Source organism: Pseudomonas sp. GD03862, from assembly GCF_029840855.1.
Taxonomy (GTDB): Bacteria; Pseudomonadota; Gammaproteobacteria; order Pseudomonadales; family Pseudomonadaceae; genus Aquipseudomonas; species Aquipseudomonas alloputida.
In genome coordinates, this window is the sequence record NZ_JAOCDI010000004.1 from 55,806 (window position 1) to 113,277 (window position 57,472).

General features: G+C 58.4%; 50 protein-coding genes, 1 tRNA gene and 5 pseudogenes (2 of these 56 only partly in view). 30 read left to right on the plus strand and 26 right to left on the minus strand.

Going from position 1 to position 57,472, the window contains the following annotated elements; all coding sequences use genetic code 11:
• The 4 genes from N5D53_RS04095 to N5D53_RS04110 form a co-directional block, all read left to right on the plus strand.
• On the plus strand, nt 1-1,142 hold the 3' portion of the coding sequence (locus N5D53_RS04095; protein WP_019438240.1) for a TrkH family potassium uptake protein. The gene continues 313 nt to the left of window position 1, outside the view; only the last 1,142 of its 1,455 coding nucleotides appear in the window; its start codon lies off the left edge, out of view; its stop codon occupies nt 1,140-1,142.
• 104 nt (nt 1,143-1,246) lie between these two features.
• On the plus strand, nt 1,247-2,197 hold the full coding sequence (locus N5D53_RS04100; RefSeq protein ID WP_104961320.1) for a TAXI family TRAP transporter solute-binding subunit: 951 nt from the start codon (nt 1,247-1,249) through the stop codon (nt 2,195-2,197).
• Nucleotides 2,198-2,224: 27 nt separating this feature from the next.
• On the plus strand, nt 2,225-4,252 hold the full coding sequence (locus N5D53_RS04105) for a TRAP transporter permease (RefSeq protein WP_104962863.1): 2,028 nt from the start codon (nt 2,225-2,227) through the stop codon (nt 4,250-4,252).
• Nucleotides 4,249-4,665, plus strand: a complete 417-nt coding sequence (locus N5D53_RS04110) for a DUF1850 domain-containing protein (protein WP_104961319.1) — start codon at nt 4,249-4,251, stop codon at nt 4,663-4,665. The genes N5D53_RS04105 and N5D53_RS04110 overlap by 4 nt, the downstream gene beginning before the upstream one ends.
• Before the next feature lie 27 nt (nt 4,666-4,692).
• Here N5D53_RS04110 and betT read toward each other — a convergent pair whose 3' ends face one another.
• The gene (gene betT / locus N5D53_RS04115) at nt 4,693-6,666 is read right to left on the minus strand and encodes a choline BCCT transporter BetT (protein WP_010954773.1); all 1,974 of its coding nucleotides are present in this window, start codon (nt 6,664-6,666) and stop codon (nt 4,693-4,695) included.
• A gap of 304 nt (nt 6,667-6,970) precedes the next feature.
• Here betT and nhaA point away from each other — a divergent pair, with 304 nt between their 5' ends.
• A complete protein-coding gene (gene nhaA / locus N5D53_RS04120; protein WP_104886341.1) occupies nt 6,971-8,332 on the plus strand; it encodes a Na+/H+ antiporter NhaA in 1,362 nt (453 codons plus the stop codon).
• A gap of 138 nt (nt 8,333-8,470) precedes the next feature.
• A complete protein-coding gene (locus N5D53_RS04125; protein WP_232968710.1) occupies nt 8,471-9,832 on the plus strand; it encodes a chloride channel protein in 1,362 nt (453 codons plus the stop codon).
• 101 nt (nt 9,833-9,933) lie between these two features.
• On the opposite strand, the gene N5D53_RS04130 is transcribed toward N5D53_RS04125, so the two are convergent.
• Nucleotides 9,934-10,539: a TetR family transcriptional regulator gene (locus N5D53_RS04130; protein ID WP_010954776.1), complete on the minus strand. Its 606-nt coding sequence runs from the start codon at nt 10,537-10,539 to the stop codon at nt 9,934-9,936.
• 156 nt (nt 10,540-10,695) lie between these two features.
• Nucleotides 10,696-11,904 (minus strand): annotated as a pseudogene (locus N5D53_RS04135) (MFS transporter).
• A 270-nt stretch (nt 11,905-12,174) separates the two neighbouring features.
• Here N5D53_RS04135 and N5D53_RS04140 point away from each other — a divergent pair.
• The 3 genes and pseudogenes from N5D53_RS04140 to N5D53_RS04150 form a co-directional block, all read left to right on the plus strand.
• Nucleotides 12,175-12,285: pseudogene (locus N5D53_RS04140) on the plus strand (transposase domain-containing protein); the annotation flags it as partial.
• A gap of 431 nt (nt 12,286-12,716) precedes the next feature.
• Nucleotides 12,717-13,511 (plus strand): OBAP family protein, encoded by a 795-nt coding sequence (locus tag N5D53_RS04145; protein ID WP_198747825.1) that lies wholly within the window; start codon nt 12,717-12,719, stop codon nt 13,509-13,511.
• Between the two features lie 730 nt (nt 13,512-14,241).
• Nucleotides 14,242-14,568 (plus strand): KGG domain-containing protein, encoded by a 327-nt coding sequence (locus tag N5D53_RS04150; RefSeq protein ID WP_081273210.1) that lies wholly within the window; start codon nt 14,242-14,244, stop codon nt 14,566-14,568.
• 170 nt (nt 14,569-14,738) lie between these two features.
• Here the strand turns inward: N5D53_RS04150 and N5D53_RS04155 are convergent, their stop codons facing one another.
• Nucleotides 14,739-15,011, minus strand: a complete 273-nt coding sequence (locus N5D53_RS04155) for a PepSY domain-containing protein (protein WP_064491896.1) — start codon at nt 15,009-15,011, stop codon at nt 14,739-14,741.
• Between the two features lie 290 nt (nt 15,012-15,301).
• Here N5D53_RS04155 and N5D53_RS04160 point away from each other — a divergent pair, with 290 nt between their 5' ends.
• Nucleotides 15,302-16,288, plus strand: a complete 987-nt coding sequence (locus N5D53_RS04160) for a LysR family transcriptional regulator (protein ID WP_198747826.1) — start codon at nt 15,302-15,304, stop codon at nt 16,286-16,288.
• 19 nt (nt 16,289-16,307) lie between these two features.
• Here N5D53_RS04160 and N5D53_RS04165 read toward each other — a convergent pair whose 3' ends face one another.
• The gene (locus tag N5D53_RS04165; protein WP_198747827.1) at nt 16,308-16,769 is read right to left on the minus strand and encodes a RidA family protein; all 462 of its coding nucleotides are present in this window, start codon (nt 16,767-16,769) and stop codon (nt 16,308-16,310) included.
• A gap of 207 nt (nt 16,770-16,976) precedes the next feature.
• Between N5D53_RS04165 and N5D53_RS04170 the strand changes: the two genes are divergently transcribed.
• The 3 genes and pseudogenes from N5D53_RS04170 to N5D53_RS04180 all read left to right on the plus strand — a co-directional run.
• Nucleotides 16,977-17,663 carry a hydrolase gene (locus N5D53_RS04170; RefSeq protein ID WP_198747828.1) on the plus strand — a complete coding sequence of 229 codons (687 nt, stop codon included), beginning with the start codon at nt 16,977-16,979 and terminating at the stop codon, nt 17,661-17,663.
• A gap of 164 nt (nt 17,664-17,827) precedes the next feature.
• Nucleotides 17,828-18,208 (plus strand): AraC family transcriptional regulator, encoded by a 381-nt coding sequence (locus N5D53_RS04175; protein ID WP_198747829.1) that lies wholly within the window; start codon nt 17,828-17,830, stop codon nt 18,206-18,208.
• A gap of 84 nt (nt 18,209-18,292) precedes the next feature.
• Nucleotides 18,293-18,463: pseudogene (locus tag N5D53_RS04180) on the plus strand (IS5/IS1182 family transposase); the annotation flags it as partial.
• Between the two features lie 220 nt (nt 18,464-18,683).
• On the opposite strand, the pseudogene N5D53_RS04185 reads toward N5D53_RS04180, so the two are convergent.
• From N5D53_RS04185 to N5D53_RS04195, 3 genes and pseudogenes are all read right to left on the minus strand, one after another.
• Nucleotides 18,684-19,433, minus strand: a pseudogene (locus tag N5D53_RS04185) (YkgJ family cysteine cluster protein).
• 76 nt (nt 19,434-19,509) lie between these two features.
• Entirely contained in the window at nt 19,510-20,193 is a 684-nt protein-coding gene (locus N5D53_RS04190; RefSeq protein ID WP_012051843.1) for a glutathione S-transferase family protein, read from the minus strand.
• 103 nt (nt 20,194-20,296) lie between these two features.
• Nucleotides 20,297-21,043, minus strand: coding sequence for an SDR family oxidoreductase (locus tag N5D53_RS04195; RefSeq protein ID WP_064491899.1), 747 nt, complete (start codon nt 21,041-21,043; stop codon nt 20,297-20,299).
• Between the two features lie 130 nt (nt 21,044-21,173).
• On the opposite strand from N5D53_RS04195, the gene N5D53_RS04200 reads away from it, so the two are divergent.
• On the plus strand, nt 21,174-22,076 hold the full coding sequence (locus N5D53_RS04200) for a LysR family transcriptional regulator (RefSeq protein ID WP_081273212.1): 903 nt from the start codon (nt 21,174-21,176) through the stop codon (nt 22,074-22,076).
• Nucleotides 22,077-22,202: 126 nt separating this feature from the next.
• Here the strand turns inward: N5D53_RS04200 and gpmI are convergent, their stop codons facing one another.
• From gpmI to N5D53_RS04235, 7 genes are all read right to left on the minus strand, one after another.
• Entirely contained in the window at nt 22,203-23,738 is a 1,536-nt protein-coding gene (gpmI, locus tag N5D53_RS04205; protein ID WP_198747830.1) for a 2,3-bisphosphoglycerate-independent phosphoglycerate mutase, read from the minus strand.
• Nucleotides 23,739-23,846: 108 nt separating this feature from the next.
• Nucleotides 23,847-25,115 (minus strand): phosphopyruvate hydratase, encoded by a 1,269-nt coding sequence (gene eno / locus N5D53_RS04210; RefSeq protein ID WP_104887831.1) that lies wholly within the window; start codon nt 25,113-25,115, stop codon nt 23,847-23,849.
• A complete protein-coding gene (locus N5D53_RS04215) occupies nt 25,108-25,281 on the minus strand; it encodes a hypothetical protein (protein WP_158666114.1) in 174 nt (57 codons plus the stop codon). Before N5D53_RS04215 ends, eno begins: the two co-directional genes overlap by 8 nt.
• 161 nt (nt 25,282-25,442) lie before the next feature.
• Nucleotides 25,443-26,879 (minus strand): pyruvate kinase, encoded by a 1,437-nt coding sequence (pyk, locus tag N5D53_RS04220; protein WP_017148220.1) that lies wholly within the window; start codon nt 26,877-26,879, stop codon nt 25,443-25,445.
• Between the two features lie 140 nt (nt 26,880-27,019).
• A complete protein-coding gene (locus tag N5D53_RS04225) occupies nt 27,020-28,363 on the minus strand; it encodes an MFS transporter (RefSeq protein ID WP_014755976.1) in 1,344 nt (447 codons plus the stop codon).
• A 60-nt stretch (nt 28,364-28,423) separates the two neighbouring features.
• Nucleotides 28,424-29,815, minus strand: coding sequence for a four-carbon acid sugar kinase family protein (locus N5D53_RS04230; protein WP_198747832.1), 1,392 nt, complete (start codon nt 29,813-29,815; stop codon nt 28,424-28,426).
• A 3-nt stretch (nt 29,816-29,818) separates the two neighbouring features.
• Nucleotides 29,819-31,096 carry a ribulose-bisphosphate carboxylase large subunit family protein gene (locus tag N5D53_RS04235; RefSeq protein ID WP_064491904.1) on the minus strand — a complete coding sequence of 426 codons (1,278 nt, stop codon included), beginning with the start codon at nt 31,094-31,096 and terminating at the stop codon, nt 29,819-29,821.
• A gap of 178 nt (nt 31,097-31,274) precedes the next feature.
• Here N5D53_RS04235 and N5D53_RS04240 point away from each other — a divergent pair, with 178 nt between their 5' ends.
• A complete protein-coding gene (locus N5D53_RS04240) occupies nt 31,275-32,153 on the plus strand; it encodes a LysR substrate-binding domain-containing protein (protein WP_198747833.1) in 879 nt (292 codons plus the stop codon).
• Between the two features lie 35 nt (nt 32,154-32,188).
• On the opposite strand, the gene N5D53_RS04245 is transcribed toward N5D53_RS04240, so the two are convergent.
• Entirely contained in the window at nt 32,189-32,956 is a 768-nt protein-coding gene (locus N5D53_RS04245; protein WP_104886348.1) for a 3-oxoacyl-ACP reductase family protein, read from the minus strand.
• A gap of 380 nt (nt 32,957-33,336) precedes the next feature.
• Here N5D53_RS04245 and N5D53_RS04250 point away from each other — a divergent pair.
• A pseudogene (locus N5D53_RS04250) lies at nt 33,337-33,694 on the plus strand (transposase); the annotation flags it as partial.
• Nucleotides 33,695-33,956: 262 nt separating this feature from the next.
• Here N5D53_RS04250 and N5D53_RS04255 read toward each other — a convergent pair.
• Nucleotides 33,957-34,044 (minus strand) — tRNA-Ser (locus tag N5D53_RS04255).
• A 133-nt stretch (nt 34,045-34,177) separates the two neighbouring features.
• On the opposite strand from N5D53_RS04255, the gene N5D53_RS04260 reads away from it, so the two are divergent.
• The 8 genes from N5D53_RS04260 (at nt 34,178) to N5D53_RS04295 (ending at nt 39,921) form a co-directional block, all read left to right on the plus strand.
• Nucleotides 34,178-34,849, plus strand: a complete 672-nt coding sequence (locus N5D53_RS04260; protein ID WP_003251184.1) for a Bax inhibitor-1/YccA family protein — start codon at nt 34,178-34,180, stop codon at nt 34,847-34,849.
• 163 nt (nt 34,850-35,012) lie between these two features.
• Entirely contained in the window at nt 35,013-36,392 is a 1,380-nt protein-coding gene (locus N5D53_RS04265) for a uracil-xanthine permease family protein (protein WP_198747834.1), read from the plus strand.
• A gap of 95 nt (nt 36,393-36,487) precedes the next feature.
• Nucleotides 36,488-36,880 carry a sulfurtransferase complex subunit TusD gene (gene tusD, locus N5D53_RS04270; protein ID WP_003251188.1) on the plus strand — a complete coding sequence of 131 codons (393 nt, stop codon included), beginning with the start codon at nt 36,488-36,490 and terminating at the stop codon, nt 36,878-36,880.
• A gap of 1 nt (nt 36,881) precedes the next feature.
• Nucleotides 36,882-37,241, plus strand: a complete 360-nt coding sequence (tusC, locus tag N5D53_RS04275; protein WP_010954803.1) for a sulfurtransferase complex subunit TusC — start codon at nt 36,882-36,884, stop codon at nt 37,239-37,241.
• Nucleotides 37,241-37,537 carry a sulfurtransferase complex subunit TusB gene (gene tusB / locus N5D53_RS04280; protein ID WP_003251193.1) on the plus strand — a complete coding sequence of 99 codons (297 nt, stop codon included), beginning with the start codon at nt 37,241-37,243 and terminating at the stop codon, nt 37,535-37,537. The genes tusC and tusB overlap by 1 nt, the downstream gene beginning before the upstream one ends.
• Nucleotides 37,534-37,869, plus strand: coding sequence for a TusE/DsrC/DsvC family sulfur relay protein (locus N5D53_RS04285; RefSeq protein ID WP_010954804.1), 336 nt, complete (start codon nt 37,534-37,536; stop codon nt 37,867-37,869). The genes tusB and N5D53_RS04285 overlap by 4 nt, the downstream gene beginning before the upstream one ends.
• On the plus strand, nt 37,866-38,867 hold the full coding sequence (locus tag N5D53_RS04290) for a glycosyl transferase family protein (protein ID WP_104886350.1): 1,002 nt from the start codon (nt 37,866-37,868) through the stop codon (nt 38,865-38,867). Before N5D53_RS04285 ends, N5D53_RS04290 begins: the two co-directional genes overlap by 4 nt.
• Before the next feature lie 94 nt (nt 38,868-38,961).
• A complete protein-coding gene (locus N5D53_RS04295; protein WP_198747835.1) occupies nt 38,962-39,921 on the plus strand; it encodes a glutathione S-transferase family protein in 960 nt (319 codons plus the stop codon).
• A gap of 106 nt (nt 39,922-40,027) precedes the next feature.
• On the opposite strand, the gene cysG is transcribed toward N5D53_RS04295, so the two are convergent.
• From cysG to N5D53_RS04325, 6 genes are all read right to left on the minus strand, one after another.
• A complete protein-coding gene (gene cysG, locus N5D53_RS04300) occupies nt 40,028-41,419 on the minus strand; it encodes a siroheme synthase CysG (protein ID WP_198747836.1) in 1,392 nt (463 codons plus the stop codon).
• A complete protein-coding gene (gene serS / locus N5D53_RS04305) occupies nt 41,420-42,700 on the minus strand; it encodes a serine--tRNA ligase (RefSeq protein ID WP_010954808.1) in 1,281 nt (426 codons plus the stop codon). It lies immediately after the preceding gene.
• 30 nt (nt 42,701-42,730) lie between these two features.
• Nucleotides 42,731-43,105 carry a fluoride efflux transporter CrcB gene (crcB, locus tag N5D53_RS04310; RefSeq protein ID WP_003251205.1) on the minus strand — a complete coding sequence of 125 codons (375 nt, stop codon included), beginning with the start codon at nt 43,103-43,105 and terminating at the stop codon, nt 42,731-42,733.
• On the minus strand, nt 43,102-44,427 hold the full coding sequence (locus N5D53_RS04315) for a replication-associated recombination protein A (protein ID WP_010954809.1): 1,326 nt from the start codon (nt 44,425-44,427) through the stop codon (nt 43,102-43,104). The genes crcB and N5D53_RS04315 overlap by 4 nt, the downstream gene beginning before the upstream one ends.
• 12 nt (nt 44,428-44,439) lie before the next feature.
• Entirely contained in the window at nt 44,440-45,063 is a 624-nt protein-coding gene (gene lolA / locus N5D53_RS04320; protein ID WP_064491928.1) for an outer membrane lipoprotein chaperone LolA, read from the minus strand.
• A gap of 62 nt (nt 45,064-45,125) precedes the next feature.
• Complete coding sequence (locus N5D53_RS04325) at nt 45,126-47,630, minus strand: DNA translocase FtsK (RefSeq protein WP_014590374.1); 2,505 nt, start codon at nt 47,628-47,630, stop codon at nt 45,126-45,128.
• 407 nt (nt 47,631-48,037) lie between these two features.
• Here N5D53_RS04325 and aat point away from each other — a divergent pair, with 407 nt between their 5' ends.
• The 3 genes from aat to infA all read left to right on the plus strand — a co-directional run bounded on the left by aat (nt 48,038) and on the right by infA (nt 49,802).
• Nucleotides 48,038-48,718 (plus strand): leucyl/phenylalanyl-tRNA--protein transferase, encoded by a 681-nt coding sequence (gene aat / locus N5D53_RS04330; protein WP_003251213.1) that lies wholly within the window; start codon nt 48,038-48,040, stop codon nt 48,716-48,718.
• 56 nt (nt 48,719-48,774) lie between these two features.
• A complete protein-coding gene (locus N5D53_RS04335; protein WP_003251215.1) occupies nt 48,775-49,482 on the plus strand; it encodes an arginyltransferase in 708 nt (235 codons plus the stop codon).
• A gap of 101 nt (nt 49,483-49,583) precedes the next feature.
• Nucleotides 49,584-49,802, plus strand: coding sequence for a translation initiation factor IF-1 (infA, locus tag N5D53_RS04340; RefSeq protein WP_002553999.1), 219 nt, complete (start codon nt 49,584-49,586; stop codon nt 49,800-49,802).
• Nucleotides 49,803-49,888: 86 nt separating this feature from the next.
• Here the strand turns inward: infA and clpA are convergent, their stop codons facing one another.
• The gene (gene clpA, locus N5D53_RS04345) at nt 49,889-52,159 is read right to left on the minus strand and encodes an ATP-dependent Clp protease ATP-binding subunit ClpA (protein WP_064491929.1); all 2,271 of its coding nucleotides are present in this window, start codon (nt 52,157-52,159) and stop codon (nt 49,889-49,891) included.
• 30 nt (nt 52,160-52,189) lie between these two features.
• Nucleotides 52,190-52,552 carry an ATP-dependent Clp protease adapter ClpS gene (gene clpS, locus N5D53_RS04350; protein ID WP_003251220.1) on the minus strand — a complete coding sequence of 121 codons (363 nt, stop codon included), beginning with the start codon at nt 52,550-52,552 and terminating at the stop codon, nt 52,190-52,192.
• A 230-nt stretch (nt 52,553-52,782) separates the two neighbouring features.
• On the opposite strand from clpS, the gene cspD reads away from it, so the two are divergent.
• Nucleotides 52,783-53,049 carry a cold shock domain-containing protein CspD gene (gene cspD, locus N5D53_RS04355; protein ID WP_014590372.1) on the plus strand — a complete coding sequence of 89 codons (267 nt, stop codon included), beginning with the start codon at nt 52,783-52,785 and terminating at the stop codon, nt 53,047-53,049.
• 70 nt (nt 53,050-53,119) lie between these two features.
• Here cspD and icd read toward each other — a convergent pair whose 3' ends face one another.
• Entirely contained in the window at nt 53,120-54,376 is a 1,257-nt protein-coding gene (icd, locus tag N5D53_RS04360; protein ID WP_198747839.1) for an NADP-dependent isocitrate dehydrogenase, read from the minus strand.
• 414 nt (nt 54,377-54,790) lie between these two features.
• Here icd and N5D53_RS04365 point away from each other — a divergent pair, with 414 nt between their 5' ends.
• On the plus strand, nt 54,791-57,016 hold the full coding sequence (locus N5D53_RS04365) for an NADP-dependent isocitrate dehydrogenase (RefSeq protein ID WP_279840043.1): 2,226 nt from the start codon (nt 54,791-54,793) through the stop codon (nt 57,014-57,016).
• Between the two features lie 205 nt (nt 57,017-57,221).
• Nucleotides 57,222-57,472 carry the 5' portion of an NUDIX hydrolase gene (locus tag N5D53_RS04370; RefSeq protein WP_104961311.1) on the plus strand. The gene runs 190 nt beyond the window's last position, so only the first 251 of its 441 coding nucleotides appear in the window; its start codon is at nt 57,222-57,224; the stop codon falls past the right edge of the window.

The following is a 57,472-nucleotide window of genomic DNA, read 5'->3' on the forward strand; positions in this document are numbered from 1 at the left end:
TCGAAACCATGTCAGGAATCACCACCACCGGCTCGACCGTGCTGACCGGCCTGGACAGTGCATCACCGGGGCTGCTGATATGGCGTTCGCTGCTGCACTGGCTGGGAGGCATTGGTTTTATCGGCATGGCCGTGGCGATCCTGCCACTGCTGCGCGTGGGCGGCATGCGCCTGTTCCAGACCGAGTCTTCGGATTGGTCTGACAAAGTGACGCCGCGTTCGCATGTGGCAGCCAAGATAATCCTGCTGGTCTACCTGGGCCTGACTGCATTGGGGACAGGGGCATTGTGGGCTGCCGGCATGACCCCGTTCGAAGCCATCAATCATTCGATGTCGCTGGTTTCAACCGGTGGTTTCTCTACCTCGGATGCCTCGCTGGGCCATTGGGAGCAGCCAGCGGTGCACTGGGTGGCTGTGGTCATCATGATACTCGGCAGCCTGCCCTTCACGCTGTATGTCGCCACGCTGCGTGGCCATCGAGGCATCCTGCTCAAGGACCATCAAGTTCGCGGTTTCATTGGTTTTCTCGTCTTCGTCTGGCTCACCGTCGGAACCTGGCTCTGCCTGCACAGCGATCTGGCCTGGTGGGATGCGTTTCGTATTGTTGCGGTGAATGTGACCTCGGTAGTAACCACAACAGGCGTTGCCGTGGGTGATTACACGCTCTGGGGCAGCTTCGCCATCATGCTGTTCTTTTACCTGACGTTTGTCGGCGGGTGCTCGGGCTCCACCGCTGGCGGTTTGAAAATATTCCGGTTCCAGGTGGCCGCTGCCTTGCTTGTCAGCAGCCTGAAGCAGTTGATCCATCCACGGGCAACGATCTCGAAGAAATACAATGGGCATCCCATCGATGAAGAGATCGTACGGTCACTGCTGACGTTCTCGTTCTTCTTCACCGTCACCATTGCGGTCATCGCCCTGGGCCTGTCTTTGATAGGACTCGACTGGATGACGGCGTTGAGCGGGGCGGCCACCGCCGTGTGCAACGTCGGTCCAGGCCTGGGCACGCTTATCGGTCCAGCAGGTAATTTCGCCTCCTTGCCGGACGCAGCGAAATGGTTGCTGACGGTTGGCATGCTGCTTGGACGGCTCGAGATCCTCACCGTACTGGTACTGGTCTCGCCAGTCTTCTGGCGATTCTAGAGCAGAGGCCATCCAGCCAATCAGCCATAAAATTGGGCAGGGACAGCATATTCGTTCTAGGTTTACTGGCGCAGGAATAACAACAACAAGCGGAGAACGACGCCATGAACCCAGCCCTTCGCCTGGCATTGGCCAGCACCTTGTTTGCTGTCAGCGCGGCTGCCCAGGCCGCACCGACCTTCATCAACATCCTCACAGGCGGTACCAGTGGTGTCTATTACCCGGTAGGCGTAGGCATTTCACAGATCTACAGCCACGGCATAGAGGGCAGCAAGACCACGGTGCAAGCCACCAAGGCCTCGGTAGAGAACCTCAACCTGTTGCAAGCCGGTCGAGGGGAGTTGGCATTCGCACTGGGGGATTCGGTGGCAGATGCCTGGAAGGGCGATGCAGAGGCTGGATTCAAAACGCCCTTGAAGAAACTCCGTGCCATCGCAGGTACCTACCCGAACTACATCCAGATCGTCGCCAGCAAGGAGTCTGGGATCACATCCCTGTCAGACCTCAAAGGCAAGCGTATCTCGGTTGGAGCCCCCAAATCCGGGACAGAACTGAACGCCCGAGCCATCTTCAAAGCCGCGGGGCTTACCTACCAGGACATGGGAAAAGTTGAATACCTGCCCTATGCGGAGTCCGTCGAACTGATCAAGAACCGTCAGCTTGACGCCACGCTGCAATCCTCAGGGCTCGGTCAAGCGGCTATCCGAGACCTGGCCGCGACCTTGCCGGTAGTGTTCGTGCCTATCCCTGCCGAGGTCGTCACCCGCATTGGCAACAATGCCTACCAACCCGCCACCATTCCTGCCAACACCTATGATGGCCAGAAGGCGGACGTATCAACGGCGGCCATCAACAACATCCTCGTCACCCGCGCCGACATCGGCGATGACCTGGCCTATCAGATGACCAAGCTGATATTCGAGAACCTTCCACGCCTGGTCACGGCCCACGCTGCAGCGAAAGATATCCAGGCAGAAAATGCCGCCAAGAACCTGCCCATTCCGCTGCATCCAGGAGCAGAGAGGTACTTCAAGGAGAAAAACCTGCTCCCCTGATGACATTCCTGAGCCATGGAGCAGCGTATGAGTGATACCGCGCAAGGTCTTCACGCCAGCACCGATCGCTGGCCTGCCGCGCTTTTTGCCGTGGCACTGGTCTTTTCGGTTTTCCAGATCGCCACGGCGGCCTTCCCTCTGATTTCCACCCAAGTACTGCGTGCAATACACGTGGGGTTCCTGTTGCTGGTGGTGTACCTGAGCTATTCATTCGTTGGCCACCGTCGGCCGTGGCAACCCCTTGCCTGGCTGCTGGGCCTTGCGGGAATGGCGACGGCTGCATACCAGTGGTACTTCGAAGGGGATCTGATTCAACGCTCCGGTGAGCTGACCACCAGTGACCTGATCGTGGGGCTGTTGCTTATTGGTTTGGTCTTTGAAGCCGCGCGACGCGTCATGGGCATAGCGTTGCCCATCATTTGCGCCCTGTTTCTGGCCTATGGGTTGCTTGGCCAACACTTGCCAGGCGAACTCGCGCATCGAGGCTACGGCCTCGATCAGATCGTCAATCAGTTGGCCTTCGGCACCGAGGGGCTGTATGGCACACCGACCTATGTCTCAGCCACCTACATTTACCTGTTTATCCTGTTCGGCGCATTTCTTGAGCAGGCGGGCATGATTCGTCTGTTCACCGATTTCGCCATGGGGCTGTTCGGCCATCGCAGCGGAGGGCCGGCCAAAGTGTCGGTGTTCTCCTCGGCACTGATGGGTACCATTACCGGCTCGGGGGTGGCCAATGTCGTCACCACCGGACAGTTCACCATTCCGCTGATGAAGCGTTTTGGCTACAAACCTGCATTTGCCGGTGGCGTCGAGGCGACCTCCAGCATGGGCAGCCAGCTGATGCCGCCGGTGATGGGCGCCGTGGCGTTCATCATGGCCGAGACGATCAACGTGCCCTACGCCGAGGTGGCGAAAGCCGCGCTCATCCCAGCATTGCTGTACTTCGGCTCGGTCTACTGGATGGTCCACCTGGAGGCTCGGCGCAGCCATCTGCACGGCTTGCCTCGCGAACAGTGCCCGAGTGCCTGGGATGCGTTGCGACAACGTTGGTTCCTGCTCGTACCGCTGATGGTCCTGGTCGCCCTGTTGTTTTCCGGGCGAACGCCTTTGTACTCGGGAATGGTCGGCCTGGCCCTGACCGCCATCGTCATCCTAGGCTCGGCGATCATCCTGCGCGCTCAAAAAACCTGGCTGCGCGCGGCTTTCTGGGTTGCACTCGGGATACTGTGTTCAGGTTTTTTCCGCATGGGGATCGGGGTGATCCTGATGGTCATTGCCGGCCTGGCCATTGCGTGCTGCTTTGTCCAGGGCGGCCGTGCCACCCTGCACGCATGCGTCATGGCCCTCGCGGAGGGTGCCCGTCATGCGGTGCCGGTGGGCATTGCCTGTGCGCTGGTCGGCGTCATTATCGGCGTCATCTCGCTGACCGGCCTGGCCACCACCTTTGCCGGATACATCCTTGACCTGGGACGGGACAACCTGTTCCTCTCGCTGGTGTTGACCATGCTCACTTGCCTGGTACTGGGTATGGGCATCCCGACCATCCCCAACTACATCATCACCAGCTCCATTGCCGCCCCCGCCCTGTTGGAGCTCGGGGTCCCGCTGATCGTCTCGCACATGTTCGTGTTCTATTTCGGCATCCTGGCCGACCTGACGCCGCCAGTGGCATTGGCATGCTTTGCAGCGGCCCCGATTGCCAAGGAAAAAGGCCTGTTGATCAGCTTCTGGGCGGTGCGCATTGCCTTGGCCGGTTTCGTTGTGCCCTTCATGGCGGTCTATGACCCGGCGTTGATGATGCAAGGTGACAGCATGGGCTCCACGTTGTACATGGTGATCAAGGCGGCGTTCGCGGTAGCCCTCTGGGGATGTGCGTCGATCGGGCATTTGCGTGCCCCCATGCCCTGGTGGGAGCGCCTGTTGGCGTTCGCGGCTGGTGTGTCATTGATACTTGCCCTGCCCATCAGCGATGAGGTCGGTTTTGCTTTGGGTGCGGCAGTGCTGGGTTGGCACTACTGGCGAAGCCGACCGGCCTCTGGCCACCTCGCATGATCAGCCTTTGCGTTGGGTTGGCCGGTGTGGTCTGGGTCAGCCTGCCACTGAACGGTTTTACCCTTGCGTGGCAGCACAGTATCGAAAAGGTCCGCTGGGAAGAGGATTACCAAGTGACCCCGGCGGGCCTGGTACTGGTAGAGGCACGGGTCAAAGGCAGCGGGGCCGGCATGGAGATTCCGGACGACGCTCAACTGCGTGACGGCACTTGGCACTATCGTCGTCATCTACCACCGCTGCAGCCCTTGCACGCCGGGCGAACGCCCGAGGCTGGTGACTACCAGGTCTGCACGACAGACGGGTGCCAGCCACTGTCCTATTGGTTAGGACCGCCGAGCGAACGCATTGCTGCAGTAGACTTCTGGGCCTGTGAGAATCCGCCTTTGGACAGCAGGCGCACCGCCCTGCCCTGACGGCGACAGGGCAGGACCGAATCCACTTCAGCCCACCACGTGCAAGTAATGCAGGTGGCGTTCGTACTGATCCAGGATGTCGCCAATCACATCGTCACGGCTCCACCCCATGATGTCGTAGTCCTGGCCCCCTTCTCGCAGATGCACTTCCGCGCGGAAATACTTGCGGGAATCGGCACCGTCTTCGGTGTCCCGCATGACGAAGCTTGGCGTATTGAAGGCCCGTGGCCGCACCTCGTAGAGGAAACGTCCTTCACCGGCATGGGAGAGCTCCAGAGATACCCGCCCATCATCACGCTCATTCACGCTCACCTCGTAGCCTTGCTTGCGCAGCTCCTGGGCGACCTCTTCACAGGCCGGCCTCACCACCTCGGCGATAAAGCGCGTGACATGAACCCGGCGAGGCATCAATGCAATATTGCGCAGCCTCCGCTGCCAGCCGCCGTGTGGGTGGCGGGTATGGCGTGGGCCCGGCAAGGCTTGATTGCGCAACCCGCGGCGAGTCGCATCAAGACTCAGCGCCTTGAACAAGCCCCAAATCGCAACCAGCAGGATGACCGCGAACGGCAAAGCGCTCGCAATGGTCGCGGTCTGCAGCGCCTTCAGACCGTTCGCCAGCAGCAACGCGATCGCGACTGCGCCTATGCAGACTGACCAGAAGATACGTTGCCACAGGGGTGAATGACCTTGTCCGGAAGAGGCGAGCATATCCACGACCAGCGCACCAGAGTCCGCCGAGGTCACAAAGAACACGACCACCATCAGCACCGCGACCAGCGAAATGATGCTGGAGAACGGAAAATGCTCCAGGAAAGCAAACAACGCGAGGGAACTGTCCTCACTGACCACAGCAGCCAGATCCTTCACGCCATCGTTGAGGATCATATGGATTGCCGAGTCGCCGAACACGGTCATCCACAGCAAGGTGAAACCCGCAGGCACGAACAGTACGCCGCAGACGAATTCGCGGATGGTCCGCCCTCGCGAAATACGTGCGATGAACAAACCCACGAAGGGCGACCAGGACAACCACCAGCCCCAGTACAGCAAGGTCCAGCCGCCGATCCAGTCGGTGGGCTCGTAAGCGTAGAGATTGAAGGTTTTATTGACGATGTCCGAAAGGTAGGCGCCGGTATTCTGTACATAGGTCTGCAGCAGGAACACCGTAGGCCCAAGCAGCAGCACGAACAGCATCAGGATCACCGCCAGGCTCAGGTTGAGTTCGGACAGGATGCGAATACCTTTATCCAGGCCGCTAGCCACCGAAAGCGTCGCCAATGCGCAGGTGGCGGTGATGAGGATGACTTGCACGGTGGTGTTTACCGGCAAACCGAACACATGATGAAACCCGCTGTTGATCTGCAATACCCCATAACCCAGCGAAGTGGCCACACCAAACACCGTGCCGAGGATGGCGAAGACATCCACGGCATGCCCTATAGGGCCATAGATTCGCTCACCGATCAGCGGATAGAGTGCCGAACGCAAGGTTAACGGCAGGCCATTGCGGAAGCTGAAGTAGGCCAGGATCAGCGCGACGATGGCATAGATCGCCCAGGCATGCAGGCCCCAGTGGAAAAAGGTGATTTTCATGGCTTCGCGCGCCGCGGCAACGGTGCCGGGATCGCCCACGGGCGGCGTGGAGAAATGCATGACCGGTTCGGCCACGCCGAAGAACATGAGGCCAATCCCCATTCCTGCCGAGAACAGCATGGCGAACCAACTGCTCTTTCGGTAATCCGGCTCACTGTGGTCAGGGCCTAGCTTGATGTCGCCATAGCGGCTGACGGCCAGAAACACCACGCTGATCAACACCAACGCTACAACAAGAATGTAGAACCAGCTGGCATTGGTGATGATCCATCGCTGGACTTGCTCGAACAGCGTTTGGGCGTGCTCCTGAAATGCCGTGGCGTACAAGACCAGCAGAAAAACAAGTATCGCACTGGTGTAGAAGACAGGTGGATTGAGGGTGCTCCTGGGTTTGGGGGCTGCAGTCATAGCGGCAGTTCTCCTTGCAAGGCGATGAGCACAGCAGTGCCTGGGCACGACGACATTTACCAAGGCTAGCAGCTGGATAAACTCTCGTTTGCCAAGCTCGGTGTGCTCGAAAACAACCACAAACCCTAACGTCTGCAGGAAAAAATCTCAAACCGACGCCTCATTGGAGTGAATGGTTTGGCGCTTTTTGTTCATCTGCGAGTGGTTATTCGGTAGACTACCGCACGGGTGCCAGCTGCACGGTGCAGTGAGGCAGGTTAAAGAACAGCGCAGGTCGGGCCGCCATGCGGGAGCACCTGTGCCTATGCATAAACAAGAATTACCTCGCGCCCAGAAACTGGCCGAGCGCGCCTTCGCCAACCTTGAACGCTTTTTGCACATTGAAGCGGTCAGCGGCATCGTTCTGTTGATTGCCGCAGTCGCTGCCCTGATCTGGGCGAATTCCCCGGCTGCCGACAGTTATGAAGCCCTTTGGCATACCCCGTTGACGTTCGGCGTGGGCTCGCATGTCTATTCGCAGTCCCTGCATTTCTGGATCAATGATGGCCTGATGACCATCTTTTTCCTGGTCGTGGGCATGGAGATCCGCCGCGAGATCCACGAAGGTGCACTGTCCAGCCTGCGTCAAGCCACGCTTCCCATGGCAGCCGCTGTCGGCGGCGTAGCGGTACCCGCACTCCTCTACCTGAGTTTTGGTCACGCGCCAGCAGACCAACAAGGTTGGGCCGTGCCAACGGCGACGGATATCGCCTTTGCGGTGGGCGTATTGGCCCTGCTCGGCAAGTCGATCCCGTCCAACGTACGTGTATTCCTCCTCGCCCTGGCAATCATCGATGACATCATCGCAGTCCTGATCATCGCGTTCTTCTACTCAGGCGGCCTTGATTACACCGGCTTCGGCGTTGCAGTGATCGGCCTGCTAATGGTGATCGGGCTTCAGAAGATTGGAGTGGGTTCAGCCTACGCCTATGTCATTCCCGGTGCGATCGTCTGGCTGGGCATCTTGTTGACCGGCGCCCACCCGACCCTCGCAGGTGTCGTGCTGGGCCTGATGACACCTGTCACCGCAATGCCGATGCGTGAGCGCCCACTGGACGCCATTACCCGCTTCACCGGCGAATTGCTGGGGCGCGCCAAGGCGCCTGAGCAAGATGCCAGCGACCTCATGGACCCGTTGAAACGACTGCGCCTGGCCCAGCGCGAACTGCTGCCGCCGGTAGTGCGCATGCAAGGCACCCTGCACCCCTGGGTAGCCTTCGGCATCATGCCGGTGTTTGCCTTGGCCAACGCCGGGGTCAGCCTTTCGGGTGTCGACCTGTCCGCAGAAGGCCCCCAGTGGGTCATGATCGCCGTCGCTGTCGCCCTGGTAGCAGGAAAGCCCTTGGGCATCGTCAGCGTCAGTTGGCTGATGGTCCGCCTGGGCTGGTGCGTGCTTCCCGCCGAGGTCAACTGGCGTAGCATTGTCCTGGTCGGGCTGCTGGCCGGCATCGGTTTCACCATGTCGATCTTCATCGCCAACCTCGCGTTCGTCGACCCTGGCTCACTTGGGGCAGCGAAACTCGGCGTGCTATCCGCATCGTTGATCGCGGCCGTGCTGGGGTTGACCTGGGGGGTGTGGAGCCTGCGTAGCGCAGCGTCTGCTACCAAAGCAGGTTCGCCCACCTAGCCACGTTCCGAGACTGGCGATCCCTTGCAGTCGGGCAAGCGGATCGCCACTCCCGGCGCGGCTACAACCTGTGTCGGGTAGGCCTGTGCGGGAAAACACGCCATACTCTCGGTTTTCCAAGTCAGCCATGTGTGGACAATGTCCGACCCTACCCGACCTGCTCCTTCACTCCCCCGCCGTTCACGCTGGCGAGAATGGCGTCAGCGACTGGCGTTCTGGATCGGGGCATTGCTGGTGGGGCTCGTTGCGCTGGCATTCGCCTGGCTAGCCGACGCGGCGTTCGCTTCGTTCAAGCGCTTGCTGGAATGGGCACCCTGGTCACCTCTTCTCATCACTCCGCTGGGTTTCGCGGCCCTGGCTTATCTGACGCAACGATGGTTTGAAAATGCCAAGGGTAGCGGCATTCCCCAAGTCATCGCCGCCCTGGAAATGCCCTCTCGCCGGCTGCGCGCTCGATTACTCTCGCTCCCCGTGGCGGCAGCACGCATGAGTCTGACGTTGGGCGCCCTGCTGGTCGGCGGTTCGGTTGGCCGGGAAGGCCCGACCGTCCATATCGGCGCCGCAGTGCTCTATTCCTTTGGCCGACGCTTAGGCCTGCACGGCCGGCGCACCATCGCTGGCCTGGTGCTCGCCGGAGGCGCCGCGGGTATTGCCGCAGCCTTCAATACACCGTTAGCGGGGGTAGTCTTTGCCATTGAGGAGTTGAGCCGCACGTTCGAGCAACGTTTCAGTGGCTTGGTGCTCACTGCGGTGCTGATCGGCGGGGTCGTGACGCTGGGGCTGATGGGGCATTACGCCTACTTTGGCGAGATCAGCGGTCGGATGCCGGTGGGCTGGGGCTGGAGCGTCGTTCCTGCCTGTGCAGTGCTGGGCGGGCTGCTGGGTGGTTTTTACGCCAAGCTTGTGCTGCCCACCGACAAGGGCATACTCGGCCAGGTCTGTACGTTACGCGGACGCTATCCAGTGCGCTTTGCTGCCACCTGTGGGTTGCTGCTGGCCACCTTGGGGCTCGTCTCTGGCAATCATGTATTCGGCACCGGGTATGAAGAAACGCGTGCGTTGCTGGAGGGGCAGCCGATCACGGACACAAGCTTTCTCCTGTGGAAGTTTCTGGCCAACGTCGCGTCCTATCTTTCCGGGATTCCAGGCGGGCTCTTTTCGCCTTCGCTGAGCATCGGCGCCGCCTTTGCGCCGCTGTTGAGCTTGCTGCCCGATGTTGACCCTCAGGCAGGCGCACTACTCGGCATGGGCGCATACCTGGCCGGTGTGACACGCTCGCCACTGACCGCCTCGGTCATCGTGCTTGAACTGACACACAGCCCGGACCTGGCCATTCCCATGTTGGCAGCCACACTGATGGCGGCGGCGATCTCTGGATGGGTGTCTCCGGTCTCGCTTTACCATGCCTTGGCCAAGCAGATTACTGACAAGCTTCATGCTGCCGCGTCTTCCTCCACAGAACCCGCCGCTCGCCAAACGAGCGCTACCGAAAAACCTTGAGCAGCACCAAGCCTGCCCTGCCAGACGTTAACGGGTAGTCAGGTAGCGGAACTGCCCTGAGGGGGACGGGGCTCCCAACAGGGTGGAACTGTCGCGCGCATTCACGCGTCCGTAGAGTCTGTTGGCCGCTTTAGCACCCCGAGCAACAGCAGGTCGAACGCCTTGCCAGCCTGCGCCAAGCGTGCATTGCCGTCTTCGGCCTCCGCGATCCACACAGCCGCTTCAGCCAAGCTGCCGTAGATCAACGCAGCCAGCGCTTGAGCGTGCGCGTTGACGAAAACGCCCTCTAGTACCAGGTTGTCGATCAACTGGCGCAGCGACTCTATGCAATACCGCTGGGCCTCAGGCGAGCCGCCTCCCAACACCGCTCTGGCGTCGCGCAGCACGATACGCTGGATCTCGGGCTCCAGCGCCATCTCCAGGTAGGCGTGGCAGCGTTGGCGGAAGCCGTCCAAAGCGTTATCGGCGGTCTCGGTAATAGCACGCAGGCGCTCGTCCATTTCAGCGTCGAGCTGCTCAACGACGGCTGCCAGCAACCCCTTCTTGTCGCCAAAGTGGTGGTACAACGCCCCCCGTGTCAATCCCGCCCGAGCGGTCAGATCATCCATCGAGGCGTGCGCAAACCCCTGCTCGCTGAACATCTGGCGGGCGGTGGCCAGTAACAGGGCTCGGGTTTCTTGCATTGCGGCGCGGGTGCGGCGAACCATCCAGCTATTCCTTGTGTTCTGGCGGCATGGGGTAGGCGTATACGAGTATTCATACCGCTTGCACGCATTGTCTTGGGCGCGAGGCGCACTGACAAGCCTGTCGTATCGTCGCGCGGTGACCGAGCCACCAAGCCTGCCGGCCAGCCCTGAAGCCGATCAAAGCGAATACGACGCCTGTCGGGCTCCGGCGCGCATGCGCTGGTAGCCCCAAAGCGCGACCAACAACACTGCGGCCCCACCGGCCAAGGCAACGTTGAATCCGGCCTGGGCACCCCACATATCGACCACCTGCCCAGACGCTGCGGCACCGCCGGCAACTCCAACGTTGAGACCGGCGAGCAACCAGGTCATCCCTTCAGTCAGCTTGCTTTCGGGAACGATGCGCTCTACCAGCGACATCGCCACGATCATGGTCGGGGCGAAGAACAGGCCCGCAACCAGCACGGCAATGGTCAGCCCGATGATGTTTCCCACCACCAGCAGCGGCAAGGTTGTCGCCGCCGTCGCCAACCCACCCAGCAGTAGCAGCTTGTGTAGCGGGGTATCGAGTTTCAGGACACCGAACACCAGCCCCGCGACACAGGAGCCGATGGCATAACAAGACAGCACCACGCTGGCCGCAGCCGGCATGTCCATCTGCTCGGCGAATGCCACGCTGACGATGTCGACCGTACCGACGATCAAGCCCATAGCGACCATCAGCAAGGTCAGCAGGCGTACGTCGGCCAGCCTGAACGCCGACATGCTGTCTTGCCCGGCGGCGGCATCGGCCTCTACTGGCGGCTCGGTGCCGACCTGCACCGCCAAGGCGAACACGCCGACGGCCAGGAACACGGCAGCAGCCAATGTACCGGCCTGCGGAAGTACCGCCACGCTCAGCCCCACCGAAATCGGCGGGCCAGCAATGAAGGTGATTTCGTCAAGAACGGTTTCCAGCGAGTAGGCTGTCTTCAGTTGCGCCTTGCCGCGGTAAATCGCGGTTCAGCGCGCGCGCACCATCGCCGACATGCTGGGCATGAAGCCGGCGAGCGCGGCCCCGACGAATAGGGTCCAGTCCGCCAGCCGCCAATAGCTGCAAGCCAACAGCAGAAGGATGCCCAGCACACTGAGCCCGGCGGCGGCCGGCAATAAGCGGCCCTGGCCATGGCGGTCGACCAGGCGCGAGATCTGCGGCGACATCAGTGCATAAGTCAGCACGAAGGTGGCCGCCACCGCACCGGCCAGGCCGTAACTGCCGGTGATTTGAGACAACATGGTGATGATCCCGATACCGGTCATCGGCAACGGCAGCCGGGCCAGCAGGCCGGCCAAGGCGAAGCCCTTGGCGCCTCTGGCCTGGAACAACTCGCGGTAGGTACTGAACACGCTCGACTCTCCTTATCGAAAGGCCCTTGGGCAGTCACGCTCAAGGTAAAATACATACAGCTCGTATGATTAAAACCTTATTATCATACGAATTGAATGTAAATACTCGACGGGGAACGTCCTTATTCAGCCGCCCTGCCCCGTGACGCCTTGCGTGTGGCGAACACTCGTTCGCCGTTGAGCGAGAGTTGAAGGTGTGAGCGATGAGGCCCGCAGGCCAGTCGCCACGAACGTCGCTGCAGTCAGCGCACAATTGTAGAGCTTGCTTGAACCACCAAAGCCAACGGCCAAGAACCCTATGCATGGCTTCGCCACGTACTGGAGGACTTGCCGCATGCCGCGAAGATTGAGGATTACGAATCGCTATTGCCGTGGAAGTGAAAGTCGGGGAAGCCACGGTAAACCAAGCCCTGACCTTGCGGCAGGAGGGGAACGTGCATCGGTTAAGAATCGCAAAAAGCCCTGAATAATCAGGGCTTTCCTCACGCCTTTGTCCCATTGGGCCGGCGCGCTCCGCTTGCCATTTGACCACAAGATTCAATGACGTGAACCGTCGCATATCTCCGTCGCAGATCACGCGCATAGGCTGGCCCAGCGTTGGAGAACCCTGCATGACATTGGAGGGACTTTTCTTTCACCCCATTTTCACGACACCTAGGCAACACTCGTCCTATCCCCCCGTGTGATAGAAGCTCCCATTAGCCCGCCTAGCAGCGGGCTTTCTTTTGCCTAGAATTCGGCCGTTTGTCTTCTGAGTTGTCCGTTCAACAGGCCCAGGCTGTCCCTTGAGGACACTAGCTAGAGCCACTCTCATGCCACAACTCATCAAATTCGTAGCCCTTCCCCTGGCCTGTAGTCTTCTTTGGGCTTGCTCTGCTCCTGAGACGAAGTCGCCTGTGGAGACGCCTGGCAGGCCCGAATCCGCAAAGACTCAGTTGCTGGAAGCCGGCGCCGCGACCTTGCAGGCGAAGCCGCCCATTGAGGCCATCAACGCCTATCTGGATGGCTTCCACTTTTACAACGGACATCCTGATGTGCAGATGGAAGCGCATCACTACTGCTCCATCCTGAATGAGGATGTCATCCAGTGCGTCATCTTCGACGGTAATACCAGGGAAGCGAAGATCATGGGTGTCGAGTACATCATCGACGAAAAGCTGTTTGCTGGTCTGCCGGCCAACGAGAAGGCGATGTGGCACAGCCACGGCTATGAAGTCTCGTCCGGTCAGTTGGTTGCACCAGGCATCCCCGCGACTGCTGAACATGCGCTGATGGAGCGGCTTGCCCATACCTACGGGAAGACATGGCACACGTGGCACACCGACCAGGATAAAGCTCTTCCTGTGGGCGTTCCGCAGTTGATGATGGGGTTCACAATGGATGGCCAGGCTGACCCGGCGATGGTCGAGCAGCGCAATCGCCGTCTGAGGGTAGATGCGGCAAAAATCAAAGCTCAGCGGGCTAACATTCAAATCCCTGCGGCTGATCCCAAGGCGGATGCTTGGCAACACGGCAACGTTATTCAGATCACCGATCCAACAGGTGCTCATCTGCATCGGCCCGCCACGTCGACATCTGAGAAAGCGAACAGCCGTTCCAGCCAATAGCACGTGGGACAGTTGCATGTAGTTATGCCCCTGACGTACCCCTCTTGGGACGGCTATCGTAAACCGCACCCTGGCAAAGCCAGGCTACAGCCCTTTCGGGCTTACATCCTCACGCGCTGGCCCATCCTTGGGCCGGCGCGCTCCGCTTGCCTTATCCAAATTATCCCGGCGCATCCCACAACTTGGATTCCCGACTGCCCTTGTCAGTAGTTGCCATCATCCAGCAGCGGGCTGGGCAAGCTAGCCTCATGTCAAAGTGAACGCTCAGCACACCGCGCCACTCCATTTACCGCACCGTGTTTCACGAACAGCACGGCAACGGAAGGGTACTCATCAACATCCATGGAGAGGAAAGCTGTGAGCGGCACGCTGAGATGTCTCAAATGCGGTGGGCAAGACCTTGTGACACCAATAAAGTTGAACAAAAAGGCCATCCTCACGTGCCGAAGGTGTGGCGCAATTGCCAATTATGGCGATCTGATGCAGGCAGAAGGCAGACGGCTCATCGCCGACATCCGGCAGCGTCTGCCCCTGTTGGAAGTAAATTAGCCGCGCTCAGATCGCCACACCTACCTATACCATCGCAACGATCTTTATCACACGATACGTTGCGTTTTACGATCTTTCGCGCCCCCGGTCAGCTAGCACGAAAGTAAGGGGAGCATCCCACACTCTCCCGGCATCCGAAGAAAACACAGGCTCTCTGTGTGAACACACGAGGTGCGAGATCATGGCTAACGATCAAGACAAGGCTGGTCAGCAAGGCGGCACCGCTCAAAACAACCCTGGCAGTTTTGCCAATGATGCACAACGGGCGTCTGAAGCCGGCCAGAAAGGTGATCAAATGTCCGGAGGGAGACCTGAGAATCAGCAAACTGGGCATGGCAGCGGCAGTAACCTTCAGGAAGATGATCCTCAGCGTGCCGGTGGTGCAACCCAACGGGGTGGCCAAGGAGGCCATTCCACCGGCATTAAATCTGACCGGGAGGAAAGTATGGAAGATGAGTCGCAAGCGATTCAGGACGAAGACAGCGGAATGACGGAAGACAACCGCTGAGCAAATGGCCAGGGAGAGGGATAACCCTGGCTTCCCCAATATCTTCGAAGCCACCATTCAAGGAATGACGGAATGACCGGCTAAGGGAACAGTACAGTTTTCCCAATTGATAGGCGAAAAAAAGCCCGCGCACAAAGCGCGGGCCGATCAGAGAGCAACACCCGCCCTGATTAGTTATCCAGCTCGTCCTTGGTGATCTTGCCGTCGTGCGGATCGACCTGGAACTCGTACTGCTTGCCGTCAGCTTTCATACCTTCGCCCTCCCAATGACCATCATCGGCCTCGATCTTGGTAATCTGCGTGTAGCCGGCGCCCTTTAAGGTAGCTTCGGCCTGATCCTTGGTTACTTTCCAATCTGCTCCAGGCTGATCCGCCCATGCTGCAGTGCTTGCCATTGCGGCGACCATGGCGAAGCCTGTGAACAGTCGAGTCATCGCTTTCATCGTTAACATCCTTTTTCGTGACAGTTATCGTTCCGACCCTTACGCTGATCTCGCCGTTCAGTTTGAGTGCAGGTCGACACCGAAACTGAGGTCTCTTCATGGAGCTCCGGCAGACAAGCAGTCGGGTGAGGCTTCATAAATCGTTGGATCGAGTGACTCGAGCTATCCCCGCGTGAAAGTGCTTGCCCGCCTAGCAGCCGGCATTCTTCTGCCCATTAACCAGGCACGCCTTCTAACCCCACCTTGGTTGGCCAAGCTCCTTCTCGTATCATCAGCCCTCCCCACCTGGAATGATTGTCGTGAAGCCGTCACCTGGAAGTGCCCAGTCCATCCCTGCGAATGCCAACGGCCCGAAGTGGGATGTCGGCGAAGCTGTCAGCCAACTTTCCTGGGACGACTTGCGGATCATTAAAACGCTAAGTGACTGTAGCAACCGCTCCGCCACAGCCAAGAAGCTCGGCATCAATGTGTCCACCGTCTCGCGCCGGGTCGCGCAAGTTGAGAAGACGCTTGGGGTCGCGCTTTTCGATCATCGCAAGGCGGGGTATCTGCTGACCGCCGAAGGCGTCGAGCTGCGTGCACTGGCCGAGCGCGTTGAGCTGGACATCGTCAGTGTCACCCGCAGGGTGTCCCGCGCCGGCCAAGGCCCCCTGGGAAAGCTGCGAATCACTACCAGCGACTCGCTGCTGCTGTACTTTCTCACGCCGATCATCGCGGACTTCAAAGCCCTCAATGAGGGGATTACCATCGAGGTGTTGGTCGGCAACCAGACGTTGAGTTTGGCGAGGGACGAGTCGGATATTGCGGTGCGCGCGACCAAAAAACCGACGGACACCCTCGTGGGCCGCAAGCTCGCCAACATCGCGTGGGCGGCATATGGCAGCGTCAAGCAGGCGGCGATTACCGATCCCTTCGCTGAGGGTCAGGCATGGGTATCCTACTCGGGAGGCCTGTGCGGTTTGAAGGCAACGAGCTACGTCGAACGTCGAGTGCCCTCGGAGCATATTGCTTACCGCACTGATTCCGTGGCGGCAGCAAGTGCCGCTATTGCGGCGGGCCTCGGTTTTGGTTTCCTCCCCTGCATGCTGGGCGACATCACCCCAGGTTTGGTTCGAGCCGGCCCAGTGGTGCAGGAGCTTCAGGATGAGTTATGGCTGCTCACCCACCAGGACATAAGAAAGTCCTGGCGGGTAAAAGCATTCATGACGTTCTGCGCGGCTGCCGTGGTGGACCTTAAACCTCTGGTCGAAGGTCAGCAGGCCATCCCTGCTTCCTAGTTGAAATCGGAGGCGCCGTTTATTTGACTTGGGCGCCAATCACAGCACGACACACGATCTCGATCAGCTGGGGGCGCTGTGCAAGCCGCGATACACCGATGATATTACTGGCCGCCTGCGGTCGCTCGGTGCCATAGGCCGCCTTGCGCACCTTGCCGACTACGGCAAAGGCTGCGTCCATGTCCAACACATACAGCGTCTCCTCAACGACATCCTGCATCGTAGCGCCATACAAGGCCAACAGCTTGGCGATGTTGTTGTAGGAAACCCGCATCTGTTCGCCCATTGACGAGAAATCGCTCGGACGACCGTCAGCATCCAGTGGCGCCGGCGCTACCAGGTTGCCCTCTTCGTCATGGTTGAACTGCCCCGAGATGAAGATCTCGTTGCCAACTCGCCGCGCTTGCGGATAGCCGTAGCCCTCTTCCCATGAAACGCCCCAGTAGGCGGTGTCGTCGTTGAATGGTCGTGAAGCAGCCATTGGATTCTCCTTGGCGAAAAATGGATCGACGTGATCCGACTGGCCGAGATCCTAGCACCGGATTGAACGTCATCCATGGTGCATTAATGCGCCCACAAGAGCGCAAATGTGCGCCACTATTTCGCTGAGTGTTTCGCTATCTTGTGCTGGCACTCGGCGACATCCCGCCGAAAAACTCTCGCCACCGTTCAGCAAAAGGGAAGAACAATGAGCAAGCCACACACTGAAGTCCTGACCCCGCTCAACAGCCAACTGATCTTCATCGATCAGCAACCGCAAATGGCTTTTGGCGTGCAGAGCATTGACCGGCAGACGCTGAAGAACAACACCGTGGGCCTGGCCAAAGCAGCCAAGATCTTTAATGTTCCCACCATCTTCACCACAGTCGAAACCGAGAGCTTCTCCGGGCATACCTACCCCGAGCTGCTCGCGGTCTTCCCTGACGCTCCGCTGCTCGAGCGCACGTCCATGAACTCCTGGGACGACCAGAAGGTACGTGACGCGCTGAAGAAGAATGGTCGAAACAAGATCATCGTTTCGGGCCTGTGGACTGAGGTCTGCAACACCACCTTCGCGCTGTCCGCCATGCACGATGCAGGCTATGAGATCTATATGGTTGCCGACGCTTCCGGGGGCACGACCAAGGAGGCTCACGACTACGCCATGCAGCGCATGATCCAGGCGGGCGTGGTACCAGTTACCTGGCAGCAGGTGCTACTGGAGTGGCAGCGCGACTGGAAAAACCGCGACACCTACGATGCGGTCATGGAACTGGTCAAAGAGCATTCGGGTGCCTACGGCATGGGCGTCGACTACGCCTACACCATGGTGCACAAAGCGCCAGAGCGCGTTCAGCACGGCCCAACCCTGGCCCCCGTGCCCGCATCGGTCTGATGCCTGATCAGCCCCAAAGTTGGTTCCTGATCAACAAGCGGGGCTGGATGAGCTGATCCGGGCTACCAATCGTTACGGAGTGTTCTGAAGCGCCAGACGAGGCTTCAGCGAATCGTGCTGCCCGGATCAAGCCATCTACAGATTTTTCAGGATGAATTGATCCCATGCACAGTACTAAAGGCATCGTTATAGCCACCGTCGGGATTCAGTCGACTGGGCGGCTCAAACCCTGGCAGGTCACAACGGCCAAGCAGATGATGTTGGATCATCTGGATACCGGCATATCGGTCACCGCGCTTGCTGCAGCATGCGGGCAGTCGCGCAGCCATTTTTCGCGAATGTTCAAGGAATCCACACAGATCTCTGCGCAGCAGTGGTTGCGGGAGCAGCGGCTCAGGAAGAGTAAGGACTTGCTGCAGGCGTCGACGATGATGCTCGCCGAGATCGCTCTGGAATGCGTCTTCTACGACCAGCCGCACTTCTGTCGGACGTTTATGAGATCCGTTGGGATGACGCCGCAGGCTTGGCAGCAACAGCCCATTTAGCAGAGTCAGGTGTGCTATCCCAGAAGCACCCGTTGGCGGCGGGTATTCTGGAAACCATCAACGCGTACCTGCGAGACAAAGGGTGCGAAAGTGGAGCACCCGTCCCGGGTGATCAAACGCCAGCTCGGTTATGTGAAGACTCGCTTTCGTGGCTTGGCCAAGAACATGGCGCAACTGACCACGCTATTTGCGCTGTCTAATCTGTGGATGGTGCGCCGGCAATTATTGCCTGCTGCGGGAGAGGTGCGTCCGTGAGGGCAAAAAATTAAGTTTGCGCCTTGGTTTTCCAATAATCAGCGGCTGAAAATCGGGCTTCTCGGCATCCCCAAGCCGTCCATTTCCGGCTGATGGGCAACTTGTTCTGAGTTCCCTCAAATTAGCATTCGAATGACCAACGAATCCAAAATCATTAGCCCCTAGTTCTAGAACATGGAAATCATTCTGATATTACAATGACGTTGACGCCCCCAAAGCACTAAAGCGGATGAAATATATAGTCACCTCCCTCTTGGCCATCCAATGCCACACCAGCCTGTTTAAGTCTCTGCCGCAGAACTGGAATGTCGACCCGGACTTTCCAATCCGTTCGAATTTGGCTAGCTCTCATGAGTGCGTCGTAAAAAACAAAAGCATCGAGTAGCTGTTCTCGATCAAGCAGGTACACAGTAAATGCATTGCCTTTCCACGCAGCAACATTTAGCCCTAAGATTTCACAGACAGCGATTTTAGCCCGAGCATCGTCTCTATCTGCTTTTCGAGATCACTCAATCTGTTTCGCCAGAACGGGGTCAATGATACGGTCAGTAAATAATACTTCACCTTCATCCCATACCTCAGGCGGACAGATTTTGCTCGCAGGATTCAGTGGGATGAACGGATTTATTTCCGCAGGATAGATTCGACATACCAACGGACGCTCGTCATAGATGCCGCAAAGGTTGTTATCACCCAGGTTCTGACAGCCATTTAGGGCATTGCCCGCGAATACTGCAATGACATAGATTGAGGCATGACCACTGGTGACCTCCACGGCTCGGCCTTTGGCATGAGCAAACTCCTCCGGACTTGAACTCCAATGAAGCTCGTCAAATGCCTCAAGCAGAATTGCTACCTCATGCCCTCTGTTTAGCCACTGCCTCGTTTCATACAGCGTAAGTGGAATCAGCCGTCCTTTACAGCAGACCCCACATCCGTTGCAGGCAAATCGGAAAGAGTTGTTTTCCATAGAAGAACTCGAAAATGCTCTCGGCGCACCATTTGCAAAATTGACCTGACAAGGCAACGCCTTTCAAGAAAATGACCTAAACGGGGCAATCACTGACCACGTAAGTACTTTTATCAATCAAGAATTTTCTTAAATTTTCGGAATAGTCCGCTGATACAGCCTGACGCACGCTTGGTCGAGTCATTAGCGATTGCTTCCAGGCTTCAACTCGAGGGAGCCCATCCAGCACGACATTCTGGGCTGGGGAGTTAAGCACTTCAAAAAACCTGAAAATCGGTGCCATAACAACATCGACCATACTGAATTCAGCCCCTTCAAAGTACGGCCCAGCGACCAAGGCAGAATCAAGCTTCATTAGTTTTCCACGAAGTTCGAATGCCTTATGAACGAAACCCTCTTTATCGGGAGAGTTGATCATTCCCCAAGCATCCCCCATTGCGGCTGTGGAAAACTCCATCCATGCTCGATGTTTAGCTCGCTTCAAAGGCACAGTCGGGTGTAATGGTACCTGGCGATACTCGTCTTCAATAAATTCACATATCGGAAAGCTTTCAAATAAAACAGTTTGACTTTCCTCCTCCTCACCTACGATCAATAGCGGTACCTTGCCGGACGGCGAGATTGCGAGGAACCATTCTGGCTTGTTAGCCAAATCGATGGTTTCACGCTCGAAGGCAATATTTTTCTCGAGCAACGCAATGGCGACACGCTGGACAAACGGACACAATCCATGGCTCACGAGCTTGAGGTTATTGGGCATTTCTTAGGCCTATATTGAAAGGAGGGCGAGACAGCGAGTACATCTAGGCCTACTAAGCCCTACACCGCCCCGCCCACGCGCTGAAGTGATAAGTAAGGGACTTTTACAGTCGACGTCCGCCGTCCACGATGATTTCAGACCCAATCGTCCATTTGGACTCATCAGATGCTAGGTACACTACCGCTTTGGCGATCTCTTCTGGTGTGCCGAAACGACCTGCGGGAATGGAAGAAACGATTTCAGCGTTTACCTGCTCCCTGTACTCAACTGGAATACCGAGCTTGTCATAAAGTGGTGTATCCACAGGGCCAGGACTCACAGCATTCAGACGAACACCGCGATCAAGCAGCTCTGTTGAAAGTGTTTTCGACATATTCAGCAGCGCTGCTTTGGTCGCCGCGTAAACCGAAGAGTTGGCATCACCCACATGAACACTCACAGAAGTATTCAATACTACGGAAGCCGGATTTGCGAACACCGGCAGGAGTGCCTGGATCAGGAAGTAAGGCCCTTTGACATTGATGTCAAAAGACCGATCAAACATCTCTTCAGTCCACGCTTCCATAGGCATCCATACAGAAACACCAGCATTGAGGAAAGCGATATCAAGCTGTCCAAAATGATCACGGATGTCGAGAGCGAGTATTTTCTGGGCTTCCACGTCAGCGGAGTCCGCCTGGAGCACAAGTACCTCGCTCCCTAGCTGATTCTTAGCTTTAGCGATTGAATCTGGGTTCACGCCTGTAACGACAACTCTGGCCCCCTCATTCAGAAAATGTTTAGCGGCTTCGAGACCAATTCCGCTGGTGCCACCGGTGATCAGTGCGCGTTTGCCTTGCAATCTTGCCATTGGAAATTCTCCTGGTGTGCGGGGCCTTCATGCCCCGGTTAGGTGTACTATGTACCTATGCCGAATAATTGATAAGATGGCGAAATTGAATAGCATTCATGCCCTCCAGGCATAAATCGGAGAATGGAACGTGGATCGTCTGCTACTGATGACATGCTTTGTACGCACTGTGGAAACGGGTAGCTTCTCGTCGGCAGGTCGAGATTTAGGCCTTGGCCAACCGAACGTAAGCCGCTATGTAGCCGCCTTGGAAGATCATCTGAAAACTCGATTGCTTCACAGGTCTACCAGGAAGCTGTCACTCACGTCTGAAGGAGAGCGGTACTACGCGGATGCACGCCGAATTCTCGATGCAGTAGCTGAATCGGAATCAGCACTGAAGAACGACGTTACGCCTTCTGGGTTGCTGAGGGTGGCCTGCCCTACTGCTCTGGCACATACCTTTATCGTTCCTGAAATACCCAGATTTCTAAGCCTTTATCCGGAAATGACCCTAGACCTGCAGATTAATGATCGCTTCGTAAACCTTGTAGATGAGGGTGCTGACCTAGCACTGCGGATCGGTCACTTCGATGACAAGACACTTAGAACTAAACAATTAGGTTCATTCAAGCGCGTATGCGTCGCTAGTTCAGATTATTTGGCCAAGCGTGGCACCCCTTCGACGCCAGAAGATCTCGAAAATCATGACTGTATAATTTATACATTGTTAAGCACCGGGGCCACATGGCGTTTTCGTAATGTGGACATACCTGTCACCGGAAAGCTCAGAGTAAACTCTCCAGAAGCTACCCGAGAGTTGGTCAATGCGGGTGTGGGGATAGCACAAGGGCCCGAATGGCTATACGAGGCGGGCTTGAGCAATGGAAATCTTAAACTGATACTTCAGGAGTTTTATCCGCCTCCCGTACCTATCCAGTTTGTTTACATTGCGGATCGGCTAATGCCTAAAAGAGCGCTGGTATTCATGGAGTTTATAGCGGAAGCATTCGCCAACAGCTCCGTGATTGACGAACGCCATGCCTCACCCTAGCTAATGTGTCTCCGAGCCTGCTACCTCTGACCGAACTCGCTACCGGCTGTTAGTCCTAAGTGGTGACTTGAGCTATAGGCTTGGGAGCTTTATACACCAAGCCTTAACAACTCGAACACAGACAACCTAAATATTATTGAACCTGGACTTCAATAACGAAACACCGGTCATCTCTTTGGGCTGCGGAAGATCTAGGATATCTAGAATGGTTGGAGCGATATCACACAGCCGCCCATTACTTAGGCCGAATTTCTTCCCACCGGAAATGTAGATGAGAGGTACGGCATTAAGAGTATGGGCAGTATGAACTTGTCCAGACTCCGGATCCCACATCTGCTCAACGTTGCCGTGATCTGCAGTTATCAGGCAATTGCCACCCGACACAAGCACTGCGTCTACAACACGCCGCAGGCATTGATCGACGGCCTCCACAGCTTTTACAGCAGCTTCAAAAACACCACTATGACCAACCATGTCCCCATTTGCATAATTACATACAATCAAGTCATGATTGGCGCTTAAGATTTCTGCGACTAAATTATCCGTCAACTCAAAGGCACTCATCTCGGGCTGAAGATCGTAGGACTCCACCAGCGGAGATTTAACAAGAATCCTTTTTTCCAATGAGAATGGCTCTTCCTGCCCCCCATTAAAGAAAAACGTAACGTGGGCATACTTTTCTGTTTCGGCAATTCTAAGTTGAGACCTTCCCAGCCGGGCCATGTACTCACCCAGACTATTCCTAATAGGCTCTGGCGGAAAAGCACACAATACATCAAACTCTTCTGCGTAGCGCGTCATAGTGAGCATCTGCTCTTTGCCTATGACAAAAGGTCTCTTGAACTCAGAAAAATTATAGTCAGTGAGCGCTCTACACATTTGACGAGATCGGTCAGGCCTAAAATTTAATAGTATGACTGCATCGTTTCCACTAATTATAACAGGGCTGCCAATCGATGTTGCCTGGACAAACTCATCGCTTTCGCCACGTGCATAGGCTTCTTGAAGAGCCTCCAGCGCAGTTTCATAGTGAAACTTGCTTTGCCCTTGAACAATTAACCTGTAGGCCGCCTCTACCCGACTCCAGCGGTTATCGCGATCCATCGCATAGTAACGCCCTACTAACGACGCGATCCTACCTCCGCCATTGTTGGCCAATTCAAGCTCAAGGGCAGAAATAGATTCTGAAGCGCTTTTGGGTGGGGTATCTCGCCCATCAAGGAACGCATGAACATAGCACTGTTCGATACCATTCGCCGCAACCAAACTGGCTGCTGCAACAAAATGATCCAAGTGACTATGAACACCGCCAGGTGACAATAAGCCAAGCAGATGAATTGAACCACCTCGTTGCCTTGTACGTTTCAAAACCTCTAGAAAAGCATCGTTCTCATAGAATGAGCCATCTTCGATACTTTTGTTGATCCGCGAAAAATTTTGATAAACGATCCGGCCCGCTCCGAGGTTCATATGACCGACCTCGGAATTTCCCATTTGACCATCAGGAAGCCCTACAGCCATACCGGACGTCGCAATCTCACTGTAAGGGTAATTTTCGAAAAGGTAGTCCAGGGTCGGAGTGTTGGCAGCAGCTACTGCATTGGCTTCCTGCTGAGACCTCAGTCCAATTCCATCCAAAACAATTAGAGTGCAGGTTGTCATATGAGAACCTCTGAATGATATTCCTGGCGCGCACGACTCATACATCTACTTAGAGCTAAACCGTGCGCGCGATGGTCAGTCGGCATCTACGAGGATCGTCCCAGCACCTTAGGACGCTTGGCCTTCAAGAGCCTCTTCAATACGAAGCAAGCGGTTGTACTTCCCAACACGATCTGAACGACACAGCGAGCCGGTTTTGATCTGCCCGGCGTTAGTCGCTACGGCCAAATCGGCAATCGTTGTATCCTCCGTTTCCCCGGATCGATGGGAGATCACAGCAGCATAACCAGCCTCTTGCGCCATACGTATGGCATCAAACGTCTCACTTAGAGTTCCGATTTGATTAAGTTTAATCAAAATGGAATTGGCAACTCCTTGCTCAATACCCCTGCGCAGAATTTTTGGATTAGTGACGAAAAGATCATCCCCCACCAGTTGAACCTTCTGGCCCAGCTGAGCGGTTAAGTATGCCCATCCATCCCAATCACTCTCATCCAGACCATCTTCGATAGAAGCAATCGGATATTTGCTACAGAGATCAGCTAAATAGTCAACAAACTGCTCGGAAGTCAGAGACCTCCCCTCACCTTCCAACGTGTATTTACCGTCCTTGTAAAACTCGGAGGCCGCGCAATCTAATGCCAATGTTACGTCTCGCCCTAACTCGTAGCCTGCGCGACTAACAGCTTCGGCAATAACAACGAGCGCTTCTTCATTCGAGGCCAAGGAGGGTGCGAAGCCTCCCTCATCACCAACAGAGGTACTTAGACCACGCTCTGAAAGCACGGCCTTCAAGGTATGAAATATTTCAGCACCAATTCTCAAACCCTCCCTAAAATTCGGAGCTGAAATTGGCTGAATCATGAACTCTTGGATGTCGATATTATTATCCGCATGCTCACCACCGTTGAGGATATTCATCATCGGCACAGGCATAGAGTAAGTGGGGTTCGCACTGAATAGTTTCGCAAGGTGTTCGTACAATGGAATACCTTGGGATGCTGCGGCAGCTTTAGCCGTGGCCAAAGAAACAGCGAGAATTGCGTTAGCACCAAGAATAGATTTCGAGTCCGTACCATCAAGAGAGATCATCGCTTGATCAATGACGCGCTGATCCAGTGCGTCCAGGCCTAGAATGCGCTCGTGAATCGCGACATTCACATTTTCGACGGCACGCATTACTCCTTTTCCCTTGTAACGCCATGAGCCATCACGCAATTCAAGGGCTTCACGGGAGCCGGTGGAAGCGCCTGACGGTACGCTTGCCTCACCTGTTACTCCACAACCTAAAGTAACCACAGCCTCTACGGTAGGGTTGCCTCGAGAGTCCAAGATCTCGCGAGCGAAGACTTTCTTGATGCGAGTGAACTCACTCATCACTACTTTCCTCCAATTGCGATGCACATCCAGCATATTGATAATTAGCGTCCAGCAACTCTTGTTGTTCGGCAAACTCAGCTCGAATATCAAAATCGCGCGGCCAGTCATCAGGCTTCAAATTTCGATCCAAACCAGACTCAAAAATTTTCTGTTGAACAACCATTTGGAAACTCCCTGACAATAGCGACCATACCCCGGAGCTACACCTAGGTGAGTACCGATTGCGTGGCACCGCCGTATATATCCGACAAGAATTAGAGGCAGATCCTTATAAGCGTCAAAGCTGATGCATCCGCCTCTAGAATTATTTCAATTAACTGAGAGTTAGACTTGGAGGATTTTCATGCCGTTCGTACCACCCACCACATTGTAACTGTCACCCTTAGTGAGAATTATCCAGTCTCCAGGCTGTACCAAATCACGCTTCAGCAATTCGCCGATGGCGGCCTCGCTTACTGTCTCAGAGGGCAGTGAGGCAGGATCAAACGCTATTGGATAAACACCACGGAACAGCGAGGAGCGAGCCTGGGTAGCGCGATGAGGCGAAAGCGCATAGATCGGCACATGAGAACGAAGCCTAGACATAATCAAGGGTGTGAAGCCACTCTCTGTGAGCGAGATGATTGCCTTAACACCAGGAAAGTGGTTCGCTGTGTAGAGTGCGGCCAGCGCAATGCTTTCGTCACAACGCCCAAAGGTCGTATGCAATCGATGACTAGACTTTACATTGGTTGGATGCTTTTCAGCACCGCTGCAAATACGAGCCATGGCACGTACTGCCTCGATGGGGTATGCCCCGGCAGCGCTTTCAGCGGACAGCATTACGGCGTCAGTATTGTCGAGTACCGCATTGGCCACATCTGACACTTCAGCGCGGGTAGGCATCGGACTGGAGATCATCGACTCCATCATCTGGGTCGCAACGATCACCGCTTTATTGTTACGCCGGGCATGCAGAATGATCTTCTTTTGGATAGCGATTAGCTCCGCATCTCCAATCTCCACACCAAGATCTCCCCGAGCGACCATGACCGCATCACTCGCTGCGATCAGCTCATCGAGCGTCTGATCATCGGCAACAGCCTCTGCTCGTTCGATTTTCGACACCAGCCAGGCTGTCCCTCCTGACTCGTCACGCAGCTTGCGGGCGTACTCCATATCCTTGGCATCCCGAGGGAATGAAACGGCCAAATAGTCGAGATCCATTTGGGCAGCGAGTTTGATATCAGCTTTGTCTTTTTCGGTAAGGGCAGGAGCAGTGAGCCCGCCCCCCTTGCGGTTGATCCCCTTGTGATCTGACAGAGGCCCGCCCACAGTGACGATGCAATGTAAGGCTTCGGGCGTAGTTGACTCAACACGCATAACCACGCGCCCATCATCAAGCAGGAGCTCGTCACCGACACCACAGTCCTTCACTAGGTCAGGGTAATCAATCCCTACAACCTGCTCATTGCCTGACATGAGGGGATGGCTCGTGGAGAACGAAAAGGTATCGCCAACCTTCAACTCGATCCGTTTGTTAGTGAATTTCGCAATACGAATTTTAGGGCCCTGCAAATCGCCCAACAAAGCCACGTGCCTACCGTGTTTGGCAGCGATCTCACGAATCAAGCGAGCGCGAGTAATGTGCTCACTTGGAGTGCCATGAGAAAAATTCAAACGCGCTACATCTAGCCCGGCCAAGATCAGCGCTTCAATGACTTGCGGCGAATTACTAGCAGGGCCTAGAGTTGCAACAATTTTGGTTCTACGGATGGTCATACCGATACCTTCCAGGGACGAGGATTCTCTCATCTCACTGAGTAAGTTCGAAAAGTTATTGCTGGCTGAGCACTCAGCAATACAAGGTGGGATTTACAGCCGAGACTGCGTGCCCCCGGGGAGGCACGCAAATGCCAGGGTCACTCGTCGACGATGTCCACGTCTTTTGTCTCAGCAGACAGGTAGACACAGAGTCCAGAGAACGCCGCGAGAGCTATCGTGAGCATCGAGATCGCGTAAGGCGTACCGTAATGGCTGAGGAGGAATGCCCCTACAATTGGAGCAGTACCACCGCCTACAATTCCACCAACGTTAGTAGACATCGCGAAACCAGTGAAGCGAGCGCTAGGCCCGAAAGCTTCGCCAGTGAACGATGGCACTGCACCGTATACCAAGCCATATCCGGTCATGAACAGGCATGATCCAGCGACCATCGGCCAGAACTCGCCGGTTGAAAAGAGGTGCCAGAAAGGAAAGGCGGCAAGTGCCGTCACGACGAAACCAATCAGCATCATGGTACGGCGGCCAATACGATCTGCCAGCGCCCCGGCAAAGGGTACGACTACCAGGTGAGTACAGATTGCAACCATTGCGACTGACAACACAAATGCGTTGGACAGGCCTAGCTCTCGCTGGCCATAGCTCAGGGCAAATACAGTGAAGAGGTAGAAGGTCGAGAAGTGGCAGATGTTAGCGCCTGCAACCAGCATCAGTTGCTTAGGATAGCGAGTGAACAAGCGGAGCGCTGGAGATTGCGAATCGCCAGGGGTTGCAGCCCTCTTCTCAGCAGTTTTTTCAAACACTGGAGACTCAGGAACTTTGGAGCGGACAAACACCCCTACTATCAGCAGCGCAAGGCTGGCGATGAAAGGAATACGCCATCCCCAAGCTGTGAAATCCTCTTTAGAAAGCAAGGCACTCACGATCAAAAGCATGCCAGCGGATGCGATGAAACCAAAGACTGGGCCGATGTTATTGATCGCCGCATAGAATCCCCTCCTTCTTCTTGGGGCATGCTCTAAGAGCATCAGCACAGCGCCACTGTACTCACCCGCAAAAGCGAAGCCTTGGATGAAGCGGAGCACGCAGAGCATGATAGGTGCCCAAATGCCAATGCTGGCATAGGTAGGCAAAAGACCAATACCTACAGTGCTCAAGCCCATAATGATGAGCGTGAGATACAGCAGCTTTTTACGGCCAATCCTGTCCCCGAAATGACCAAGTACAAGCGACCCTAGTGGACGCGCCACGAAAGAAATTGCGAATGACGCAAGAGAGGCCAGTCGGGAAACTGTTTCGTCAGTCCCTGGAAAAAACAGAGGCCCAAAAATAAGGGCAGCTGCGGTGCCATAAAGGTAGAGGTCGTAGGTCTCTAATGCTGTTCCGAACAGGCTTCCGGCCACAACATTTTTCATGGATTTCTTCTCGTCATGATCCATGTGATCGAGGTCACTTTCGACAGGGCTCGATATAGAGGTATGCATGGTTTCACCTTTTGTTATTGTAGATATGCAAGTATTTTCTTGCTGAAAGACCCTCAGAGATTATTCAAGACCTCTGAGTGCTTTGACGAAATAATCACGATCTCCCATCTGCCCACCTTTGAGAGCAATCTCCACATCCTTTAGGTACGACTCGCGAGAGTGCATTTGGCACAAAGGAGCGCCGGGAGAAATATCAGACTTGATAACCAGAGCATCGGGTGCAAGCACTTTGGTTACTTGGCTCGATGTGTCGCCGCCCGAAACCACCAATCTTTTCAACGGGAATGCCTTAAGGATTTCAAGCGCAACTTGACCCACTTCCATTGCTAGCTGCTTCCCACCCTGAACCCTCGCCTCATCACGAGGCAGGCCTTTTTGCAGCATTGCCTCGATCATCTGCTCGATCCGAGAATCGCATGGGCCTTTGGCAGTGTGAATCAGAACCGACCGCCCCTCTTCCAGGTGGGATACAGCGGCCATGACCACATCTCGTATTGCGGCACTTTTTCGGGACTCAGTAATCAATGCGGCAGCATCGACTTCAAGCTCTACAAACCCGTAATCAATTGCCGTTTCAATCTGGGACTGACTCAACGGCGAAGCACTGCCTGAGATAACCAGTACCTGGTCTGCAGGTTTCAGAGGTACGGCCAGCGACGCTCGTGGCGGAAACACCCCAGCGGTACGCCAATATTGTGTGAGGCCGTACTCCACGCCGGAAGAACCGACGACGAAGACTGGAGCTGCGCCTGATGAAAGCTCGGTCAATACTTGGCCAGCGGTGGTCATATGAGAGTCGTCGGTACCATCAAACAGCACTGCATCATGCTGCTGTGTCATCTCGTCGACTAATCGGCTGAGCTCTGCAGTCTTTTCGAGCTGGCGAATATCGACTTTGCCAATCGACAAGTTCTTTTGCTTGCCGATATGGATACTCAAGTCCGCTTCATGCATCGGGGTAATCGGGTGGGCACTCATGATAGGGTGCCGGTCAATCCTGTGAACCTTGTGATCTGTCTTGGACAAGGCATAGAGGTTGCCGAAAACGCAGTAGCGGCCCAATGCGGGATTGCCTGCAATGATCGGGATCCCTTTGACATCATAGATGCGAGATGCCAGCTCAATGACGTGCCCAATGCTGCCCACGGAGTCGGCACTGTCAAAAGTCGAGCAAACCTTGTAGTGAATCAACGCTGGCGATAGACGTTTGATGCCCTCAAAAATCCCGGGCAACACCGCATCCATCTCGCCATTGGACAAAGCACGGCTATCACCAGCGATGCCGATGGCGTCAAATTCGCCGAGTTCCGCCAGGCGTTCTGGGGTCGGAGGAGCGAGGAACAGGGCACATTTAAGTCCAGCAGCCGTCAGAACCTCTAGAGCATCGGTCGAGCCAGTGAAGTCATCACCATAAAAGACCAACGGCAGCTTGGTAACGTGATGGGAGGTCATGACTTATTTGCCTCCAAACTTCTGAAGGGCCGCTGACAGGGCTGGCCTACCCTCTGCGTAACGCTCAAGAGGCATATGCTGTACAGCAGCTTCCCAGCCCTCACGCATGCTTTGCACGCCTGCTTCGATACCCATCGGATGACCGATGATGCCGCCGCCAGCGAGGTGCATCAGGTCAACAGATTGAAGCCTGTTGAAAAGCTCAGGCGCCTGGCCCGCCCATTGTCCGGAGGAGAAGACAGGCATCAAGGGGCGCATGCCGGCAAATGGAGCAAGGCAGCTCTTGGCAGAGGAGATTACGGAGTCGTCCGCCTCGTAGAACTTGCCCTGAATACCATTCACATGCAGATGGTCGATCCCGGCCAGCCGCCAGATCTTCTGATACACCTCGAATGAGAAACCTAACTGGGGATAACGAGTCAGAGCTCCCCAGCCATTACGATGACCATGAATAGGCAACTGGGCATGCTTTCGAATGTGCTCTACCGCCGAATGCCCAACCCAATTCAGGCAAAGCATCACGCAGGTACCACCCGCCTCAAGCACTGCATCTTGGCGGCGCATCATCTCGTCGATGCTGCCCGAGATGTTGATAGCGTACATGGGCATGCGTCCGAGGCGATCTGCATGCTTGTGAAGCACAGGCATCACAGCACCGAGACGGGCATCGAACGAAGCGTAGGTAGGATCGATGAGCAACTCATCATCCTTGATGAAATCGATACCTCCGGCGCAGAGCTCATCGACCACAGAAGCTGTCTGCTCGGGAGTAAGGCCGATACTCGGCTTGACGATGGTTCCAATGATCGGTCGGTCATGAACACCGGCTAGCGCCCTGGTGCCCTCAATTCCGAATTGAGGGCCAATGAATCCCGATGCAAACCGCTCGGGAAGCTCCAGATCTAGCACCCTCAGCCCGCTCACCTCGCCGATCTCAAAGAGATTGCCGGCAATGGTGGTGAGCAACGCAGGGATATTCGTTCCGATATTGGCTGTAGGGAACGCGATAGTGACCTCACCTCGATGGTAGGTCTCAGAGGGATTGTGGCGAGCCAGGTAGTCGCTGTGCAGAGAAGGGCTGGAAACGGACGGCAGCGGCTCAATAGCTACGACACGAGCACGAGAGCGTTCTTTAAGCTCCGCCGATTCGCCAGGAAGTGAGAGGAAGGTACCGCTGGATTGCTCTCCTGCGATTACCTCGCTAACCCGTTCAATTGGGTAGCTGCTCTCTACAAAAAATCGGGCAGTAAACTCCTCTCGCCCGGCCTTGTGATCGACCATGATGGGTGCCTCAAATCTATTTGTTATTGTGAATCTGCCCGAAATGCCCAAGACAGTTTCAAATCAATATACATTGACCCTGTATCAATCCAACCGATATGATTTCCTTCGAGAGTGAGAAAAACTCACACTAGAATCCTAGCTATGGCCGAGGCTTCGGTCTTAAGGAGGTGCGTATATGACGTCGCCAGTCAGGCCTTCGCTCAATGCCCTACGAGCGTTTGAAATGATCGCGCGCAAAGGATCGTTCAGCGATGCAGCGGATGCTCTGTGCGTGACTCACGGAGCTATCAGCCGTCATGTCCGAAGCCTGGAAGACGCCCTAGGTGTAATTCTGCTCACCCGAAATGCACATGGCACCAAGCTCACCCCAGAGGGATCACGCCTCGCCTCGGGCTTGGCCAGGGCTTTTGCCTTGATACAAGAGAGCATTGATGAGGTTCGCCCTCGCCCGCTCGAACTCTCCTGCTCCGCCTCGATCATGATGCATTGGCTGCTACCTCGACTTGCCAAGCTACACAGCAGCTTCCCCACCATGGAATTAGGCTTGAAAACGGGTCACGGCCCCATTGATTTCGCCCACGAAGGCGTCAGCGTCGCGATACGCCTCGACAGCATCGAACCACCGCCAGGGATCGAGCCGATACCCTTGACCAGCGAATGGGTAGGTGCGATCTGTTCGCCTGCTTATCTGGCTGCGTCCGGCGTCACAGAGGTGAGCGACTTAGCTAAAGAACGTTTGCTGACCACAAAAACACGCCCTCACGCATGGAAGGACTGGTACTCATCTATTGAGGAGGAACCTGGTCAGCTGCTTGAGATGGAGTATTTCGAACACTTCTACTTGCTGATCCAGGCTGCCAAGCTTGGCTTGGGGTTCGCCTGTGTCCCACGCATGCTGGTGGAGGCAGAGCTTGAAAGTGGTGCCTTGGTGGCTCCCTTTGGCTTTGTGCAAGGGACAGCAAAATTGGTTCTGTGGGTTTCACCCAATGCGAGGCTACGCACTGATACAGCAGATTTGGAAAAGTGGATAAAGAAAGAGATGGCTCAAAGCTAGACAAGCGCCCGCTTGGGCGCTTGCAATAGTGCCGATTACAGGTCGCCTGCGCCCCAGGCCAGGAACCCGCCATCCACAGGCAGAACAACACCATTCACGTAAGCGGCTACGTCAGATGCCAGATAGCTAACTGCGCCGGCAATTTCTTGAGTCGTTCCGTAGCGCTTAGCCGGAATAGCATTGCTATAAGCCTGGCGGAAGGTGTCGCTGTGCAACTCCTTGGTCATCGGGGTATCGACCGGGCCCGGCGCAATAGCGTTAGCAGTGATCCCATATTCGCTGAGTTCCACAGCCATCTGCCGGGTCAACGCAATGACTGCACCTTTAGAAGTACCGTAAGCGGTTCGACCCTTGCCCACGGCACGCATACCAGCGACCGACGCGATGTTGATGATTCTGCCGAACCCGTTTTTCCGCATGATTTGAGCGGCGAGTTGGCAGCACATGAACGTGCCAGTGACGTTGATGTGCATGGTCTTGTTGAAAACGTCTAGATCAAACTCCAGGAACGGCATGGTCTTGGCGATACCTGCGGAATTCACTAGGACATCGCACCTGCCGAACTCGCTATCGATCCAAGAAAATGCATCCCTTACAGACTCCATCGAGGCTACATCTACCTGACATGCGTCAGCCGTGTAGCCCTCCTCACGCAGATGTCGCGAAAATTGCTCAGCCGCGTCGACATTGATGTCACAAATGACGACATGATGCCCGTCCCTTGCCAGTGAAACGGCAGCTTCAGCACCGATACCCATCGCACCGCCTGTAACCACGGCGATTTTCTTGTCTGCGTACTTCATCGAAACCCTCTCTTGTTATGACCGCCAAAGGCTTATTGGATCGCTGAAGGCTAGAGCTGTCAGGGGGCTTTGCGCAATGGATAAAAACTCGTGCTTAGGAGAGGAAACCTCACACAAGCCAGCGCGATTAACTGCACCAACTGAAGCCCCATACTAGGGTGGCATACCGAGGGGCCTTCACAGCAAATAAATAGTGACTACGTTGAACACATAAAAACTTTTAAATTCTATATGTCCACCAGAGGAAATAGCCGGGTGCTCGACAACCACTGAATTCACAACAGAGGTGAAATGTATGGGTGATGTCAAAATTTCCGCCATCCTTCCATCACTTAAATATTTACGAGTAGCTACACCTGCCCACCACAGAGAGGTGCCTGATGATCAAGCAACGCCGCACCTTCACATCCGCATTTCAGCGCGAAGCCGCCCGCTTGGTGCTCGACCAGGCTACAACATCGAGGCGGCGCGGTGGCTTGGACTGGCTGAGTCAGCCTTGCCCAGGTGGATCGCCCAGCCTCTGCAGGAACGTGGCGGTGTTACACCGACCAGTGAAGCGCTGACGCCTGAGCAGCAAAAACCCAGGAACTGGAAGCGCGGATCATTTGGCAGGCGCAGGAGAAATCGATCCTAAAGAGCTACCGAGCGCTTGATGGCCGAGGAGCAGGAGCGCTCGCGTTAATCGATCAACTCTGCTGCGAAGCGCCGGTTGACCTGTTGTGCTCGCTTTTTGACATGAGCGCATCGCCTGCCCAGCAGGATATCGGCTGATTCCTGAAACAACGGCACATCTGGAAACGGCCGCATCAGCTCAACGACGGGTTACCGCCTGCGATCGCCGAGGACAAACCTTGCGCAGGGCTCAGGATCACTTGGCCACTACCAGCAGCTCGCACACAGCATGCGGAAATGATCAAAGAAATGCGGGCGCGATCCGTATGAAATAGAAAATCGGAGCCCCAAAAACGCAAAAAGCCCTGAATAATCAGGGCTTTGAATATGGCGGAAGCGTAGAGATTCGAACTCTAGGATAGTTGCCCATCGACGGTTTTCAAGACCGTTGCCTTAAACCACTCGGCCACGCTTCCAGCTCGTTTTGCGGCCGCCATAATACCTTAATGAAACACGCTGTCAAACTCTCTGTGTCGCGGGTTGCAGGAGCTCTGATAGACTCCTAGCATCTGAACGTCCGAAACCACAGGTTTACCAAGGAGTGTCGCCATGCGCGAACAGGATTACGCCGTCCACCACGGCCAGCAGGTCGAGCAGCAGGAGATCAGCAAGGTCCTGCGCAACACGTACAGCCTGCTGGCGCTTACTCTCGCCTTCAGCGGTGTCATGGCTTTCGTTGCCCAGCAGATGCGCGTCGGCTACCCGAACGTGTTCGTGGTGCTGATCGGCTTCTACGGGCTGTTCTTCCTTACCAACAAACTGCGTGATTCGGCCTGGGGCCTGGTGTCCACCTTCGCGCTTACCGGCTTCATGGGCTTCATCCTCGGCCCGATCCTCAACCGCTACCTGGGCATGGCCGGTGGCGCCGAGGTAGTGAGCTCCGCGTTCGCCATGACTGCGCTGGTATTTGGTGGTCTGTCGGCCTACGTGCTGATCACCCGCAAGGACATGAGCTTCCTCAGCGGCTTCATCACTGCAGGTTTCTTCGTTCTGCTGGGTGCTGTCGTTGCCAGCTTCTTCTTCCAGATCAGCGGCCTGCAACTGGCAATCAGCGCTGGCTTCGTGCTGTTCTCGTCGGTCTGCATACTGTTCCAGACCAGCGCGATCATTCATGGTGGCGAACGTAACTACATCATGGCAACCATCAGCCTGTATGTGTCGATCTACAACCTGTTTGTCAGCCTGCTGCAGTTGTTTGGCATCATGGGTCGCGATGACTGATTGATTGCTGTACCGCAAGAAGCCCGCTTCGGCGGGCTTTTTTGTGGGCGCTGGAAATGGGTTGAGCTGCAAGATGCTCGGGCCGTCATCCCGTTTTCTCTACCGCTATCCGCCATCACCCCGTAGAATGCGCTCCTTTTTTCTTCCGGGGCGGCTTTCAGCAATGAGCTCACACGAACACAGCCCAGGCGCAGCGGCGCCTGCCAATGAACTGGTGCTTGGTCTGGAGGACAAGCCACGGCTGTTGATCGGCCTGCTGGCAGCCCTGCAGCACCTGCTGGCGATCATCGTGCCGATCGTCACCCCTGGCCTGCTGATCTGCCAGGCGCTGGGCGTATCTGCACGTGATACCAATTTGATCGTTTCGATGTCGCTGGTGATCTCGGGTATCGCCACCTTCGTCCAGTGCAAACGCTTCGGCCCATTTGGCGCGGGGCTGCTGATCGTTCAGGGCACCAGCTTCAACTTCGTCGGCCCGCTGATTGCCGGCGGTGCGCTGATGGTCAAGCAAGGCACGCCGGTTGAAGGCGTAATGGCAGCCATTTTTGGCGTAGTAATCGCAGGCTCGTTCGTCGAGATGGGCGTGTCGCGCATTCTGCCCTTCGTCAAACGCCTGATCACCCCGCTGGTGACTGGCATCGTGGTGTTGATGATCGGCCTGACGCTGATCAAGGTCGGCCTGATCAGCATGGGCGGTGGTTTTGGGGCCATGGCCAATGGCACCTTTGCCAATGGCGAAAACCTGCTGATGTCGGGCGTGGTACTGGCGATCATCGTCGTTCTCAACCGTATCCCGGTGGTGTGGATGCGCAGCTGCGCCATCGTCATCGCCCTGGCGGTCGGCTATGCGCTGGCCGGATACCTGGGCCGCCTGGACTTTACCGGCATGCACGAGGCCGCGCTGTTCCAGGTGCCGACACCACTGCACTTTGGCTTGGGCTTCTCGTGGGCGCTGTTCATTCCGATGCTGGTGATTTACCTGGTCACTTCGCTGGAAGCCATCGGTGACGTTACCGCCACCAGCAAGGTGTCGCGCCAGCCGGTCGAAGGGCCGGTGTGGATGCAGCGGATCAAGGGGGGCGTGCTGGTCAACGGCGCCAACTCGCTGCTGGCCGGTCTGTTCAACACCTTCCCTAGCTCGATTTTTGCCCAGAACAACGGGGTGATTCAGCTGACCGGTATCGCCAGCCGTCATATCGGTACGTGGATTGCCGTGATGCTGGTGTTGCTGGGGCTGTTCCCGAGTGTTGCCGGGGTGATTCAGGCCGTGCCGGAGCCGGTGCTGGGCGGCGCGGCGATGGTCATGTTTGGCGCGGTTGCGGCGTCGGGGATCAATATTCTGGCCAGCACCCGGCTGGACCGTCGGGCGCTGCTGATTATTGCCGTGTCGTTGGCACTGGGCCTGGGTGTGGCGCAGGTGCCAGAGTTCCTGGCGCACATGCCGGCGGCGATTCGCAATGTGCTGGAGTCGGGTGTGGCTACCGGAGGGATTTGTGCGCTGGTGCTGAACTGGTTCTTGCCGGAGGGCAAGGAGCAGGCTTGAACCTGGAGATTGAATGAAAAGCCCGCGCCCGCTTGCACAAGCGGGCGCGGGCTTTTTTGCTTTATCATGGCACCATTCCTTTGCATGAGTTAGCCATGAAATTCGCTATCGCGGTGTTCTCCCCGGCCCATGCGCCCTCTTCGCGACGCGCCCTGCGCTTCGCCGAGGCGGTGCTGGCCGGCGGGCATGAGATTGCCCGACTGTTCTTCTATCAGGACGGGGTGCACAGTGCCTCGGCCAACGTCGTCGCGCCCCAGGACGAACTGGACGTGGCTGGCCAGTGGCGCACCTTCATACAGACCCATCAGCTGGACGCCGTGGTGTGTATCGCCGCCGCCCTGCGCCGTGGCGTGCTCGACGAAGCCGAGGCCAACCGCTACCAGCGCCCGGCCGTGAACCTGCCCAAGCCCTGGGAACTGTCGGGGCTGGGCCAACTGCACGAGGCCGCGCAAGTGGCCGACCGCCTTGTCTGCTTCGGAGGCGACTGATTTGGCCAAGTCCTTGTTGATCATCAGCCGTCAGGCACCGTGGAATGGCCCCTCTGCCCGCGAGGCGCTGGACATCGCCCTGGCCGGCGGCGCGTTCGACCTGCCGTTGGGCATGCTGTTCCTCGACGATGGTGTGTTCCAGCTCGCGCCGGACCAGCAACCCGCCGCCGTGCAACAGAAGAACCTGGCCGCCAACCTGCAGGCGTTGCCGATGTTCGGTGTCGAGGAACTGTTCGCCTGCAACCACAGCCTGGCCCGCCGTGGCCTGGCAGCCGAGACCCTGGCGCTGCCGGTGCAAGTGCTCGATGACGCAGCGCTGACCGCCCTGATAGCCCGTTTCGACCAGGTGATAACGCTCTGATGAAAACCCTGCATGTAATTGCCCATTCCCCGTTTGGCGACGAGCGCCTGGCCAGTTGCCTGCGCCTGCTCGGTGCCGAAGATGCCCTGCTGCTGTGCGGCGATGCCGTGTATGCCCTGCGCAGCGGCAGCGAGCCGCATGGCCATCTGCAAGCCGCCGGCCTGGCCCAGCGCCTGTTCGCCCTGGACGAGGATGTACAGGCCCGCGCGGTCGGCAACGACCTGGCAAAGGCCGTGGACTACGCCGGGTTCGTCGAACTGTCGCTGCAATACGACAAGGTCAACAGCTGGCTATGAATACGCTTACCGTTGGCGATCAGGTGATCGCCCTGGACAAGGATGGCTTCCTGGTCGACCTGCAAGACTGGTCCCACGACGCCGCCGAAGCTTTGGCCAAGCGCGAGGGTATCCCGTTGACGGCGGACCATTGGGAAATCCTCGAACTGCTCCGTCAGTTCTACCAGGAATACCAGCTGTCTCCGGCCACCCGCCCGCTGATCAAGTACACGGCCCTCAAGCTGGGCCCTGAAAAGGGCAACAGCCCGCACCTTAACCGCCTGTTCAACGGCACCCCCGCCAAACTTGCCGCCAAGCTGGCGGGCCTGCCCAAGCCGACCAACTGCATATGACCGAACCTCGTCCGCTCACTCTGGAAACCCCCGCCGAACACCCGTTCGCCGAATTCGTGCGTATTCTCGGCAAAGGCAAGCGCGGCGCGCGTGGCCTGACCCGCGAGGAGGCCCGTGCAGCCATGACCCTGCTGCTGGAAGGCAAGGTCGAAGACACCCAGCTCGGTGCCTTCCTCATGCTGCTGCGGCACAAGGAAGAAAGCGCTGAAGAGCTGGCTGGCTTCACCGAGGCCTTGCGCGCCCACTTACAGGCGCCGTACATCGCCGTTGACCTGGACTGGCCCACGTACGCCGGCAAGAAGCGTCACCTGCCCTGGTACCTGCTGGCGGCCAAGTGCCTGGCCAACAATGGCGTGCGCATCCTGATGCACGGCGGTGGCGCACACACTGCCGGGCGTATGTACACAGAGCAACTGCTCGACCTGCTGCAGATTCCGCTGTGCCGCGACTGGGCCGCCGTCGGCAACGCGCTGGACCAGCATCAACTGGCATTCTTCCCACTGCACGACTGGGCGCCGCAGCTGCAACGCATGATCGACCTGCGCAATACCCTGGGCCTGCGCTCGCCCATCCACTCGCTGGCTCGAGTGCTCAACCCGCTGGGCGCTCGCTGTGGATTGCAGAGCATCTTTCACCCCGGTTACCAGGCCGTGCACCGCGAAGCCAGCCGCTTGCTGGGCGACCATGCCGTGGTGATCAAGGGTGATGGCGGCGAAATCGAGGTCAATCCCGATGTCATCAGCCATCTCTACGGCACCACGGCGGGTGAGGCGTGGGATGAAGAGTGGCCAGCGCTGAGCGAACGCCGCCATGTCAAGCCGCCCAGCCTGCAGGCAGAGCACTTGCTGGCGTTCTGGCGTGGCGAAGTGGAAGACAGTTATGGCGAAAAGGCCCTGATCGCGACCATGGCCCTGGCCCTGCGTGGCCTGGGACAGCATCGCGAGCAGGCCTTCGTAACAGCGCAAGGCTATTGGGGTACTCGAAATAGATCGATCTAGCCGATAATAGAACCCCGATCTTTGCGCTATTTCTTCGAACGATTTGCCCTAGACTGGGCTCCAACGACAAACAACTTTGTTTCAGGAGCTCACCATGGGCCTATTGATCGACGGTCGCTGGCACGACCAGTGGTATGAAAACGGCAAGGACGGCACGTTCAAGCGTGAGAATGCCCAGCGCCGCAATCAGCTGCCCGCCCCCGAGGCCGGCCGCTACCACCTGTATGTGTCGCTGGCCTGCCCATGGGCCCACCGCACCCTGATCTTTCGCGCGCTGAAAGGCCTGGAGCCGTTGATCGACGTGTCGGTGGTCAGCTGGCTGATGCAGGACCATGGCTGGACCTTCGATCAGCAGCAAGGCTCCAGCGGGGACCACCTCGACGCCCTGCAGTACCTGCACCAGCGCTACACCCAGGATGACCCGCACTACACAGGGCGCGTGACGGTGCCTGTGCTGTGGGACAAGAAAGAGAAGCGCATCGTCAACAATGAGTCGGCAGAAATCATCCGCATATTCAACAGCGCGTTCAACGAGCTGACCGGCAATACCCTGGACCTCTACCCCACATCGCTGCGCCCGACCATCGAAGCACTGAACGAGCGCATCTACCCGGCGGTGAACAACGGCGTGTACCGCGCAGGCTTTGCCACCACGCAAGACGCTTACGAGGCTGCCTTTGACGATGTGTTCAACGAGCTGGATTACCTGGAAGCCTTGCTAGGCCGCAATCGCTACCTGGCGGGTGAGTACCTGACCGAGGCTGATGTACGCCTGTTCACTACACTGGTGCGCTTCGATGCCGTGTACCACGGGCACTTCAAGTGCAACCTGCGCCGCCTGAGCGACTACCACAACCTGTCGAACTGGCTGCGTGAGCTGTACCAGTGGCCCGGGGTGGCGGGTACGGTGAACATGGAGCATATCCAGAAGCACTATTACATGAGCCACAAGACCATCAACCCGAACGGGATCGTGCCTAAAGGGCCTTTGCAGGACTTTGGCTTGCCGCATGATCGAGAGCGGTTGGCGGGCAAAGGGATTTGGCAGGCTTGAGAAAGCCGGGGCTGCTTTGCAGCCCATCGCAACACAAGGCCGCTCTTACAAGGACCTTGCAATGCCTGGGGCATATGCGATGGGCCGCAAAGCGGCCCCAACGATTTCAGCTGTTCTGCGAACCTTCGAACCAGGCCAGCTTGTCACGCAACTGCACAACTTCCCCCACAATCACCAGGGTCGGCGCATGCACCTCATGCTGGGCCACCAGGTCTGGCAAGTCCGCCAAGGTGCCGGTGAACACGCGCTGATTACGCGTGGTCCCCTGCTGCACCAACGCCGCCGGGGTACTCGCGGCACGCCCGTGGCGAATCAGCTCGGCACAGATGGTCGGCAAGCCCACCAACCCCATGTAGAACACCAAGGTCTGCGCCGGCGCCACCAGGTCATTCCACGGCAGGTTGCTGGTGCCATCCTTGAGGTGCCCGGTGACGAAGCGCACCGACTGGGCATAGTCGCGGTGAGTCAGCGGGATGCCGCCATACGCCGAGCAGCCGCTGGCCGCCGTAATGCCCGGCACCACCTGGAACGGAATGCCGTGCTCGGCCAGCTCTTCGATCTCTTCGCCACCCCGGCCGAAGATGAACGGGTCGCCACCCTTCAGGCGCAGCACCCGCTTGCCCTGCCGAGCCAGATCGACCAACAGGCGGTTGATCTGGTCCTGCGGCACTGAATGATCAGCGCGGCGCTTGCCTACGTAGATACGCTCGGCATCACGGCGACACATATCGATGATGGCGGGTGCAACCAGGCGGTCGTACAGCACCACGTCGGCCTGCTGCATCAGGCGCAACGCACGGAAGGTCAACAAGTCCGGATCACCCGGGCCTGCACCAACCAAGTACACCTCACCACCCTGCTGCACCGGTGCGCCATCCACCATCGCCTGCAACAGACGTTCGGCTTCAGCACCCTGCCCGGCCAGCTGGCGCTCGGCGATCGGCCCCTGGAACACGGTTTCCCAGAAGCCGCGACGCTGGTTGACGTCCGGGTACAGGGATTTGACCTTGTGCCGGAAGCGTGCAGCCAGCCCGGCCAGCTCACCGTAGGCCGAAGGGATCCACGCCTCGAGCTTGGCTCGAATCAGGCGTGCCAGTACCGGGGCGTCACCGCCGCTGGAAACAGCGATTACCAGCGGCGAACGGTCCACGATCGCCGGGAAGATCACCGTACACAGGGCCGGCGCATCCACCACATTGACCGGCAGGCTAAGGGCCTGCGCATCGGCCGACACCTGGGCATTCAGCCCAGGGTCGTCAGTCGCCGCGATCACCAGCCGGCAACCGACCAGGTCGGCTGCCTGATAGCCCCGCACCAGCACCTCACCGCCACCTTCCCGGGCCAACGCGGCCAACTGGCCGTCGATGTCCGGCGCCACCACGCGCAGCACGCCGCCGGCATCGGCCAGCAGGCGCGCCTTGCGCAAGGCGATCTCACCGCCACCGACGACCAGCACGCGGCCGCCCTGCAGCTTGTGGAACAGCGGCAGGTAATCCATTTAGCGGATGACCTCGACGCCGCCCATGTAAGGCTTCAGCACTTCCGGCACCAGGATCGAACCGTCGGCCTGCTGGTAGTTTTCCAGCACAGCAACCAGGGTACGGCCTACGGCCAGACCGGAGCCGTTGAGCGTGTGCACCAGCTCTGGCTTGCCGGTTTCCGGGTTGCGCCAGCGAGCCTGCATGCGGCGCGCCTGGAAATCACCACAGTTGGAGCACGAGCTGATTTCGCGGTACTTGTCCTGGCTCGGCACCCACACTTCCAGGTCGTAGGTTTTCACCGCACCAAAGCCCATGTCGCCAGTGCACAGGGCCAGCACGCGGTATGGCAGCTCCAGCAGCTGCAGCACGCGCTCGGCATTGGCAGTCAGGCCTTCCAGGGCTTCCATCGACTTGGACGGCTCTACCACCTGCACCATCTCGACTTTGTCGAACTGATGCTGGCGGATCATGCCGCGGGTGTCACGGCCGGAAGCGCCGGCTTCGCTGCGGAAGCAAGGGGTATGGGCAACCAGTTTCAGCGGCAGCTGCTTGGCGTCGAGGATTTCACCCGCCACCAGGTTGGTCAGCGACACTTCGGCGGTCGGGATCAGGTAGAAGTCAGCCTCGCCTTCGCGGGTGATCTTGAACAGGTCTTCCTCGAACTTCGGCAACTGGCCAGTGCCCTGCAGCGCGGGCGCCTGCACCATGTACGGGGTGTAGTGTTCCTCGTAGCCATGTTCGCCGGTGTGCAGGTTGATCATGAACTGCGCCAGGGCGCGGTGCAGGCGGGCAACCGGACCACGCAGCACAGCAAAACGGGCGCCGGACAGCTTGGCAGCCGCTTCGAAGTCCAGGCCACCGCTGATTTCACCGAGGGCAACATGGTCCTTGATTTCGAAGTCGAACGCCTTCGGCGTGCCCCAACGACGCACTTCGACGTTGTCGTCCTCGCTGGCACCGACCGGTACGCTGGCGTCCGGCAGGTTGGGAATGGTCAGCAGGATGCCATCCAGCTCGGCCTGAATGGCATCCAGCTCAGCCTTGCCGGCAGCCAGTTCGTTGGCCATGCGCTCGACGTCAGCCATCAGCGGGGCGATGTCTTCGCCCTTGGCCTTGGCCTGGCCGATGGACTTGGAACGGGCGTTACGCTCAGCCTGCAGTTGTTCGGTGCGGGTCTGCACCGCCTTGCGGCGCTCTTCCAGTGATTCGATGCGCGCGACATCCAGGCTGAAGCCACGGGAGGCCAGGCGGTCCGCCACTTCCTGAAGTTGGCCGCGTAACAGTTTGGAATCGAGCATATCGTTCTCTCGTTATATGTAGGTGTTGGTTCAGAATCGGGTCAGGGACAGGCCAGCCCAGGTTGCGAGCAGCCCGCCCACCACGCTGATACTGGTATAGCCCAAGGCAAGGGGCACTTGCCCGCTTTCCATCAGGCGCACGGTATCGAGTGAGAAGGAGGAAAAGGTCGTCAGGCCACCGAGAAAGCCGACAATCAGGCCGGCGCGCAATTCGACCGGCGCCAGCGGCTTGTGCAAGAACAAGCCATAGAGCAAGCCGATCAGCAGGCAGCCAACCAGGTTGACCGCCAGCGTACCGGCATAGAAGTGCCGTGGCCAGTGGGCCGCCACCCAGTTGGTGGTAGCGAAGCGCAACAAGGTACCCGCAATACCACCGGCGCTGACCGCGGCGATGAGTGCAATCATGGTTTTCTCCGCTGGCGGGGGCTGTTGCGGTCGAGGTCAGCCAGGTGGCGCAGCTTCTCGCCAATTTTCAGTTCCAGGCCACGGGGCACCGGCTGATAGTACTGGCGCGGCTCCAGTTCGTCGGGGAAGTAATCCTCACCGGCGGCGTAGGCGTCGGGTTCATCATGGGCATAGCGGTACTCGTCGCCATAGCCCAACTGCTTCATCAGCTTGGTCGGGGCATTGCGCAGGTGCAACGGCACCTCCAGCGAACCGTGCTCGGCCGCTTCACGCAGGGCGGTCTTGAAACCCACGTACACCGCGTTGCTCTTGGGTGCGCAGGCCAGGTAGGTGATGGCCTGGGCCACCGCCAACTCGCCCTCGGGGCTGCCAAGGCGCTCCTGCACATCCCAGGCAGCCAGGCACAGGCTAAGCGCACGCGGGTCGGCATTGCCGATGTCCTCGCTGGCCATGCGCACCACTCGGCGGGCGATGTAAAGCGGGTCACAGCCGCCGTCGAGCATGCGTGCAAACCAGTACAGGGCGCCATCGGGATTGGAGCCACGCACCGACTTGTGCAGCGCGGATATCTGGTCGTAAAACGCCTCGCCGCCTTTGTCGAAGCGGCGGCGACTGTCACCCAGCAGGCTCTGTAGCATCTCGACGTCGATCTCGCTGCCGTCTTCAGCCAGGTCCGAGGCGTTCTCGAGGAAGTTGAGCATGCGCCGGCCATCGCCGTCGGCAGCGGCCATCAGCATCTTGAAGGCGTCGTCGCCCACCCGCAGGTTGCGCTTGCCCAGGCCACGCTCTTCCGTCAGCGCACGGTTGACCAGCTTGCGCAGGGCCGCTTCGTCCAGGCTCTTGAGCACATACACCCGCGCCCGTGACAGCAGCGCGTTGTTCAACTCGAACGACGGGTTTTCGGTGGTGGCACCGATGAACAGCAGGGTGCCGTCCTCGACATAGGGCAAAAAGGCGTCCTGCTGCGACTTGTTGAAGCGGTGCACCTCGTCAACGAACAGGATGGTGCGACGGCCATATTGGCCAGCCTGCTGTTTGGCCACCTCCACGGCCTGGCGGATCTCTTTCACCCCGGCCAGCACCGCCGACACCGTTTCGAAGTGCGCATCGCAGAACTGCGCCAGCAACCGCGCCAGCGTGGTCTTGCCGACCCCGGGCGGCCCCCAGAAGATCATCGAGTGCAGCGCACCTTGTTCCAGCGCTTCGCGCAGCGGTTTACCGCGCGCCAGCAGGTGCTCCTGGCCGACGTACTCATCCAGGCTGGACGGGCGCAGACGGGCGGCCAGGGGCTGGGCGACGGGTTCGCTTCGAAACAGGTCCATGGCGAGCTCTGGTTACTCCTTGATCACGTCCGCGCCCTTGGGGATGTCGAACTTGAACTTGCTGTCCGGCACCGCCTGGTTGGCCTTGACGCCATTGAACAGGATGTTGGTGCGCTGGCCGACGCTGTCGACCAGCTGCATGTCATTGATCAGGCCTTTGCGGAACGAAACGCGCAGCGAGTCGAACAGGGTGTCCTTGGTCTTTGGCTTGAGGGTGAAGTCCATCACTTCGCCCTGCTCCTTGGACGCGATATCAAAGCTCTGGCTGATCTTCGACACGTCCCCGGACAGCAACAGGGCCGGGGTCTGGTTCAGGCGCACGTCGAGCTTCTTGATGGTGGCCTGTTCCAGGTCCGGGTCCCACAGGGTGACGTTCTTGCCGTCCGACACCACCACCTGCTCCTGCGGTGCATCGGTGTGCCAGTAGAACAGGCCCGGGCGCTTGACCGTCATCTTGCCCGAGGTTTCCTGCAGGCTGGTGCCATCGGCGCCCAGGGTCAGCTGGGAGAAGTTGGCCTCGATGGTCTGCGACTTTTCCAGCAACTGGGTCAGGCGTTGTACGTCTTGCTCACCGGCATAAGCAGTAACCGAGCCCAGGGTAAGGGCAGAAACCAACAGCATGCGAATCGCGCGCATGGGAATCCTCATTGAGCGTTGAAAAGGCCTGGCGCCACCGTTGGCCCCAGGCAGGGTGTTCATCAGTCGCGCGGGCCGCCCGGGGCTATCACTTCCCGCGAGCCGTTGCTGTTCATCGGGGTGACAACGCCAGCCATCTCCATCGACTCGATCATGCGCGCGGCACGGTTGTAGCCGATCTTCAGCTTGCGTTGCACGGCAGAAATGGAGGCGCGACGGCTCTCGAGCACGAATTGCACCGCTTCATCATACAGGGCGTCGGTTTCGGCATCGTCACCCTCGCCACCGCCGCCGCCGCCGTCAAAGCCGCTACCGGCTTCTTCGACGCCGTTGAGGATGTCGTCGTTGTAGTCCGGGGCGCCACGCAGCTTCCACGCCTCGACCGTACGGTGCACTTCGTCGTCGGACACGAATGCGCCGTGCACCCGGATCGGCAGGCTGGTGCCCGGCGGCATGTACAGCATGTCGCCATGGCCCAGCAGCTGTTCGGCACCGCCCTGGTCGATGATGGTACGCGAGTCGATCTTGCTCGACACCTGGAACGCCATACGGGTCGGGATGTTGGCCTTGATCAGGCCGGTGATCACGTCCACCGACGGGCGCTGGGTGGCGAGGATCAGGTGAATACCGGCCGCCCGTGCCTTCTGCGCGATACGGGCGATAAGCTCTTCGACCTTCTTGCCGACGATCATCATCATGTCGGCGAATTCGTCCACCACCACCACGATGGTCGGCAAGGTTTTCAGCGCAGGCGGCTCATCGTCCATGCTCTCACGGCGATACAGCGGGTCATGGATGATTTCGCCAGCTTCCTGGGCGTCCTTGATCTTGCGGTTGAAACCGGCCAGGTTACGCACGCCCATGGCCGCCATCAGTTTGTAGCGCCGCTCCATTTCGGCCACGCTCCAGCGCAGGGCGTTGGCGGCGTCCTTCATGTCGGTGACCACCGGGCACAGCAGGTGCGGGATGCCTTCGTAGATCGACAGTTCAAGCATTTTCGGGTCGATCATGATCAGCCGCGCGTCTTCCGGGCTGGACTTGAACAGGATCGACAAAATCATCGCGTTCACACCCACCGACTTACCGGAGCCGGTTGTACCGGCCACCAACAGGTGCGGCATCTTGGCCAGGTCGGTGATCACCGGCTTGCCGCCAATGTCGTGGCCCAGCGCCAGCGTGACGGGCGATTTCTGCTCGTCGTACTGCGGCGTGGCCAGCACTTCGGAGAAGCGCACCATCTGGCGGTTTTCGTTGGGTATCTCGATACCTACCGTGGTCTTGCCAGGGATGACCTCGACCACTCGCACACTGGTCACGGCCAGCGAACGCGCCAGGTCCTTGGCCAGGTTGGCGATGCGGCTGACCTTCACACCGGCGGCCGGCTGGATTTCATAACGGGTAATCACCGGGCCGGGGTGGATCGAATCCACCGCCACTTCCACACCGAATTCCTTGAGCTTGATTTCCAGCAGCTGACCGACGCCGGCCAGGGATTCTGGCGAATACTCGATCTTTTTCTGTTCGGCCGGGTCGAGGATGGAAATCGAGGGCAAGGTGCCTTCCACGGCGCTGTCGACGAACAGCGGCGCCTGCTTTTCCTTCATCGCCCGCTTGCTCGGCTCCGGCGCTCTGCTGGCGGCTGACGGCGGCACAATGGTGGGCGCTGCGTGCTGCTGGCGGGGCACCACGGTTTCGCGCGGCGCCAATGCCTCAGGCGCCGTTTCACGTGGCGGCACAATCGGTTCGCGTGCAAGGGTTGGCTCACGCGGCTCGACCGGCTGAGCGGGTGGCTCTTCACGCTTGAGGATGCGCTCGCGCAGTGACGGCTTGGCCGGCTCGCGCTTCTCGGCAGCCATCGGCGCGGCCTTGAACACCGGTTCGTCCTCGCGCAACTGTGCCTCGAGGCGCTTGCGCTCGTTGCGCGCTTCCCACCAGCGGGTGGCAGCCCCTTGCACCAGTTCGAACAGGTCGAGGGTGATCTTGCCGGTCAGGTCCATCACCTTGAACCACGACAGGTCGGTGAAGACGGTCAGGCCGAACAGGAACAGGGCAATGAACATCAGCGTGCTGCCCTGCACGTTCAGCAGGTTGCGCGCCAGGTCGCCCAGGCTTTCGCCCAGTGCACCACCGGCAGAGAACGGCAGGCTGGCGGGCGGGTGGAAGTGGATATGCGCAAGCGCCGCCCCCGACAGCACCAGGAACACCAGGCCAATCAGCCGCCAGGAGAACAGCCAGCCGCTCCAGTCCCATGGCTGGTGGCGTTCGCGGAAAATCTGCCAGGTCTTGACCGCCAGCAGCAGCGGAAAAATATAGGCGAAGTAACCCAGCACCATGAACAGGATGTCGGCGAAATAGGCACCGGCACGCCCGGCCGCATTCTGCACCTGGTCGACGTTGCTGGTGTGGCTGAAGCCCGGGTCCGACGTATCGTAGGTCAGCAGCGCCATCCACAGGTACAGGCACAGCGCGCCGACAGCGATCAACGCACCTTCCTTGAGGCGATAATGCAGCTGCTGCCGCCACAGTGGCACAGGCAATGGAGCTGGAGTTGCGGTGGATTTCTTCAAAACGCGTCTATTCCTGCGCGTGGTGCGCGTCCAATAGTGATCGGCCGCTGCGCGACCAACGAACCACTACTTTTAACATTACTGCCCGCCAGCCGCCATGGCGGCACGCCGTATGGGGGTTTGGCCGGGGGCGAATTCATATAGCTGCAATTTGAGCATGCATTTTCTTTCGTGACAAAGGCTTATGCTGTGTTTTTGCACAGGTGTGACAGCAAATGTAGCGGATGGTGCCTGCGGTTTGATGAATGTGTAGGAAATTGCCCTGAATTGCCGCAAAACTGCCTCACTTCCCTGTAGGGGTAGCCTTGTGCAGGTTACCGCGCTGGCTTTGAGACCCCCAAAGAGATTGACCCCGCTTTTCACCCAAGCCATGCTGCCCTCTCCCCTCCCCCACCGCACGATAGACCATGCTCACCTGGCTGACCCGCGACTCGCTTACCTTCCCGCCCCTGGAAAAGGCGCTGCACGACCCCAACGGCCTACTGGCCGCCGGCGGCGACCTGAGCCCCGAGCGCCTGGTGCAGGCGTATCGCCATGGCTGCTTCCCGTGGTACCAGGACGGCCAACCGATCCTGTGGTGGTCACCCGACCCGCGCACGGTGTTGTTGCCTGACCAGTTGCATGTGTCACGCTCGCTGGCCAAGCTGATGCGCCAAGGCCGCTACCAGGTCAGCTTCGACACCGACTTCCCGGCGGTGATCGCCGCCTGCGCCGCGCCTCGCGACTACGCTGACGGCACCTGGATCACCGACACCATGCGCAACGCCTACTGCGAGCTGCACCGCCGCGGCATCGCCCATTCGGTCGAAGTTCGCCAGGACGGCGAACTGGTCGGGGGCCTGTACGGCCTCGCCATGGGCCAGCTGTTCTTTGGCGAATCGATGTTCAGCCGCGCCGACAACGCCTCCAAGGTCGGCTTCGTGACCTTGGTCAACCACCTGCGAGACGCCGGCTTCGTGCTTATCGACTGCCAGATGCCGACCAACCACCTGCACAGCCTGGGCGCCCACGCCATCAGCCGTGCCGAGTTCGCCAGCTACCTGGCACGCCACCTTGACCAACCCAACAGTGCTTCATGGGTTGCCTAGGCGAGTTCCCGTAGCTGGCTTACACTTAAAACAAAGTCTCACCGAAGGGGTTGATCATGACAGAGTTGGCGCGGTTGAAGTTCTATGCCACTCAGCCCCACTCCTGCAGCTACCTGCCGGAGGAGCAGGCGACCACGCTGTTCCTCGACCCCAGCCAGCCGATGGACGTGCACGTGTACGCCGATTTGTCGGAAATGGGCTTTCGCCGCAGTGGCGACCACCTGTACCGCCCACACTGCCAGAACTGCAACGCCTGCGTGCCGGCGCGCATCCCGGCGGCGCGCTTCATTCCCAACCGCCAGCAGCGTCGCATACTCAAACGTAACGCCGACCTGACCGTAACCGCAGCGCGCCCGGCGTTCAAGGAAGAGTACTTCGAGCTGTACCGGCGCTATATCGAAACCCGCCACGCCGATGGCGACATGTACCCGCCCAGCCGCGATCAGTTTTCCACCTTCCTGGTACGCGACCTGCCGTTCTGCTGGTTCTACGAGTTTCGCCTGGAAGGCCGGTTGATGGCGGTGGCAGTGTGCGACCTGCTGCCCAATGGCCTGTCGGCGGTGTACACCTTCTACGAGCCGGACGAGGAGCGCCGCAGCCTTGGCCGTTTCGCCATTCTCTGGCAGATCACCGAAGCGCTGCGCCAGAACCTGGAGGCGGTTTACCTGGGCTACTGGATCAAGAACTGCAAGAAGATGAACTACAAGACGCAGTACCGACCTATCGAGCTGCTGATAAACCAGCGCTGGGTCACCCTCAACTGAAAGCATTGGCTTGACACGCAGTTTTCCGGCATAATCCACGCCACTTTTTTGCCCGGTGCGGATATGCGTCGGGCTAACATTGGATCCGAGGGCTCAACTGCATGTCGAAAGAAGACAGCTTCGAAATGGAAGGTACTGTCGTCGACACCCTGCCCAACACCATGTTCCGCGTGGAGTTGGAAAACGGGCACGTCGTAACCGCGCACATCTCCGGAAAGATGCGCAAGAACTACATCCGCATTCTCACTGGCGACAAGGTCCGCGTCGAGCTGACGCCGTACGACCTGAGCAAGGGCCGCATCACCTACCGTGCGCGCTAAGCTCAAGCCATGAAAAAGCCCGGCCAGGTGCCGGGCTTTTTTGTGCCTCAAGAAACTGCAAGGGGCTGCAAGGCAGCCCCTGCACATCACGCGACCTCAGCCGTGGTTTCGAAGTCGAACACCAGTTCGCCATCGCGCAGGTCGACATGCACCACGCCACCATGCTCGGCCAGCTCGCCAAACAGGATCTCCTCGGCCAGCGGCCGCTTGATCTTGTCCTGGATCAGCCGCGCCATTGGCCGCGCGCCCATCTGCACGTCATAGCCCGAAACCGCCAGCCAACCGCGTGCTTCATCGCTGACTTCCAGCAGCACACGCTTGTCTTCCAGCTGCGCCTGCAATTCGATAAGGAACTTGTCGACGATGCTTTTGATCGTCTCCGTGCTCAGGCGGCCAAACTGGATGATGGTATCCAGACGGTTGCGGAACTCTGGCGTGAAGCTCTTGCGGATCACTTCCATGGCATCGGACGCGTGGTCCTGATGAGTAAAGCCGATCGACGCCCGCGCCGCAGTTTCTGCACCGGCGTTGGTGGTCATGATCAGGATCACGTTACGGAAGTCGGCCTTGCGCCCGTTGTTGTCGGTCAGGGTACCGTGGTCCATCACCTGCAGCAGCAGATTGAAGACTTCCGGGTGGGCCTTCTCGATTTCGTCGAGCAACAATACGCAGTGCGGCTGCTTGGTGATCGCCTCGGTCAACAAGCCACCCTGGTCGAAACCGACATAACCCGGCGGCGCACCAATCAAACGCGAGACGGTGTGGCGCTCCATGTACTCAGACATGTCGAAACGCACCAACTCCACACCCAGCGCCTTGGCCAATTGCCGCGCCGCTTCGGTCTTGCCGACGCCGGTAGGGCCGGCGAACAGGAACGAACCAACCGGCTTGTCTGGCGACTTGAGGCCGGCACGGGACAACTTGATCGCGGTGGCCAGCGAGTCGATTGCCTGGTCCTGGCCAAACACGGTCAGTTTCAGGTCGCGCTCAAGGTTGCGCAGCAGCTCCTTGTCGGAACTGGTGACGTGCTTCGGCGGAATTCGCGCAATCTTGGCGACGATATCCTCCACTTGCGGCACATCAATGCGTTTGACGCGACTGGCCTCTGGCTGCAGGCGCTGGTAGGCGCCTGCCTCGTCGATCACATCGATGGCCTTGTCAGGCATGTGCCGGTCATTGATGTAGCGCGAAGCCAGTTCGGCGGCGGCGCGCAGGGCTTCGTCGCTGTACTCGATGTTGTGGTGGCTTTCGAAACGCCCTTTCAGGCCGCGCAGAATGCCCACGGTATCTTCGACCGATGGCTCGCTGACATCCACCTTCTGGAAGCGACGCGCCAGCGCACGATCCTTCTCGAAGATGCCGCGAAACTCCTGGAACGTGGTCGAACCGATGCAGCGGATTTCACCCGACGACAGCAGCGGCTTGAGCAGGTTGGAGGCATCCATCACCCCGCCCGACGCCGCACCGGCGCCGATGATGGTGTGAATTTCGTCGATGAACAGGATGGCCTGCGGACGCTTGCGCAGCTCACCGAGCAGCGCCTTGAAGCGCTTCTCGAAGTCACCACGGTATTTGGTACCAGCCAGCAAGGCGCCCAGGTCGAGGGAGTACACCACGCTCTGCGCCAGCAGGTCAGGCACCTGACCATCGACGATGCGCTTGGCCAAGCCTTCGGCGATGGCCGTCTTGCCCACGCCTGCCTCACCCACCAACAGCGGGTTGTTCTTGCGCCGACGGGCCAGGATTTGCGCCACGCGCTCCACTTCCTGCTCGCGACCTACCAACGGATCGATACGGCCGGCACGGGCCAGCTCGTTCAGGTTGCTGGCGTAGGCGTCCAGCGGGTTGCTCGAAGAGGAGGTTTCACCGCCCTCTTCGTCCTGCATGTCCTGGTCGCTTTCAGATTGCGCACCATGCCCTGGCACCTTGGAGATGCCATGGGCGATGTAGTTGACCACGTCGATACGGGCCACGCTCTGCTGCTTGAGCAGGAACACGGCCTGGCTTTCCTGTTCGCTGAAGATCGCCACCAGCACGTTGGCGCCGGTCACTTCGCGCTTGCCAGAGCTTTGCACGTGGAACACGGCACGCTGCAGCACGCGCTGGAAGCCCAGGGTCGGCTGGGTTTCACGGTCTTCGTCGTTGACAGGGATCAACGGCGTGGTGGAGTCGATGAACTCTTGCAGGTCATGCTTGAGCTTGTCGAGATTGGCGCCACAGGCGCGCAGAACGGTCGCGGCAGCCTCATTGTCAAGGAGTGCCAGCAGCAGATGCTCGACGGTCATGAACTCATGACGCTTCGAACGGGCCTCCTTGAAGGCAAGATTGAGGGTGACTTCGAGCTCGCGGTTTAACATAGCTTCACCTCATACCCAAGTGGTCGGCGATTAACCGTCCTTCTCGATTTCACAGAGTAGCGGATGCTGGCTTTCCCTGGCGTATTGGTTGACCTGCATAGCCTTTGTTTCGGCGATGTCACGGGTAAACAATCCGCACACTGCCCGCCCCTCGGTATGGACGGTCAGCATGATCTTGGTCGCCAGCTCGCGGTTCAGACTGAAGAACGTCTCGAGCACTTCGACGACGAAATCCATTGGCGTGTAGTCATCGTTGAACAAAACCACCTTGTACATCGGTGGCGCCTGCAGGATCGGCTTGGCTTCCTGAACTGCAAGACCTGAGCCGTCGTCCTCATTCGATTGCGGGCGATCCTGATTGAATGTTAGTCGAATCTCACTAGGTGCATGCATGGAAAGAATTTCATCATGAGCGTCAGGTTAAGGTTTCGGGTTGACTGCACAGGCCACCGCCAGCGCAGGCGCCGCGTGACCTTGACTATCGGCAAAACGGTGTTACAACCAATAAGAACCCACCGTGGTCGATAAAGATCCGCGCAGTCAACCAGATTTTTCGCAAGGTTCGTATGCGGATGAAGTGGATGATACTCCAGTGATGGAGTCCTTTGCAGAGGGACATAGGGATGGCAAGCGGTAAAGTCAAGTGGTTCAACAATGCCAAGGGCTATGGATTCATCAATGAGGAAGGTAAATCCGATGACCTGTTCGCCCATTATTCCGCCATCCGAATGGACGGATACAAGACCCTGAAGGCTGGCCAGGCCGTGATATTCGACATCGTCCAGGGCCCCAAAGGCTTGCACGCCGTCGAAATCAAAGATGCCGCAGCCGCTGCGGCAGAGGCTGCCAGAACCCTGGGCGAGCCGCAAAGCGAAACTGCAAAAGCCTGACTGCCTGCGCTGTGCCGATAGACGAAAAACCGGCCGCCTCTTTACAGGAGGCGGCCGGTTTTCTGTTGCCTTACATGTGTTTGATCATTTCATCGCCAAAGCCTGAGCTGCTTACCAGCTTGGCGCCCTCCATCAACCGCTCGAAATCGTAGGTCACGGTCTTGGCCGCAATGGCGCCATTGGTGCCCTTGATGATCAGGTCGGCGGCCTCGGTCCACCCCATGTGGCGCAGCATCATCTCTGCCGAGAGGATCACCGAGCCCGGGTTGACCTTGTCCTGCCCGGCATACTTGGGTGCCGTGCCGTGAGTGGCCTCGAACATGGCCACGGTGTCGGACAGGTTGGCGCCCGGGGCAATGCCGATACCACCCACTTCCGCCGCCAGGGCATCGGACAGGTAGTCACCGTTGAGGTTGAGGGTGGCGATCACGTCGTACTCGGCCGGGCGTAGCAGGATCTGCTGCAGCATGGCGTCGGCGATGGCGTCCTTGACGATGACCTCGCGACCGGTCTTGGGGTTCTTGAACTTCATCCAAGGGCCGCCATCGAGCAGTTCAGCGCCGAACTCGTCACGCGCCACCTCGTACCCCCAGTCCTTGAAGGCACCCTCGGTGAACTTCATGATGTTGCCCTTGTGCACCAGGGTCAGTGATTCGCGGTCGTTATCCACCACGTATTGCAGGGCCTTGCGCACCAGACGTTTGGTACCCTCCTTCGACACCGGCTTGACGCCGATACCGCAGTCCTGGTCGAAGCGGATCTTGGTGACCCCCATTTCCTCCTTGAGAAACTTGATCACCTTGTTCGCCTCAGGCGACCCGGCCTTCCACTCGATGCCGGCATAGATGTCTTCGGAGTTCTCGCGGAAGATCACCATGTCGACGTCGCCAGGCTTTTTCACCGGGCTCGGTACACCCTGGAACCACAGCACCGGCCGCAGGCACACATACAGGTCCAGTTGCTGGCGCAGGGCCACGTTGAGCGAGCGGATGCCGCCACCGACCGGGGTGGTCAGCGGGCCTTTGATCGATACCACGTAATCACGCACGGCATCGAGGGTTTCCTGCGGCAGCCAGGTATCCTGGTCATACACCTGGGTGGCTTTCTCGCCAGCGTACACCTCCATCCAGGCAATCTTGCGCGTGCCGCCGTAGGCCTTCTCCACGGCGGCATCGACCACCTTGATCATGACCGGCGAAACATCGACGCCGATCCCGTCGCCTTCGATATAAGGAATGATCGGATGATCAGGCACGTTGAGCGAATGATCTGCATTGACGGTGATCTTGCTGCCGTCGGTCGGAACCTTGATTTTCTGGTATCCCATGCTTGCACTACTCCGCTATCGGGTGTGGTTTGGACATCGTGCGATCCACTGAGCCTAAACCACATCTGCCGACCTGCAAGGCATGCGACAACCCGCCGCATTGCCGCTTAGTCTTTGGTCTTATAAATGGGCCGATATCACTTGGCCTTGCTGATTAGCCCAAATGGTTTGGTATACTCCGCCGCGACCGAAGGGTCATCGGGGCGAATCCCAGGAAAATGCGGACCGCCCTAGGCCATGAATGGCCATAAAGCCTGGGTTGTTACCGCAGCTCAGCACTTGACGCTCGACTGATGCATCCACCATCACCGCTCGCAGCCTCTCGACTTTCCGCTCATGGTGCTACCAGGGCGATGCGCCTACCCTGCGCACCACGAGACTCGAGCACGCTCAGCACACAGAGAGTTAACCCGCATGCCCACCCGTTCCAAGATCATCTATACCTTCACCGACGAAGCCCCCGCCCTCGCCACTTACTCGCTGCTGCCGATCATCGAAGCGTTCACCGCTTCGGCTGACATCGCTGTCGAAACTCGCGACATTTCCCTGGCTGGCCGTATCCTTGCCGCCTTCCCGGAGCAACTGGGCGCAGAGAAGCAAGTAGGCGATCACCTGGCGGAACTGGGCCAGCTGGCTACCACCCCTGAAGCCAACATCATCAAGCTGCCGAACATCAGCGCCTCGGTACCGCAGCTCAAAGCCGCGATCAAGGAACTGCAAGGCAAGGGCTTCAACATCCCTGACTACGCCGACGAGCCGGCCACCGCGGAAGAAAAAGAATCCCGCGCCCGCTACGACCGCATCAAGGGCTCCGCCGTGAACCCGGTGCTGCGCGAAGGCAACTCCGACCGCCGCGCGCCGCTGTCGGTCAAGAACTACGCCCGCAAGCACCCACACAAGATGGGCGCCTGGGCCGCTGACTCCAAGTCGCACGTTGCCCACATGACCCAGGGCGACTTCTACGGCAGCGAAAAAGCCGCACTGATCGAAGCTGACGACAGCCTGCGCATCGAGCTGGTCGGCAAAGACGGCAGCACCACCGTGCTGAAAGAAAAGACCGCCGTCAAAGCCGCCGAAGTCATCGACTGCGCCACCATGAGCCGCAAGGCCCTGAAAGCCTTCATCGCCGAGCAGATCGCCGATGCCAAGGCCGCCGGCGTGCTGCTGTCGGTGCACCTGAAAGCCACCATGATGAAGGTCTCCGACCCGATCATGTTCGGCGTCATCGTCGAAGAATTCTACAACGACGTGCTGACCAAGCACGCCGCTGCCCTGGCCGAAGTAGGCTTCAACGCCAACAACGGTATCGGCGACCTGTACGCCCGCATCAAGGACCTGCCAGCCGACAAGCAGGCCGAGATCGAAGCCGACATCCAGGCCCTGTACGCAGAGCGCCCGGCCCTGGCCATGGTCAACTCCGACAAAGGCATCACCAACCTGCACGTGCCGAGCGACGTGATCGTCGACGCCTCGATGCCGGCCATGATCCGTGACTCGGGCAAGATGTGGAACGGCGCAGGCGAACTGCAAGACGCCAAGGCCGTGATCCCGGACCGCTGCTACGCCGGCATCTACCAGGCCACCATCGAAGACTGCAAGGTCAACGGTGCCTTCGACCCGACCACCATGGGCAGCGTGCCGAACGTTGGCCTGATGGCGCAGAAAGCCGAAGAGTATGGCTCCCACGACAAGACCTTCCAGATCAAGGCTGACGGCGTGGTTCGCGTAGTCGATGGCAAGGGCAACGTCGTGCTGGAGCAGAACGTCGAAGCCGGTGACATCTTCCGCATGTGCCAGACCAAGGACGCGCCGATCCAGGACTGGGTCAAGCTGGCCGTCAACCGTGCCCGCCTGAGCAACACCCCGGCGGTGTTCTGGCTGGACCCGGCTCGCGCCCACGACGGCGTCATGATCGAGAAGGTGCAGAAGTACCTGAAAGATCACGACACCACCGGCCTGGACATCCGCATCCTGGCACCGGTCGACGCCATCAAGTTCTCCCTGGCCCGCATCCGCGAAGGCAAGGACACCATCTCGGTGACCGGCAACGTGCTGCGCGACTACCTGACCGACCTGTTCCCGATCATGGAACTGGGCACCAGCGCCAAGATGCTGTCGATCGTGCCGCTGATGAACGGCGGTGGCCTGTTCGAAACCGGCGCCGGCGGTTCGGCTCCGAAGCACGTGCAGCAGCTGGTTGAAGAGAACTTCCTGCGTTGGGACTCGCTGGGTGAATTCCTGGCCCTGGCCGCTTCCCTGGAGCACCTGGGCAACACCTACGACAACCCGCGCGCCAAGGTTCTGGCCAACACCCTGGACCAGGCTACCGGCAAGTTCCTCGACACCAACAAGTCGCCGTCGCGCAAAGTCGGCGGTATCGACAACCGCGGTAGCCACTTCTACCTGACCCTGTACTGGGCCGAGGCCTTGGCCGCTCAGACGGACGACGCTGCCCTGCAGGCACGCTTCGCACCACTGGCAAAAACCCTGGCCGAGAACGAAGCGACCATCGTCGCCGAGCTCAACGCCGTTCAGGGCAAGCCAGCCGATATCGGCGGCTACTACGCCCCGGATGCCGAGCTGACCGCCAAGGTGATGCGCCCAAGCCAGACCCTGAACAGCGCCATCGCCGCCCTGTAAGGTTCGCTTGAAGTAACAGCACAAACCCCGGCCACGCACCGGGGTTTGTGCTTTCTGGGAAATGGGGCCGCTCTGCGGCCCTTCGCGGGCAAGCCCGCTCCCACAGGAGAGGTGCAGTTTGTGAGACCTGCGCTGTACCTTGTGGGAGCGGGCTTGCCCGCGAAGGGCTGCAAAGCAGCCCCAGCCATCCAAAAGGACAGCGCAAATGACTTGGCAACCCCACATCACCGTCGCCACCCTCGTCGAACACGAAGGCAGGTTCCTCTTCGTCGAAGAATTCAAAGCCGGCCAGCACGTTTTCAACCAGCCCGCCGGGCACCTCGAGCCAAATGAAACCCTGCCCCAGGCCGCCCTGCGCGAAACCCTGGAAGAAACCGCCTGGGAAGTCGAGCTGACCGGCGTGGTCGGCATCTACCTGTACACCGCCCCCAGCAACGGCGTGACCTACCAGCGCGT

Coding starts and splice junctions, on each gene's coding strand:
- N5D53_RS04100 (WP_104961320.1), top strand. CDS start 1,247: ATGAACCCAGCCCTTCGCCTGGCATTGGCCAGCACCTTGTTTGCTGTC.
- N5D53_RS04105 (WP_104962863.1), top strand. CDS start 2,225: ATGAGTGATACCGCGCAAGGTCTTCACGCCAGCACCGATCGCTGGCCT.
- N5D53_RS04110 (WP_104961319.1), top strand. CDS start 4,249: ATGATCAGCCTTTGCGTTGGGTTGGCCGGTGTGGTCTGGGTCAGCCTG.
- betT (WP_010954773.1), bottom strand. CDS start 6,666: ATGACTGCAGCCCCCAAACCCAGGAGCACCCTCAATCCACCTGTCTTC.
- nhaA (WP_104886341.1), top strand. CDS start 6,971: ATGCATAAACAAGAATTACCTCGCGCCCAGAAACTGGCCGAGCGCGCC.
- N5D53_RS04125 (WP_232968710.1), top strand. CDS start 8,471: ATGTCCGACCCTACCCGACCTGCTCCTTCACTCCCCCGCCGTTCACGC.
- N5D53_RS04130 (WP_010954776.1), bottom strand. CDS start 10,539: ATGGTTCGCCGCACCCGCGCCGCAATGCAAGAAACCCGAGCCCTGTTA.
- N5D53_RS04145 (WP_198747825.1), top strand. CDS start 12,717: ATGCCACAACTCATCAAATTCGTAGCCCTTCCCCTGGCCTGTAGTCTT.
- N5D53_RS04150 (WP_081273210.1), top strand. CDS start 14,242: ATGGCTAACGATCAAGACAAGGCTGGTCAGCAAGGCGGCACCGCTCAA.
- N5D53_RS04155 (WP_064491896.1), bottom strand. CDS start 15,011: ATGAAAGCGATGACTCGACTGTTCACAGGCTTCGCCATGGTCGCCGCA.
- N5D53_RS04160 (WP_198747826.1), top strand. CDS start 15,302: ATGATTGTCGTGAAGCCGTCACCTGGAAGTGCCCAGTCCATCCCTGCG.
- N5D53_RS04165 (WP_198747827.1), bottom strand. CDS start 16,769: ATGGCTGCTTCACGACCATTCAACGACGACACCGCCTACTGGGGCGTT.
- N5D53_RS04170 (WP_198747828.1), top strand. CDS start 16,977: ATGAGCAAGCCACACACTGAAGTCCTGACCCCGCTCAACAGCCAACTG.
- N5D53_RS04175 (WP_198747829.1), top strand. CDS start 17,828: ATGCACAGTACTAAAGGCATCGTTATAGCCACCGTCGGGATTCAGTCG.
- N5D53_RS04190 (WP_012051843.1), bottom strand. CDS start 20,193: ATGCCCAATAACCTCAAGCTCGTGAGCCATGGATTGTGTCCGTTTGTC.
- N5D53_RS04195 (WP_064491899.1), bottom strand. CDS start 21,043: ATGGCAAGATTGCAAGGCAAACGCGCACTGATCACCGGTGGCACCAGC.
- gpmI (WP_198747830.1), bottom strand. CDS start 23,738: ATGACAACCTGCACTCTAATTGTTTTGGATGGAATTGGACTGAGGTCT.
- eno (WP_104887831.1), bottom strand. CDS start 25,115: ATGAGTGAGTTCACTCGCATCAAGAAAGTCTTCGCTCGCGAGATCTTG.
- N5D53_RS04215 (WP_158666114.1), bottom strand. CDS start 25,281: ATGGTTGTTCAACAGAAAATTTTTGAGTCTGGTTTGGATCGAAATTTG.
- pyk (WP_017148220.1), bottom strand. CDS start 26,879: ATGACCATCCGTAGAACCAAAATTGTTGCAACTCTAGGCCCTGCTAGT.
- N5D53_RS04225 (WP_014755976.1), bottom strand. CDS start 28,363: ATGCATACCTCTATATCGAGCCCTGTCGAAAGTGACCTCGATCACATG.
- N5D53_RS04230 (WP_198747832.1), bottom strand. CDS start 29,815: ATGACCTCCCATCACGTTACCAAGCTGCCGTTGGTCTTTTATGGTGAT.
- N5D53_RS04235 (WP_064491904.1), bottom strand. CDS start 31,096: ATGGTCGATCACAAGGCCGGGCGAGAGGAGTTTACTGCCCGATTTTTT.
- N5D53_RS04240 (WP_198747833.1), top strand. CDS start 31,275: ATGACGTCGCCAGTCAGGCCTTCGCTCAATGCCCTACGAGCGTTTGAA.
- N5D53_RS04245 (WP_104886348.1), bottom strand. CDS start 32,956: ATGAAGTACGCAGACAAGAAAATCGCCGTGGTTACAGGCGGTGCGATG.
- N5D53_RS04260 (WP_003251184.1), top strand. CDS start 34,178: ATGCGCGAACAGGATTACGCCGTCCACCACGGCCAGCAGGTCGAGCAG.
- N5D53_RS04265 (WP_198747834.1), top strand. CDS start 35,013: ATGAGCTCACACGAACACAGCCCAGGCGCAGCGGCGCCTGCCAATGAA.
- tusD (WP_003251188.1), top strand. CDS start 36,488: ATGAAATTCGCTATCGCGGTGTTCTCCCCGGCCCATGCGCCCTCTTCG.
- tusB (WP_003251193.1), top strand. CDS start 37,241: ATGAAAACCCTGCATGTAATTGCCCATTCCCCGTTTGGCGACGAGCGC.
- N5D53_RS04285 (WP_010954804.1), top strand. CDS start 37,534: ATGAATACGCTTACCGTTGGCGATCAGGTGATCGCCCTGGACAAGGAT.
- N5D53_RS04290 (WP_104886350.1), top strand. CDS start 37,866: ATGACCGAACCTCGTCCGCTCACTCTGGAAACCCCCGCCGAACACCCG.
- N5D53_RS04295 (WP_198747835.1), top strand. CDS start 38,962: ATGGGCCTATTGATCGACGGTCGCTGGCACGACCAGTGGTATGAAAAC.
- cysG (WP_198747836.1), bottom strand. CDS start 41,419: ATGGATTACCTGCCGCTGTTCCACAAGCTGCAGGGCGGCCGCGTGCTG.
- serS (WP_010954808.1), bottom strand. CDS start 42,700: ATGCTCGATTCCAAACTGTTACGCGGCCAACTTCAGGAAGTGGCGGAC.
- crcB (WP_003251205.1), bottom strand. CDS start 43,105: ATGATTGCACTCATCGCCGCGGTCAGCGCCGGTGGTATTGCGGGTACC.
- N5D53_RS04315 (WP_010954809.1), bottom strand. CDS start 44,427: ATGGACCTGTTTCGAAGCGAACCCGTCGCCCAGCCCCTGGCCGCCCGT.
- lolA (WP_064491928.1), bottom strand. CDS start 45,063: ATGCGCGCGATTCGCATGCTGTTGGTTTCTGCCCTTACCCTGGGCTCG.
- aat (WP_003251213.1), top strand. CDS start 48,038: ATGCTCACCTGGCTGACCCGCGACTCGCTTACCTTCCCGCCCCTGGAA.
- N5D53_RS04335 (WP_003251215.1), top strand. CDS start 48,775: ATGACAGAGTTGGCGCGGTTGAAGTTCTATGCCACTCAGCCCCACTCC.
- infA (WP_002553999.1), top strand. CDS start 49,584: ATGTCGAAAGAAGACAGCTTCGAAATGGAAGGTACTGTCGTCGACACC.
- clpA (WP_064491929.1), bottom strand. CDS start 52,159: ATGTTAAACCGCGAGCTCGAAGTCACCCTCAATCTTGCCTTCAAGGAG.
- clpS (WP_003251220.1), bottom strand. CDS start 52,552: ATGCATGCACCTAGTGAGATTCGACTAACATTCAATCAGGATCGCCCG.
- cspD (WP_014590372.1), top strand. CDS start 52,783: ATGGCAAGCGGTAAAGTCAAGTGGTTCAACAATGCCAAGGGCTATGGA.
- icd (WP_198747839.1), bottom strand. CDS start 54,376: ATGGGATACCAGAAAATCAAGGTTCCGACCGACGGCAGCAAGATCACC.
- N5D53_RS04365 (WP_279840043.1), top strand. CDS start 54,791: ATGCCCACCCGTTCCAAGATCATCTATACCTTCACCGACGAAGCCCCC.